At 57.2% G+C, this 57,671-nt stretch carries 50 protein-coding genes, 2 pseudogenes and 2 riboswitches (2 of these 54 cut by a window edge); of the genes and pseudogenes, 24 read left to right on the forward strand and 28 right to left on the reverse strand.

The genetic code is table 11. The annotated features are described in order from the left end of the window. Positions 1-561, reverse strand: the beginning of a protein-coding gene (locus SP68_RS12065; RefSeq protein WP_008804772.1) for an MFS transporter. Its footprint begins 846 nt before the window's first position; 561 of the gene's 1,407 nt are visible here — the first part of the coding sequence; it begins with the start codon at positions 559-561; its stop codon lies beyond the left edge, outside the window. Between the two features lie 262 nt (positions 562-823). On the opposite strand from SP68_RS12065, the gene zapE reads away from it, so the two are divergent. After that, entirely contained in the window at positions 824-1,885 is a 1,062-nt protein-coding gene (gene zapE / locus SP68_RS12070; RefSeq protein WP_052470372.1) for a cell division protein ZapE, read from the forward strand. Positions 1,886-1,919: 34 nt separating this feature from the next. Here zapE and katG read toward each other — a convergent pair whose 3' ends face one another. Continuing rightward, entirely contained in the window at positions 1,920-4,097 is a 2,178-nt protein-coding gene (katG, locus tag SP68_RS12075) for a catalase/peroxidase HPI (protein ID WP_040968549.1), read from the reverse strand. A gap of 341 nt (positions 4,098-4,438) precedes the next feature. After that, positions 4,439-4,518: riboswitch (ZMP/ZTP riboswitch) on the forward strand. A gap of 17 nt (positions 4,519-4,535) precedes the next feature. On the opposite strand from katG, the gene SP68_RS12080 reads away from it, so the two are divergent. From SP68_RS12080 to SP68_RS12090, 3 genes are all read left to right on the forward strand, one after another. Beyond that, positions 4,536-5,168 carry a LysE family translocator gene (locus SP68_RS12080; protein WP_004898401.1) on the forward strand — a complete coding sequence of 211 codons (633 nt, stop codon included), beginning with the start codon at positions 4,536-4,538 and terminating at the stop codon, positions 5,166-5,168. Between the two features lie 221 nt (positions 5,169-5,389). Next, positions 5,390-7,300: a penicillin-binding protein 2 gene (gene mrdA / locus SP68_RS12085; protein WP_012541633.1), complete on the forward strand. Its 1,911-nt coding sequence runs from the start codon at positions 5,390-5,392 to the stop codon at positions 7,298-7,300. A gap of 111 nt (positions 7,301-7,411) precedes the next feature. Next, positions 7,412-8,161 carry a glutamine amidotransferase gene (locus SP68_RS12090; protein ID WP_012968138.1) on the forward strand — a complete coding sequence of 250 codons (750 nt, stop codon included), beginning with the start codon at positions 7,412-7,414 and terminating at the stop codon, positions 8,159-8,161. On the opposite strand, the gene pqqF is transcribed toward SP68_RS12090, so the two are convergent. The 7 genes from pqqF to SP68_RS12120 all read right to left on the reverse strand — a co-directional run bounded on the left by pqqF (position 8,145) and on the right by SP68_RS12120 (position 14,797). Further along, on the reverse strand, positions 8,145-10,430 hold the full coding sequence (gene pqqF / locus SP68_RS12095) for a pyrroloquinoline quinone biosynthesis protein PqqF (RefSeq protein WP_040968548.1): 2,286 nt from the start codon (positions 10,428-10,430) through the stop codon (positions 8,145-8,147). The two genes, SP68_RS12090 and pqqF, sit on opposite strands and share 17 nt — an antisense overlap. Beyond that, positions 10,430-11,572, reverse strand: a complete 1,143-nt coding sequence (pqqE, locus tag SP68_RS12100; RefSeq protein ID WP_012968140.1) for a pyrroloquinoline quinone biosynthesis protein PqqE — start codon at positions 11,570-11,572, stop codon at positions 10,430-10,432. Before pqqE ends, pqqF begins: the two co-directional genes overlap by 1 nt. Continuing rightward, the gene (gene pqqD / locus SP68_RS12105) at positions 11,559-11,837 is read right to left on the reverse strand and encodes a pyrroloquinoline quinone biosynthesis peptide chaperone PqqD (protein ID WP_008804779.1); all 279 of its coding nucleotides are present in this window, start codon (positions 11,835-11,837) and stop codon (positions 11,559-11,561) included. Before pqqD ends, pqqE begins: the two co-directional genes overlap by 14 nt. 2 nt (positions 11,838-11,839) lie before the next feature. Next, entirely contained in the window at positions 11,840-12,595 is a 756-nt protein-coding gene (pqqC, locus tag SP68_RS12110; protein WP_008804780.1) for a pyrroloquinoline-quinone synthase PqqC, read from the reverse strand. Continuing rightward, complete coding sequence (pqqB, locus tag SP68_RS12115) at positions 12,589-13,515, reverse strand: pyrroloquinoline quinone biosynthesis protein PqqB (protein WP_008804781.1); 927 nt, start codon at positions 13,513-13,515, stop codon at positions 12,589-12,591. Before pqqB ends, pqqC begins: the two co-directional genes overlap by 7 nt. Before the next feature lie 54 nt (positions 13,516-13,569). Continuing rightward, on the reverse strand, positions 13,570-13,641 hold the full coding sequence (pqqA, locus tag SP68_RS26415) for a pyrroloquinoline quinone precursor peptide PqqA (protein WP_002905689.1): 72 nt from the start codon (positions 13,639-13,641) through the stop codon (positions 13,570-13,572). A gap of 136 nt (positions 13,642-13,777) precedes the next feature. Next, complete coding sequence (locus tag SP68_RS12120; RefSeq protein WP_040968547.1) at positions 13,778-14,797, reverse strand: dipeptidase; 1,020 nt, start codon at positions 14,795-14,797, stop codon at positions 13,778-13,780. Between the two features lie 243 nt (positions 14,798-15,040). Between SP68_RS12120 and SP68_RS12125 the strand changes: the two genes are divergently transcribed. The 4 genes from SP68_RS12125 to SP68_RS12140 all read left to right on the forward strand — a co-directional run bounded on the left by SP68_RS12125 (position 15,041) and on the right by SP68_RS12140 (position 19,493). Continuing rightward, positions 15,041-16,033, forward strand: coding sequence for an alpha/beta fold hydrolase (locus SP68_RS12125; protein ID WP_040968546.1), 993 nt, complete (start codon positions 15,041-15,043; stop codon positions 16,031-16,033). A gap of 86 nt (positions 16,034-16,119) precedes the next feature. Continuing rightward, complete coding sequence (locus SP68_RS12130; protein WP_004180014.1) at positions 16,120-16,860, forward strand: response regulator; 741 nt, start codon at positions 16,120-16,122, stop codon at positions 16,858-16,860. Continuing rightward, complete coding sequence (locus SP68_RS12135) at positions 16,857-18,200, forward strand: sensor histidine kinase (protein ID WP_040968545.1); 1,344 nt, start codon at positions 16,857-16,859, stop codon at positions 18,198-18,200. Before SP68_RS12130 ends, SP68_RS12135 begins: the two co-directional genes overlap by 4 nt. A gap of 102 nt (positions 18,201-18,302) precedes the next feature. Next, complete coding sequence (locus SP68_RS12140; RefSeq protein ID WP_040968544.1) at positions 18,303-19,493, forward strand: cytochrome c biogenesis protein/redoxin; 1,191 nt, start codon at positions 18,303-18,305, stop codon at positions 19,491-19,493. A 550-nt stretch (positions 19,494-20,043) separates the two neighbouring features. On the opposite strand, the gene SP68_RS12145 is transcribed toward SP68_RS12140, so the two are convergent. From SP68_RS12145 to tenA, 7 genes are all read right to left on the reverse strand, one after another. Continuing rightward, positions 20,044-20,937, reverse strand: coding sequence for a LysR substrate-binding domain-containing protein (locus tag SP68_RS12145; RefSeq protein WP_040968543.1), 894 nt, complete (start codon positions 20,935-20,937; stop codon positions 20,044-20,046). A gap of 204 nt (positions 20,938-21,141) precedes the next feature. Then, on the reverse strand, positions 21,142-22,623 hold the full coding sequence (locus tag SP68_RS12150) for a pyridoxal phosphate-dependent decarboxylase family protein (RefSeq protein ID WP_162493254.1): 1,482 nt from the start codon (positions 22,621-22,623) through the stop codon (positions 21,142-21,144). Positions 22,624-22,632: 9 nt separating this feature from the next. Further along, a complete protein-coding gene (locus tag SP68_RS12155) occupies positions 22,633-24,018 on the reverse strand; it encodes a diaminobutyrate--2-oxoglutarate transaminase (RefSeq protein WP_073984391.1) in 1,386 nt (461 codons plus the stop codon). 306 nt (positions 24,019-24,324) lie between these two features. Further along, positions 24,325-25,260: an ABC transporter substrate-binding protein gene (locus SP68_RS12160; RefSeq protein WP_008804789.1), complete on the reverse strand. Its 936-nt coding sequence runs from the start codon at positions 25,258-25,260 to the stop codon at positions 24,325-24,327. A gap of 24 nt (positions 25,261-25,284) precedes the next feature. After that, positions 25,285-26,025 (reverse strand): ABC transporter permease, encoded by a 741-nt coding sequence (locus tag SP68_RS12165; protein ID WP_008804790.1) that lies wholly within the window; start codon positions 26,023-26,025, stop codon positions 25,285-25,287. Next, complete coding sequence (locus SP68_RS12170; RefSeq protein ID WP_012541643.1) at positions 26,022-26,750, reverse strand: ABC transporter ATP-binding protein; 729 nt, start codon at positions 26,748-26,750, stop codon at positions 26,022-26,024. The genes SP68_RS12165 and SP68_RS12170 overlap by 4 nt, the downstream gene beginning before the upstream one ends. Then, on the reverse strand, positions 26,747-27,442 hold the full coding sequence (gene tenA / locus SP68_RS12175) for a thiaminase II (RefSeq protein WP_012541644.1): 696 nt from the start codon (positions 27,440-27,442) through the stop codon (positions 26,747-26,749). Before tenA ends, SP68_RS12170 begins: the two co-directional genes overlap by 4 nt. 68 nt (positions 27,443-27,510) lie before the next feature. Continuing rightward, positions 27,511-27,612: riboswitch (TPP riboswitch) on the reverse strand. Positions 27,613-27,912: 300 nt separating this feature from the next. Between tenA and SP68_RS12180 the strand changes: the two are divergent. From SP68_RS12180 to SP68_RS12190, 3 genes and pseudogenes are all read left to right on the forward strand, one after another. After that, a pseudogene (locus tag SP68_RS12180) lies at positions 27,913-28,168 on the forward strand (BamA/TamA family outer membrane protein); the annotation flags it as partial. 18 nt (positions 28,169-28,186) lie between these two features. Further along, entirely contained in the window at positions 28,187-29,131 is a 945-nt protein-coding gene (locus SP68_RS12185) for a porin family protein (RefSeq protein WP_040968542.1), read from the forward strand. Positions 29,132-29,196: 65 nt separating this feature from the next. After that, on the forward strand, positions 29,197-30,303 hold the full coding sequence (locus SP68_RS12190; RefSeq protein ID WP_040968541.1) for a DUF4056 domain-containing protein: 1,107 nt from the start codon (positions 29,197-29,199) through the stop codon (positions 30,301-30,303). A gap of 37 nt (positions 30,304-30,340) precedes the next feature. Here SP68_RS12190 and SP68_RS12195 read toward each other — a convergent pair whose 3' ends face one another. The 3 genes from SP68_RS12195 to SP68_RS12205 all read right to left on the reverse strand — a co-directional run bounded on the left by SP68_RS12195 (position 30,341) and on the right by SP68_RS12205 (position 33,682). Further along, entirely contained in the window at positions 30,341-31,513 is a 1,173-nt protein-coding gene (locus tag SP68_RS12195) for a Gfo/Idh/MocA family protein (RefSeq protein ID WP_040968540.1), read from the reverse strand. Positions 31,514-31,526: 13 nt separating this feature from the next. Continuing rightward, entirely contained in the window at positions 31,527-32,450 is a 924-nt protein-coding gene (locus SP68_RS12200) for a TIM barrel protein (protein WP_008804796.1), read from the reverse strand. 191 nt (positions 32,451-32,641) lie between these two features. Continuing rightward, positions 32,642-33,682, reverse strand: a complete 1,041-nt coding sequence (locus SP68_RS12205; protein ID WP_040968539.1) for a LacI family DNA-binding transcriptional regulator — start codon at positions 33,680-33,682, stop codon at positions 32,642-32,644. Between the two features lie 397 nt (positions 33,683-34,079). On the opposite strand from SP68_RS12205, the gene SP68_RS12210 reads away from it, so the two are divergent. Further along, a complete protein-coding gene (locus tag SP68_RS12210; protein WP_012541652.1) occupies positions 34,080-35,336 on the forward strand; it encodes a sensor domain-containing diguanylate cyclase in 1,257 nt (418 codons plus the stop codon). Positions 35,337-35,460: 124 nt separating this feature from the next. Beyond that, on the forward strand, positions 35,461-36,402 hold the full coding sequence (locus tag SP68_RS12215) for a hypothetical protein (protein WP_008804799.1): 942 nt from the start codon (positions 35,461-35,463) through the stop codon (positions 36,400-36,402). Positions 36,403-36,523: 121 nt separating this feature from the next. On the opposite strand, the gene guaD is transcribed toward SP68_RS12215, so the two are convergent. Both guaD and SP68_RS12225 read right to left on the reverse strand, forming a co-directional pair. Then, positions 36,524-37,834, reverse strand: a complete 1,311-nt coding sequence (gene guaD / locus SP68_RS12220) for a guanine deaminase (RefSeq protein ID WP_040968538.1) — start codon at positions 37,832-37,834, stop codon at positions 36,524-36,526. Positions 37,835-37,934: 100 nt separating this feature from the next. After that, entirely contained in the window at positions 37,935-39,431 is a 1,497-nt protein-coding gene (locus tag SP68_RS12225; RefSeq protein WP_008804801.1) for an NCS1 family nucleobase:cation symporter-1, read from the reverse strand. A gap of 144 nt (positions 39,432-39,575) precedes the next feature. On the opposite strand from SP68_RS12225, the gene SP68_RS12230 reads away from it, so the two are divergent. The 3 genes and pseudogenes from SP68_RS12230 to puuE all read left to right on the forward strand — a co-directional run bounded on the left by SP68_RS12230 (position 39,576) and on the right by puuE (position 41,980). Next, positions 39,576-40,292 (forward strand): GntR family transcriptional regulator, encoded by a 717-nt coding sequence (locus tag SP68_RS12230; protein ID WP_008804802.1) that lies wholly within the window; start codon positions 39,576-39,578, stop codon positions 40,290-40,292. Beyond that, positions 40,292-41,160: pseudogene (locus tag SP68_RS12235) on the forward strand (aspartate/glutamate racemase family protein); the annotation flags it as partial. The gene SP68_RS12230 and the pseudogene SP68_RS12235, both read left to right, overlap by 1 nt. Next, a complete protein-coding gene (gene puuE / locus SP68_RS12240) occupies positions 41,048-41,980 on the forward strand; it encodes an allantoinase PuuE (RefSeq protein ID WP_012968158.1) in 933 nt (310 codons plus the stop codon). The pseudogene SP68_RS12235 and the gene puuE, both read left to right, overlap by 113 nt. 87 nt (positions 41,981-42,067) lie before the next feature. Here puuE and SP68_RS12245 read toward each other — a convergent pair whose 3' ends face one another. Beyond that, positions 42,068-42,859, reverse strand: coding sequence for a sulfite exporter TauE/SafE family protein (locus SP68_RS12245; RefSeq protein WP_012541656.1), 792 nt, complete (start codon positions 42,857-42,859; stop codon positions 42,068-42,070). Between the two features lie 109 nt (positions 42,860-42,968). Between SP68_RS12245 and SP68_RS12250 the strand changes: the two genes are divergently transcribed. Both SP68_RS12250 and SP68_RS12255 read left to right on the forward strand, forming a co-directional pair. After that, positions 42,969-43,736 (forward strand): AraC family transcriptional regulator, encoded by a 768-nt coding sequence (locus SP68_RS12250; protein WP_040968537.1) that lies wholly within the window; start codon positions 42,969-42,971, stop codon positions 43,734-43,736. 203 nt (positions 43,737-43,939) lie between these two features. Then, positions 43,940-44,164 (forward strand): hypothetical protein, encoded by a 225-nt coding sequence (locus tag SP68_RS12255; RefSeq protein ID WP_004199962.1) that lies wholly within the window; start codon positions 43,940-43,942, stop codon positions 44,162-44,164. 162 nt (positions 44,165-44,326) lie between these two features. On the opposite strand, the gene SP68_RS12260 is transcribed toward SP68_RS12255, so the two are convergent. After that, a complete protein-coding gene (locus SP68_RS12260; RefSeq protein WP_040968536.1) occupies positions 44,327-45,022 on the reverse strand; it encodes an alpha/beta fold hydrolase in 696 nt (231 codons plus the stop codon). 238 nt (positions 45,023-45,260) lie between these two features. Further along, positions 45,261-46,190 carry an AraC family transcriptional regulator gene (locus SP68_RS12265; protein WP_040968535.1) on the reverse strand — a complete coding sequence of 310 codons (930 nt, stop codon included), beginning with the start codon at positions 46,188-46,190 and terminating at the stop codon, positions 45,261-45,263. Positions 46,191-46,302: 112 nt separating this feature from the next. Here SP68_RS12265 and SP68_RS12270 point away from each other — a divergent pair, with 112 nt between their 5' ends. After that, entirely contained in the window at positions 46,303-47,316 is a 1,014-nt protein-coding gene (locus SP68_RS12270) for a zinc-dependent alcohol dehydrogenase family protein (RefSeq protein ID WP_040968534.1), read from the forward strand. A gap of 232 nt (positions 47,317-47,548) precedes the next feature. Here the strand turns inward: SP68_RS12270 and SP68_RS12275 are convergent, their stop codons facing one another. Next, positions 47,549-48,274 (reverse strand): type 1 glutamine amidotransferase, encoded by a 726-nt coding sequence (locus SP68_RS12275; protein ID WP_040968533.1) that lies wholly within the window; start codon positions 48,272-48,274, stop codon positions 47,549-47,551. A gap of 92 nt (positions 48,275-48,366) precedes the next feature. On the opposite strand from SP68_RS12275, the gene SP68_RS12280 reads away from it, so the two are divergent. Then, positions 48,367-49,167, forward strand: a complete 801-nt coding sequence (locus SP68_RS12280; RefSeq protein ID WP_171991887.1) for an AraC family transcriptional regulator — start codon at positions 48,367-48,369, stop codon at positions 49,165-49,167. Positions 49,168-49,628: 461 nt separating this feature from the next. Here SP68_RS12280 and SP68_RS26425 read toward each other — a convergent pair whose 3' ends face one another. The 3 genes from SP68_RS26425 to SP68_RS12295 all read right to left on the reverse strand — a co-directional run bounded on the left by SP68_RS26425 (position 49,629) and on the right by SP68_RS12295 (position 52,274). Then, on the reverse strand, positions 49,629-50,528 hold the full coding sequence (locus SP68_RS26425) for a hypothetical protein (RefSeq protein ID WP_022065952.1): 900 nt from the start codon (positions 50,526-50,528) through the stop codon (positions 49,629-49,631). 201 nt (positions 50,529-50,729) lie between these two features. Continuing rightward, entirely contained in the window at positions 50,730-51,086 is a 357-nt protein-coding gene (locus SP68_RS12290) for an ASCH domain-containing protein (RefSeq protein ID WP_148665832.1), read from the reverse strand. Between the two features lie 252 nt (positions 51,087-51,338). Beyond that, entirely contained in the window at positions 51,339-52,274 is a 936-nt protein-coding gene (locus SP68_RS12295) for a LysR family transcriptional regulator (protein ID WP_022065950.1), read from the reverse strand. Positions 52,275-52,373: 99 nt separating this feature from the next. Between SP68_RS12295 and SP68_RS12300 the strand changes: the two genes are divergently transcribed. From SP68_RS12300 to SP68_RS12315, 4 genes are all read left to right on the forward strand, one after another. Next, the gene (locus SP68_RS12300; RefSeq protein WP_004151877.1) at positions 52,374-52,808 is read left to right on the forward strand and encodes a DMT family transporter; all 435 of its coding nucleotides are present in this window, start codon (positions 52,374-52,376) and stop codon (positions 52,806-52,808) included. Positions 52,809-52,817: 9 nt separating this feature from the next. Beyond that, on the forward strand, positions 52,818-53,309 hold the full coding sequence (locus SP68_RS12305; RefSeq protein ID WP_022065949.1) for a DMT family transporter: 492 nt from the start codon (positions 52,818-52,820) through the stop codon (positions 53,307-53,309). Positions 53,310-54,152: 843 nt separating this feature from the next. Further along, positions 54,153-55,748 carry a carbohydrate porin gene (locus SP68_RS12310; protein WP_012541667.1) on the forward strand — a complete coding sequence of 532 codons (1,596 nt, stop codon included), beginning with the start codon at positions 54,153-54,155 and terminating at the stop codon, positions 55,746-55,748. Between the two features lie 270 nt (positions 55,749-56,018). Then, a protein-coding gene (locus tag SP68_RS12315) for a beta-glucoside-specific PTS transporter subunit IIABC (RefSeq protein ID WP_040975925.1) crosses the window boundary here: on the forward strand, positions 56,019-57,671 show its 5' portion. Its footprint extends 216 nt past the window's final position; the window shows 1,653 of its 1,869 coding nt (coding positions 1-1,653); it begins with the start codon at positions 56,019-56,021; the stop codon falls past the right edge of the window.

The raw sequence follows: 57,671 nt of genomic DNA on the forward strand, positions 1-57,671 counted from the left end.
CAGCGCCACCGCCGGAACCGACAGGAACTGGATGAAGAAAGCGAAAGCAAACGCTTTATTGCGCAGATGGGTTGGCATCCATTCGCTGAGATAGGTGTCAATGGTCACCAGCTCAATACCGAGGCCGATCCCCACCAGAAAGCGGAAAAAGATCACCCCTTCCGCGCTGCTCTGCGTCGCCATCAGCAGCGAAAAGAGGCCGTACCAGGCGAGCGCCACCATAAACGTCAGACGTCGCCCCAGCCTGTCCGCCAGCGGCGCCAACAGACTGGCGCCAATAAACAGCCCCATAAAGGTGGCGGAGGCAAAAGCCGCCTGATCGGCAATCCCGAATATCCCCGCCTGCCCGGTGTGGAAAATCCCGTCGGCCAGCAGCCCTGCGCTGATATACCCGGTCTGGAACAGGTCGTAGAGCTCGAAGAAGCCACCGAGGGAGAGCAGGGTGATAAACGACCATAAACCGAAGGAGGCGGGCAGCGCATCAATGCGTCCGGTTAAGCTGGCGTGCGGTTGTCCTGGCGAGGCATAAGGCGCGCCGCCGAGAACCTGGGTGGTAGACATGGTGTTGTATTCCTCAGGATGAATGGTTTGCCTGCTAATGTTAATTGATTGTTAATAGTTTTATATTTTTAATCCTACGCGTTAGCTGCAATCTTTAGCGCAAGATATCGCGATACACCATGAAAAATGAGATTCATGCTAGTTTTCGCCGCATGCCAGGCGAAGAATTGAAGTAAATCACCGCGGACGGTATTTCCCGTTGTGCGATTCGCCAACCCGCAGGAAAGCGGCTAGAATGGCCTCCTCGCAGGAGGTTATAAGAATGTTAAAAGAGGGATGTATGGCGTCGTATTCAGATCAGCCAGAGATGGCGACTGAGTTTCGCTTTACCCGTGTGATGGCCGAGCAGGCGGCGCGGGCGCGTCTGACGCTCGATGACGATCAGCTGTCGCTGATCGCTCGCCTGGATGCTCTGGGCCAGCAGCTGTTGTCCGCGGCTGGTACGCCGCAGGGGCTGTACGTCTGGGGGCGGACCGGGCGGGGGAAAAGTTTTATCCTCGACCACTTTTTTGCCAGCCTGCCGCTCGCCGCCCGGCGGCGGGTCCATTTTCATCACTTCTTCCGCGAGCTACATCAGCGGCTGAATGCTCCCGGCGCGCCCGACCTGCAGGCGGTGATGAGGCAGATGACTTCCGGCTGTCGCCTGCTGTGCTTCGACGAATTTCATCTTCACGACCCTGGCGACGCGATGCTGATCAAGGTCTTACTGGAGCATCTCTTTCAGCGCGGCATTGTGCTGTTGGCGACGTCAAACTATCCACCGGAGATGCTGCTGCCCAATCCGCTGTATCACGATCGTTTTTTACCGTCGATCGCGCTGATCCGCGCCCACCTGGCGGTCGTCGCGCTGAACGGTGAGGAGGATTATCGCCAGCGTCATCTGAGCGTCGATAATGCCTTCTGCAGCGGGCGGATGTGGGTTAATCCGAATGCACAACAGCGTCAGCTGTATGACCTGCCGTCGCTGTCTGCCGAACCGGTTTCGCTGACGGTAGGTTATCGCACCCTGCTGGCTACCACGGCGTCATCCACTCTGCTCCACTTCACCTTTGCCCAACTCTGTCAGGCCGCCACGGCGGTGATGGACTATCTGATGCTCAGCGAAAGCTATACGGTCTGGTTACTGGATGAGGTGCCGCCGCTGGCTACGGTGGGGCAAGCGGCCCAGCAGCGCTTTATCAACGTGATCGATGTGCTGTATGAAAAGCAGATCCGCCTGCTGCTGGTAACCTGCTGCGATCTGGAGACGCTGGTGGCCGGGGTGGAACTGGAGGATATTCAGCGTACGCGGAGTCGCCTGCAACAGTTGCCGCGGGCGGTATAAGCAAAACGCCCCGGCGGGTGCCGGGGCGGGGAGATTACAGGTCGAAGCGGTCGAGATTCATCACCTTAGTCCAGGCGGCGACGAAGTCATGCACCAGCTTCTGCTGCCCGTCGGCGCAGGCGTATACTTCCGCCAGCGCGCGCAGTACAGAGTTGGAACCAAACACCAGATCCACGCGGGTGGCGCTGTACTTCGCCTCGCCGGTTTTACGGTCGCTGCCGGTAAACAGCTCCGCGTGGTCATCGGCCGCTTTCCAGACGGTGGCCATATCCAGCAGGTTGACGAAGAAGTCATTGCTGAGCACGCCGACGCGGTCGGTGAACACCCCGTGTTTGCTGCCGTCGTAGTTCGCGCCCAGTACGCGCAAGCCACCGACCAGCACTGTCATTTCCGGGGCGGTTAGCGTGAGCTGCTGGGCTTTATCGATCAGCAGCGTTTCCGTCGAGACACCGCCTTCGATACGGCGATAGTTGCGGAAGCCATCCGCCAGCGGCTGCAGCAGGTCAAACGACTCGACGTCGGTCTGCTCAGGCAGGGCGTCGACGCGGCCTGGGGTAAACGGCACGTTAACGCTGACGCCGGCGGCAGCGGCCGCCTGCTCAACGCCGACCACGCCAGCCAGCACGATGATATCGGCTAACGACGCTTTGCCGGAGGCACGCTGGATCGCCTGCAGAGTCGGCAGCACCCGGCTGGCGATAGCATTGACCGGCCAGTTTTTCTGCGGAGCGAGGGCCAGGCGTGCGCCGTTAGCGCCGCCGCGCTTATCGCCGCCGCGGAAGGTGGAGGCGGAAGCCCAGGCGACCGAAACCAGCTCACTCACCGACAGGCCGGCGCCGGCGATGGCGGTTTTCAGACTGGCGATATCCTCAGCGCTCGGCTGGTGAGTCGCTGCCGGCAGCGGATCCTGCCAAATCAGATCTTCTTTCGGCACTTCCGGACCGAGGTAACGGGATTTTGGCCCCATATCACGGTGGGTCAGCTTGAACCACGCCCGGGCAAACGCCTCGTTAAAGGCCTGCGGATCGTTGAGGAAGCGGCGGGAGATCTTTTCAAACTCCGGGTCGAAGCGCAGGGTCAGGTCGGTGACCAGCATGGTCGGTTTGCGTTTTTTCCCCGGATTAAACGGATCCGGGATAATTTCCGGGGCGTCTTTGGCTTCGAACTGGATAGCGCCAGCCGGGCTGCGGGTCTGCACCCATTCATATTTAAACAGGTTCTCGAAGAAGTAGTTGCTCCACTGGGTGGGCGTCTGCGTCCAGACCACTTCCAGACCGGAGGTGATGGCATCCGCACCTGCGCCGCTGCCGTAGCTGGAGTGCCAGCCCAGACCCTGCGCTTCCAGTGGGGCGGCTTCCGGCTCGGCGCCGACGTGGCTGGTTTCGGCGGCGCCGTGGGTTTTGCCCAGCGTGTGGCCGCCAGCGATCAGGGCGACAATCTCTTCATCGTCCATCGCCATATTGCCGAAGGTGGCGCGAATGGCTGCCGCGGCGGACAGCGGCTCGCCGCTGGCGTTCGGTCCTTCCGGGTTGACGTAGATCAGCCCCATTTCGGTGGCGCCGATGGCCTGTTTCGCCAGGCTTTCCGGGTGACGGTGGGCCAGCCACTCTTTCTCATCGCCCCAGTCGACGTCCAGATCCGGTTCCCAAACATCTTCACGACCGGCGCCAAAGCCAAAGGTGCGGAAGCCGGCGTTTTCCAGAGCGACGTTACCCGCCAGCATGTAAAGGTCGGCCCAGGAGATTTTCTGGCCATATTTCTGTTTTACCGGCCACAGCAGGCGACGGGCTTTATCGAGACTGACGTTGTCTGGCCAGGAGTTCAGCGGCGCAAAGCGCTGCTGCCCACGGCCTGCGCCGCCGCGACCGTCAACGGTGCGGTAGGTGCCGGCGCCGTGCCAGGCCATACGAATAAACAAGCCAATGTAGCTACCCCAGTCTGCCGGCCACCACTCTTGCGAGTCGGTCAGCAACGCTCTGAGGTCAGCTTTCAGCGCGGAGTAGTCGAGCTTTTTAAACTCTTCCCTGTAGTTAAAATCCTCACCCAACGGGTTGGAACGACTGGAGTGCTGGTTCAGCAGATCGACACGCAGCTGGTTAGGCCACCAGTCGCGGTTGCCGGTGCCGCTGCCGGCGCTCTGTTTTGGCGTCTCGGCGTGGAAAGGGCACTTTCCGGCGGATGCGTTGTTGGATGGGTCGTTTGACGTGCTCATATCAGGCTCCGTTTGCTTTTGTGAATGCCATTACGATATACACTGCTACCAATAAGCGATATTTGAATGAGTCTACAGATTTAATAGCTAATTCCGTTCAACGAAGGGTAAACATCCCCTTATATGACCAGGCAGACCTGGCGGTTAGTATAAACCTCACCATTAACCATAGACGTAACGAGACGGCAAAGGAAACGATCTGCGTCAATCAGAGAGCCGGAATGCTAATTGTTTGAGATATGACAATTTTCCTGCGAGAAAAGGATGAGGGCTGTCCGTTGCGCGAGCGTAACGAATGTTCGGTACGGGGGTTGTTGGCGGACACAGAATAAGCTAATACTTAGGCACCATGTGACTGGCGCTGAAGACAGAATACTGTCGGGGAGCATGGTCGACGTCGCCGCGCGCCTGGGCATTACCGATAGCTGGAGATAAGTTATGCCTGAATTCGCTTCATTAATGGCCTTTGCCGCGGTGGCGCTGGGGTTGGTGTTAACCCCAGGCCCCAACATGATGTATCTCACTTCGCGTTCGATTTGCCAGGGAAAACGCGCTGGCTTTATCTCCCTTGCCGGCGTGGCCGTGGGATTTTTCTTCTATATGTTGTGTGCCGCTTTCGGCATCACCGCGTTGGTTTTCGCGGTTCCATACGCCTACGATGCCTTGCGTTTATGCGGGGTCGCTTATTTGCTCTATCTGGCGTGGCAGGCGATCAAACCGGGAGGGCGGCCGATATTTGCGGTGCGCGACTTACCCGCGGACAGTGGGCGTAAGCTGTTTCTGATGGGATTCCTCACCAGCCTGGCGAACCCCAAAGTTGCCATCCTGTATCTGTCCCTGCTGCCGCAGTTTATCACTCCCGGACTCGGCAGCGTGCTCAGTCAGTCGTTAATATTAGGCTGTACCCAGGTGATCATCAGCGTGGCGGTGAACGGCATGATTATCTTGCTGGCCGGGCAGGTGGCGTTATTTCTTGGTCGGCGGCCGGGCTGGCAACAATTTCAACGCTGGCTGATGGCGACGGTACTGGCGGGAATGGCGGTTAAGATCGCTTTTGAGGCCAGAAAATAAGCGGGTTGATCGTGTAAACAGATGCCAGCCGTCCCCGTTGCTGGCTAACCTCGCACTCTGATGCCTTTCTCCTGCACAGAAAGGCTTCCCACGCTCTAACATGCTGAAACATTTCTGCCAGATCATTAGCAACCTTTCAGTAGGGCTGGCGCCGCGATAAGGCTATGCTTCCCGGCCGTTACGCTGTTGGCTTTTCTTGTGATTCAGGTGATGTACCGCTAATGCCCCTTTTGAGAGATGAAATTCGCGACCACTCCGCGGAAGAGATGCTGTTTATCCGCCGGGCCGCAATTGCTTTTCTGCTGGTGGTGGTCTGCTTTGGCGTGCTGATCGTCAACCTCTACCATCTGCAGGTGGAGCAGCATGATTTCTACCAGACCCGATCGAACCAGAACGACATTAAGATGCTGCCCATTGCCCCCAGCCGCGGGCTGATATTCGATCGCAATGGCATTCCGCTGGTGCAGAACATTACCCTGTATCGCCTGCAGGTGATCCCGAGCAAAATTCCCGATATGACCGCGCTGCTGCAAAGCCTGACGCCGATCGTCGACCTGACGCCGGATGACATCGCCAGCTTCCGCGACGATATGCACCACAACAGCCGCTATAAAGCGGTGACGCTGAAGTCCGACCTCAGCGACGTGGAGGTGGCGCGCTTCGCGGTTAACGAATTCCGTTTCCCCGGCGTGACGGTGGAGAGCTATCAGCAGCGCGAATACCCGTACGGCGCCGAGCTGGCGCACGTGGTGGGCTATGTGTCGAAAATTAACGACAACGACCTGCAGCGGCTGGCGAAAGACGGCGAAGAGGAGAACTATGCTGCCGACCACAATATCGGCAAGCAGGGGATCGAGGGCTATTACGAAAAAGCGCTCCACGGCACCACTGGTTATCAGGAAGTGGAGGTCGATAACCACGGCCGGGTGGTGCGTCTGCTGAAAGAGGTACCGCCGGTGGCCGGGAAAAACCTCTATCTGACCCTCGACCTGCACCTGCAGCAGTATATTGAGTCGGTGCTGAAGGGGCAGCGCGCGGCGGTGGTGGTGGTCGATCCCCGGGATGGCGGCGTGCTGGCGATGGTCTCCAGCCCCAGCTACGATCCTAATCCGTTCGTCAAAGGCATCGGCTATCAGGCCTATAAATCGCTGCTCGATAATCCGGACCGGCCGCTGATCAACCGTGTTACTCAGGGGCTGTATCCCCCGGCCTCGACGGTGAAGCCCTATATGGCGCTGTCGGCGCTCTCCGCAGGGGTCATCACCCCGAACACCACCTTCTTCGGCGCGCCGACGTGGACGCTGCCGGGCACGCAACGCCGCTACCGCGACTGGCTGAAGACCGGCCACGGGATGCTCAACGTGACCAAAGCCATCGAAGAGTCGGCTGACACCTTTTTCTATCAGGTCGCTTTCGAGATGGGCATTGACCGGATCCATGAGTGGCTGAGCAAGTTTGGTTACGGCCAGTCCACCGGCATCGACCTTAATGAGGAGTATGCCGGCGTACTGCCCAGCCGGGAGTGGAAACAGCGGGTGCATAAAAAGCCCTGGTATCAGGGGGACACCATCTCGGTCGGCATCGGCCAGGGGTACTGGATCGCCACGCCCATTCAGATGGTGAAGGCGCTCACCACCCTGCTGAATAATGGCAAGGTGCAGGATCCGCATCTGCTCTATTCGATGAAGCAGGGCAACCATGTGGAACGTTATCAGCAGCCGGCGAACCTGCCGCAGGTGGGCGATCCGAAATCGCCGTACTGGGGCATTGTGCGCAACGGCATGTATGGGATGGCGAATCTGCCCAACGGCACCGGCTACAAGCTGTTCCATACCGCGCCGTACCAGATCGCGGCGAAGTCCGGCACCTCGCAGGTGTTCAGCCTGAAGCAAAACCAGACCTATAACGCCAAAATGATCCCGGTGCGTCTGCGCGACCATATCTTCTATACCCTGTTTGCCCCTTATCAGCATCCGAAGGTGGCGATGGCGCTGATCCTGGAGAACGGCGGCGGGGATGGGGTGGTGGCCGGACCGACGGCGCGCGCCATTCTGGACCACATCTTTGTTCCGCAGCAGGCGTCATCCGCGGCGGCTGACGTGCCGCAGCGTGACAGCGCCGATGCCCAGTAAGCGGCTGGACTTATTCCGGACGCGCATCGTTCATAGATATTGGTTATTTGTCCCGCGGCTTTCCGGGCGGCATAGTGATGGCAGGAACATGACCCGGAGCGAGGAGGAAGGGTGACACGTAACCGATTATTGCTGGTTCAGACCGGCACGCCGCCGGCAGCCATCCGCGAGGAGCATGGCGATCTGCCGCACTGGTTCCGTACGCTGCTGGCGCCGTGGCAGGCGCAGCTGACCGCGGTGCGGGTCTTTGAAGATGAACCGCTGCCGGCGCCGGATCGCCAGACCGTGGCGGTTCTCACCGGTTCGTGGGCAATGGTGTCCGATCGCCTGGCATGGAGCGAACGGACCGCCGACTGGATCCGTCAGGCGGTGGCTATCGGCATGCCGCTGTTCGGCGTCTGCTATGGTCATCAACTGATGGCCCATGCGCTGGGCGGTGAGGTGGCTTACCATCCTGCCGGGCGGGAAAGCGGCAGCAAAACGATTGCGCTTTCGCCGTGGGGTGTCGATGACCCGCTGCTGAGCGGCCTGCCAGCGACATTCCCCGCGCATTTGAGCCATTTGCAAACCGTGACCCGTTTGCCGGAGGGGGCTACTGTGCTGGCCGCATCCTCCCACGATCCCCACCAGATTGTGCGCTACGGGCCGCAGGCGGTCTCCACGCAGTTTCACCCGGAATTCACCGCGCCGATTGCCCGCTCGCTGATCCGCTACCGGGAGGCGGTGCTGCAGGCGGAAGGCATCGACCCACAACAGTTACACGACGAGGTCCAGGAGAGCCCGCAGGCCGCGGCGATCCTCACCCGCTTCGTCAGCGACTTTCTGACCCCGGATGCCCCGGCCATTAACTCCCTGTCGTGAACAGCACTCGCCAGCGGCGACGCCGGCGGGTCATCTCACGCCACAGGGCGACCACCTCTTCAACGCGCAGCGCGTCAGCCGCCTGCGGCGTCACCCCCGGCAAGTTATACTCCTGGCGCAGCGCGTCCAGGGCGCGCACCTTCGGCGGTACCCGGGTGCGAGCCTGAGCGGCCAGCTGCTGCTGTAACAACCTGAAGGTCGCCTCATCCATGGGGTCCAGCTGGCGCAGAAAGGTTTTACAGCAGCGGAGGAGTTCTCCGGGACGGCGTTCCGGGGACTGGAGCGCCATCAGCAGCCCATCGCGATCGGCAACGCGCTGATAGCGGCAGCTCACCACATAGCCTATCTGCTGCTCCACCCGCAGGTGCTGGAAAAACGGCGGCTCGCAGAACTGCGCCAGCACCCGCAGGGCCGCCAATGAAGCGCCTTCCGGCAGCGGAAGAAAGACCAGTAGCGCCGTGTCGCCCCGGGGATAAGCCAGCCGCTCGACGCCGCCGCGGCAGGGGGCCGGAGCGGGCATCGGCGGATTAACCGGGACGGTAAGCCGGCTCAGCTGACGCGCTACCCACTGCGCATCTTTCGCGCTGCCGCCAATCAGGGCCGCCAGCCAACCTTCCTGGTGCGCTGACGTACCCAGCCGTTCGGGGAGCTGGGCCATGAGATGACGGATCGCAATACTCTCCGGCGGTGGGGGCAGCGGGGCGACCGGGAGCGCGAGATGCCGCACGATGGCCTGCAGAATCGCCTCCGGCCGTTGGCCGGACGCAGGCAACTGCAGGATCAGCTGCCAGCTACCGTCGAACAGATGCCACTCGCCGTGTCCCCCGGCATGGCGCAGGGCGGCAAGCAATGGACGCAGCTGTTCCCTGCGCGCCAGCCCTTCGGCCGGCGTGGGCGAGCAGTAGAAGGGCGGTCGCAGCAGGAGCGTCGGCGGCTCTTCCGGTGACGGGAGGTGACGCAGTGGCGCGGCTTCCGCCGGGCTTTCGGCCACGAGCTCGCCAGCGGCCTGCGGATAAAAAGCGAATGCCAGCGCCGGGTCAGAGACCGGACGTGGCGACCAGCGGCTGAGCGGCAGGCTAAAGCCCTGGGTGGCTACCGTTGCTCCGGGGGGCTGCGTCTGGCAGGCCAGGCTGACCGTGGGGGCGGCCAGCAGGGCGGCGCAAAAATCGGCGAACCCGGTGGGCGGCGCCCCGGGGGCAAAGCCGAATGCCCGCTGGCGCAGCTGATCGAGGGGCGACAGCGCCTGAAAACGGCGCCGGGACAGCTGATAGTAGTGTTGCTGCTGCACAGGCGTCGTCTGCTGTAGCGCCTGCAACCAGTGGGTTATCTGCCGGTCGACCTGTTCCGGCCGGTCGCTGGCGAAAATCAGCGCCAGCCAGCCGAAGTGCTGATCCTGATACAGCCAGTTCAGCGCCACGTCCTCGGCCATCCCGTGCTGGCGCAGGCCGGCCATCAAGCTACCGGGGGCTTCATCCAGCAAAAACTCGCGCAATAACGTGACATTGTCACTTAAGGCGATCAGCGGGCAGCGCCACAGCGCGGGCTGGCTGGAGACGGCCAGCTGCAGTTCAGGGGGCTCGCCCAGAGTGAGCGGCGGCGCTGGCGGCGGTGCCTCGCCCGGGGCAAGCCCGGTGGCGAAACGGGTCGCCAGTTCGCCGAGCACCTCCAGCGACTGCGGCCCCTGCAGCCAGAGTTGCATCCGGCGGGCGACGTAGTGGCTGCGGTGAAAGTCACGTAAGGCCGCCTGTAGCGCGAGGAAATCCTCCCCCAGCGACCCGGCGTCGCCGACCTGAAAGCGGCGAAACGCCGCTGGCGCGATGGCGGAGTGACGCACGGCGGCTTCCCGTCGCGACAACTCATGCTGTTGGATCAGGCGGTTTTCGGCGTCGATAACCGCGACTTCGCGTTGAATATCGTCCCTGAGCAGCAGCGGCGCCTGCAGCATCTCCTGCAGGCGCGCGACGCCGTCAGCCAGGCCCTCGGCGGCGACCTCGAAAAAGAAAGCGCTGTGGCGGGCCAGGGTGGTGGCATTCACATCCCCTGCCTGGCGCTGCACCCAGCCCATTAGCCGTTCATCTTTGCGGTAGCGCTCACCGCCGTAAAACAGCAGGTGTTCCAGCAGGTGCGCCAGACCGGGGAAGCACGACGGTTCATGGTGGCTGCCGGCGGCAACCCGCACCAGGGCCGCCGCGCGATCGGCCTGCGGCTGATGAACCAGGGTAGCCTGCAGGCCGCCCGGCAGAGTGACAGTGCGGGTCGCCAGCGTCATTACAGTTCCCGGGTTTTGTAGATCAGCTGCGAGCGGGTACGGTTGCGGAACTGCAGCTGGTTGACTTTGATGTCGCTGCAGGCCGCTTCGCGCCGGGCCTCAAGGATTTTGTGATGATGTGGGGATTTGCTGCACACCGGGTCGGCGTTATCGGCGCTGCCGGTCAGCATAAAGGCCTGACAGCGGCAGCCGCCGAAGTCTTTCTCTTTTTCATCACAGGAGCGGCACGGCTCCGGCATCCAGTCATACCCGCGATAACGGTTGAAGCCGAACGAGTCATACCAGATCGATTCCAGACTCTGCTCCAGCACCGACGGGAACGCCACCGGCAGCTGGCGCGCGCTGTGGCACGGCAACGCAGTGCCTTCCGGAGTGACGCTGAGGAAAATCGATCCCCAGCCGCCCATACAGCCTTTCGGGCGTTCCTCGTAATAGTCCGGGGTGACGAACAGCAGGTTGGTGAGGTTGCCGCTGGCGGCCATTTTCTGCCGGTAATCGGCGACCACCTGCTCGGCGCGAGCGATCTGTTCCCGGGTCGGCAGCAGCCCTTCGCGATTAAGAAACGCCCAGCCGTAAAACTGGCAGGTGGCGAGCTCGACGTCATCGGCCTCCAGCTCAATGCACAGCTCGATAATTTTATCGAGCTGGTCGATGTTATGCCGGTGGAGGACGAAGTTCAGCACCATAGGGTAGTCGCGCGCTTTTACCGCTCTGGCCATCGCCAGCTTCTGCTGGAAGGCTTTTTTATTGCCGGCGAGAGCGGCGTTGAGCACCTCATCGCTGGCCTGGAAGCTAATCTGGATATGGTCCAGTCCGGCCTCGCTGAAGGCGTCGAGTTTGCTCTCGGTTAGCCCAATTCCCGAGGTGATCAGGTTGGTATAGAACCCGAGGTCGCGCGCGGCGCGGATCAGCTCCGGCAGATCTTTACGGGTCAGTGGCTCGCCGCCGGAAAAGCCCAGCTGTACGCTGCCCATCGCTCGCGCCTGGCGAAAGACCTCGATCCATTGTTCGGTGGTCAGCTCCTTTTCCTGCCGGGCGAAGTCCAGCGGATTGGAACAGTAGGGACACTGCAGCGGGCAGCGGTAGGTCAGTTCCGCCAGCAGCCACAGCGGCGGATTGACGGCGGGTTTATTCTGGCTCACGGCAGGTGATCCACTTCTGTTGACAGGCGATCTGCAGGAACTCGACGACGTCGTCATCGACGCCGCCGGCTTCCGGGAAACGTTCGTTAAGCATGGCGATAATCGCCGCGACGTCGCGCCGGCCATCGACCAGCTCGAGGATCGCCGCGGCGGTCTCATTGAGTTTAGCCATTCCCTCCGGATAGAGGATCACATGGCTCTCCTGGGCGGCTTCCCACTGCAGTCGGTAGCCGCGACGAAAGGCAACGATGGACGTTTTTTGCATGATTACACCAGTCGGGTCGTGTGCCAGGCCGCCTTGTCGGTGACCGTGTGATAGGGCGGGCGCTGCAGAGCGTAGGCCATGGTCATGGCATCGAGCATCGACCACAGGATGTCGAGCTTAAACTGCAGGATCTCCAGCATCCGGTTCTGTTTTTCAGCGCTGTCACAGTAGGTCTTCGCCAGCGCCAGACCATGCTCAACGTCGCGGTTAGCCTGGCTCAGACGACTGCGAAAGTAAAAATAGCCTTCCTCTTTGATCCACGGATAGTGCTGCGGCCAGCTGTCGAGGCGCGACTGATGGATCTGCGGGGCGAACAGCTCGGTCAGGGAGCTGCAGGCCGCCTCCTGCCAGCAGGCGCGACGAGCGAAATTAAGATAGGCATCCACCGCGAAGCGCACGCCGGGCAGCACGTGACGCTCGCTGAGCAGGTCGTCGCGGCTCAAACCGACCGCTTCCCCCAGCCGCAGCCAGGCTTCAATCCCGCCATCTTCGCCGTGGCTACCGTCGTGGTCGAGGATCCGCTGCACCCATTTGCGCCGGGTCTGCGCATCCGGGCAGTTGGCCATAATCGCCGCGTCTTTCAGCGGAATGGTGGTCTGGTAATAAAACCGGTTCGCCACCCAACCCTGAATTTGCTCGCGGGTCGCTTCGCCGTTATGCATGGCGATGTGGTAAGGGTGGTGAATATGGTAGAAGGCGCCTTTAGCCCGCAGAGCCTCTTCAAAGGCCTGCGGCGACAGCGTGTCGGTGATCAGCATGCGGTATCCTGAAGGGTGATTGCCATCCCGTCCCAGCTCACTTCAATCCCCTGTTGCGTTAGCGCCTGGCGCTGGGGAGACTGCTCGTTAAGGATCGGGTTGGTGTTATTAATATGAATGAGAATTTTGCGTTTTGCCGGCAGGGAGGCCAGCAGGGCCATCATCCCGTGCTCATCGCTGAGCGCCAGGTGTCCCATATCACGACCGGTATTGCGCCCGACGCCGGCGGCCTGCAGCTCGTCATCCTGCCAGACGGTGCCATCGATCAGCAGACAGTCCGCTTTTTGCAGCCACGGCAGAAGGGCTTCATCCGGCTCACCCAGCCCCGGGGCATAGAACAGCGTCTGCCCGTTGCGGCGGTTTTCGATAAACAGCGCCACGTTATGGCCCGGCAGCGGCCGGTCGCGATACGGCGAATAGGGCGGCGCGTTGCTGGCGATAGGCACGGCGGTAAACTGCAAATCAGGGCAGGCGTCAACGGTAAAAGGCTGCTGCGGGGCGATGGGATGATGCACCAGGCCGCCGTTCCAGTGTCGCAGCATGGTAAACACCGGGAAGCCGGTGGAGAGATCCTCATGAACCTCCGGCGTGCACCACACCTGGTGCGGGCAGCCTTCGCGCAGGCTCAGCAACCCGGTGGTGTGGTCGATCTGGCTGTCGGTGAGAATAATGCCGCCGATAGACGTCCCGCGCAGTACGCCGGGTTTATTTAACTCGGGGGTATGGGCAATCTGCTGGCTGATATCCGGCGAGGCATTGCACAGCACCCACTCTTTGCCGTTATCGCTGACGATGATCGACGACTGGGTGCGGGCGCTGGCCTGAATGGTGCCGTTGCGCAGACCCTGACAGTTGGCGCAGTTGCAGTTCCATTGCGGGAAACCGCCGCCGGCGGCGGAGCCGAGGACTTTAATGAACATGAAGACGGACCGGGTAATGAATGAAGGTGCCCGCGCGAACGGCGGGCGGGGCGATTAACGGTTAGAAATGTACAGCGTCACTTCCAGACCGAGACGTAAATCGATAAAAGCAGGTTTCTTCCACATGTTGTGTTCCTCTTAAAAATGACGACAGGCCTCACGGATAATGCTGGATCTGTGACGGCCGCCGCATATTGCGCTTCACCGGGAGAGAGATCAACCCGGAATCTGTAAGGAATTAACTTTATGTTTACAATATAACCTATTGTTGCCAAACCTTTTTTAATACCCGCAGCCAGTTGTTCCACAGCAGCTTATCCAGCACCAATTGATCATAGCCATTGTCCCGCAAGGCATTGATAAGCCGCGGTAAGCCGGCCACATCGCCCAGCTCGTCGGGCAGGGTGATGCCGTCAAAATCCGAGCCGAGAGCCACATGATCCTCACCCATTATGTTAATAAGATAGTCGATATGCCGGACAATGGTGGTTAAGGGCGTGTCGCTGTCGCGCCGTCCGTCGGCGCGCAGGAAAGCATTGCCGAAATTGACGCCCACTACGCCGCCGCTGTCGCGGATCGCCCGCAGTTGCCGGTCGGTCAGATTGCGCGGCTGTGGGCACAGGGCGTGGGCATTAGAGTGGGTGGCCACCAGTGGGGCGGTGGAATGGTGGGCGGTATCCCAAAAGGCCTGTTCATTCATGTGCGAAACATCGATCTGCATCTTCAGGGCGTTGGCCTGAGCGATGAGCGCAATGCCCTCGCGAGTGAGACCCGGCCCGCTGTCCGGGCTGCCGGGAAAGGCGCCGGTGACCCCGCAGCCGAAGCGATTGGCGATGTTCCAGAACGGACCAATGCTGCGCACCCCGGCGCGATAAAAGGCCTGCAGATCTTCGCCTTGCGCGTCGAACCCGCCAGCACCTTCGATGTGCGCCACCATCGCCAGCGCGTTATCCTGGCGACAGCGTTCGATATCCGCCGCGCTCAGGCACAGCCGCGCGCGACTGGCGTCATGGGCGCAAATCGCCTTGAGGATAGCCAACTGCTGCCAGAGGATCGCCCGCGGATCCCACGCCTCGCTGGCGTACTGCGGCGCCACGCGGGCGATATACTCCTGCGGCGGCACAAAGAGGGCGAACAGGCCGCCGGCCAGCCCGCCCTGGCGGATACGCGGATAGTCGAGATGGCCGTTTTCTATCCCGGCAAAGAAGGCGCTTACCGGATCCTCACGATGGTGAAGCCAGAGATTCAGCAGCAGGTCATTGTGACCATCAAAAATCGCCATAGCGGGTTCCTGCGTTCTTAAGTGGTGAAAAATGCCTGCCACGGTAACGGATTTATCTCCTGGGGCAAGCATAAATTCACATGCCCGCAACAATTGCCAACCTCGACTCTGTATCACACTGTATCTCGCGGCGCAGCGCTGACATTAAGAGATAAAAATGGCCCCGGTCGGGCACATGGCGGATACAAATTTCCGCTTTACTGGTCACGTACTCTCTTGATGATGATAAAAGGTGAGAAAGTGATGAACAGAGTATCCCTGATCCGCTATACCAGCGCCGCGGCGCTGGGGTTATCCACCCTGTGGTCCGCTGCCGTTTGCGCCGCGGAAGACGCGGGGGCGTTCGACAGGATCCACCAGATCCGCGCCGGCGACCTGAATATAGGCTACGTGGATATCGGCCCGCGCGACGGCCAGCCGGTGATCCTGCTGCACGGCTGGCCCTACGATATTCAGAGCTATGCTCAGGTGGCGCCGGCTTTAGCGCAGAAGGGTTACCGGGTCATTGTGCCGTATCTGCGCGGCTACGGCACGACCCGTTTCCTCTCCGCCAGCACGCCGCGTAACGGTCAGCCGTCGGCGATGGCGGCCGATATTGTCCATCTGATGGACGCCCTGAACATCAGGCAGGCGGATCTGGCCGGCTTTGACTGGGGCGCGCGCACGGCGGATATCGTCGCCGCGCTGTGGCCGCAGCGGGTGAAATCCCTGGTCTCGGTGAGCGGGTATCTGATCAGCAGTCAGCAGATTGGCGAAAAACCGCTGCCGCCGCAGGCGGAGCTGTCGTGGTGGTATCAGTTCTATTTTGCCACCCCGCGCGGCGAAGCCGGTTACCGGCATAACACCCACGACTTTGCGAAATTTATCTGGCATCAGGCGTCGCCGCAGTGGAAATTCAGCGACGCGACTTTTGCCAGAACCGCCCGGGCGCTGGATAACCCGGACCACGTGGCGATCACCATCAGCAACTACCGCTGGCGCCTGGGGCTGGAGAAGGGGGAAGCGAAGTATGCCGGCTATGAACAACGGCTGGCGGCGCTACCGCCGATAACCGTGCCCACCATCACCCTTGAAGGGGCGAATAACGGCGCGCCGCATCCGGCTCCCGCCAGCTACCGGGCTAAATTTACCGGGAAATATGAACACCGGGATCTGCAGGGGGTGGTGGGCCATAATCCGCCGCAGGAGGACCCGGCAGACTTTGTCCAGGCGGTGGTGGACGCCGACCGTTTGTAATCCGCGCCTTGCCGGCGGCGCGACGTTGCGCTTCCGGCAACACGGCTTATGCTTGTGAAGAGTTTATTTTGCCGCAGGAGCACCCTTTGGAGCGTATTGACCACATCCTGGTCGTCGATGACGACCGCGATATTCGGGAACTGATTGTCGACTATCTGGAAAAATCGGGATATCGCGCCAGCGGCGCGGCGAACGGCAAAGCCATGTGGTCGGTGCTCAAAAATCATCAAATTGACCTGATTGTGCTGGATATCATGATGCCGGGCGAGGACGGCTTAACGCTCTGCCGCCAGCTGCGCGCCAACCCGCAGCAGGATATTCCGGTGCTGATGCTCACCGCCCGCACCGACGACAGCGACCGGATCCTCGGACTGGAAATGGGGGCTGACGATTATCTGATTAAACCCTTTGTGGCCCGCGAACTGCTGGCGCGCATCAAAGCCATTTTACGCCGCACCCGGGCGCTGCCGCCCAATCTGCAGATCACCGAGGCGGGCAGGCTGATCGCCTTTGGCGACTGGCTGCTCGACACTGCCGCCCGCCACCTGCTGGACGACAGCGGCGCCATCGTCGCCCTCAGCGGGGCGGAGTATCGGCTGCTGCGGGTGTTTCTCGATCACCCCCAGCGGGTATTGAACCGCGACCAACTGCTGAATCTGACCCAGGGACGCGACGCGGAACTGTTTGAGCGGTCAATTGACCTGCTGGTGAGCCGACTGCGCCAGCGGCTACGGGAGGATGCCCGCGAGCCGGCCTACATTAAAACGGTGCGCAGCGAAGGCTATGTGCTGTCGGTGCCGGTCTCCATCCGCGAGAGGCATGAATGAGGTTTTGGCCCGCCTCGCTGCAGTCGAGGCTGATGGCGCTGCTGTTTCTGGCGCTGCTGCTGGCGAATACTTTAACCCTGTCGCTGCTGTTTTATGAGCGCATGAGCAGCGCTCGCAGCGTGATGCTGGGCAATCTGGCTTCCGATGTCGCCACCAGCGTGGCTATCCTTGACCGCCTGCCGGCCGCTGAGCGCCCACAGTGGCTGCCGAAGCTGGCGCGCGGCAATTATCGCTATCTGCTGGGCTCCGGCGAGCGCGGCGACTACCCGGACAGCTGGCGCGCCCGGGACGCAGCCCGCTCCCTGCAGGAGGCGCTGAGCGCGCAGTACCCGGTAAGTATTGTGACGATCCCCGGCCCGCGGCAGCATATTCAGGCCCATATTACCCTCCACGACGGCGCCCCGTTGACTCTCGATCTGTGGCCGAAGCTACCGGCCATCGCCCGCTGGCTGCCGGTGGTGCTGATCGCTCAGTTTGTTCTCCTGCTGGCCTGCGCCTGGTATGCCGTTCGCCAGGTGTTGCTGCCCATCACCCGTTTTACCCGCGCAGTGGACGCCCTTGAACCGGCCAGCGACACGGCGGGAACCATGGCCGAGCAGGGGCCGGAAGAGGTCCGCCGTGCCGCTCGCGCGTTTAACGCGATGCAGGCGCGCATCCACGACCATCTGCAGGAGCGGGCGCGGATCCTCGCCGCTATCTCCCACGATCTGCAAACCCCGATCACCCGAATGAAGCTGCGGGTGGAGATGGCCGACCAGCCGGAACTGCGCGATAAGCTGCTGCAGGATCTCGACAATATGACCCGCCTGGTGCGGGAGGGCATCGCCTTCGCCCGCACCTCGCAGCCACTGGCGGAGGCGCGCCAGCGGCTGAACCTTGACGCCTTTCTCGACACCATCGTCTGCGATTATGCCGATGTCGGCCGGCCGGTGCGTTTTTGCCCGGAGGAGACCGCCGGGGTGGTGTGGATCCCACCGCAGGCCCTGCGCCGGGTGATGACTAACCTTATCGATAATGGGTTGAAATTCGGCACCACGGTCACGGTAACTCTGACCCGCGACGCCGCCGGGGATGTCACCCTCCATGTACTGGATGAGGGGCCGGGGATCCCGGAGGCCGCGCTACAGGCGGTGCTGCAGCCGTTTTATCGCCTGGAGGACTCGCGCAATCGCGATACCGGCGGCACCGGTCTGGGGCTGGCGATCGCTGCGCAGCTGGTCAGCCAGATGAACGGCGCACTGCGCCTGGCCAACCGCCCGCAGGGCGGCCTGGACGCCAGCGTTCGCCTTGCCGCGGCGGGATTGTATCCTGCTGTATCTCCGGCGCAGACGGATAATTAAGCCGACAATTCTCCCCCTTTCCCGACACATTCGCCTTACATGGCCTTGCGGTAATGTCGTGGCTGCCACTCCCGGCAGCGACGACATAATGAGGAGAAGGCGATGTCGATATTCATTGCATTTTTGGGCGGAATGTTAACTCTGCTGAGCCCCTGTACGCTGCCGGTGATCCCGCTGCTGTTCGCCAGCGTCCGGGGCCGCCGGGGGCAGCTGGCAATTATGCTGGCTGGAATGGCGCTGATGTTCGGCGCGGTTTCGTGGCTGGTGACGGTCGCCAGCGGCTGGGTGGTGAATCTGACCCTCGCAGGCCGCGGCCTGGCGCTGGCGTTCTTCGCCCTGGTCGGGCTGAGCCTGCTTTCGCAGCGCGTCGCGCAGCGGCTGACCTCACCCCTGGTGGAGCTGGGAAATCAGCTTAACAACGCCAGCTCACGCCAGCGCGGCTGGATCGGTTCGCTGCTGGCCGGGCTGGCGGTGGGCCTGTTGTGGGCCCCGTGCGCCGGGCCGGTATTGGGGGCGATACTCAGCCTGGGCTTTGTGCATCCGGGCCAGGCGACCACTGGCGGGTTGCTGCTGGCTTACGGCAGCGGCGGGGCGCTGATGTTATTCCTGCTGGGGTGGTGCGGCGCGGCGTTGATTGCCCGTCTGCGTCGTGGGCTGGCGTTCGGCGAACGGCTGCGCCGGCTGGCGGGGGTGGCGATGCTGGCCTCGGTGGCGCTGATCGCCAGCGGCGGCGATCGCTATCTGCAAAGTGCGGGAGGCTGGAGTCAGGCGCTGGAGCAGCGGCTGGCCGCCCGTCTGCCGCAGCCGGAGCAAAAGACCATCCTCCAGCCGATCGCCGCGCCGCAGCCCAGCAGCGCGATGCCCTCCCTGGCGGGAGGCAGCGCGTGGCTCAACAGCCCGGCGTTAACTCCGGAGCGTCTGAAGGGCAAAGTGGTGCTGGTGGATTTCTGGACCCGGGAGTGCATCAACTGTCAGCATACCCTGCCTTACGTGCGCGACTGGGCGAACAAATACCGCGCTGCCGGGCTGGTGGTGATTGGCGTCCATACCCCGGAATATCCCTGGGAGCGTTCGCTGCCGCTGCTGCGCCAGGCGGTGAAGGACTGGCGGATAACCTACCCGGTGGTGGCGGATAATGAGTACGCCATCTGGAACGCCTTCGGCAATCAGTACTGGCCGGCGCATTACATTTTCGACGCTCGCGGACAGTTGCGTTATACCGCCTTCGGCGAAGGGGATTATGCCCGCCAGGAGCAGGTGATCCAGCAGCTACTGCAGGAGAACAAAGCCTGACCCGCGGCGTAGGCGTCTGGCGGACGGTTCCCTCCAGCCCTTATACCTGATGCCGGGCGGCGCTGCGCTTGCCCGGCCTACAGGAGCGCGCAGGGAGATGTAGGCCCGGTAAGGCGCAGCCGCCACCGGGCATTGAAGCGGGAGAGGCGCTGGATGCCCATTGCCGGTGACTGCCGGATGATTCCCTTCATCCCTTGTGCCTGTTGCCGGGCGGTGCTGCGCTTGCCCGGCCTACAGGAGCGCGCAAGAAGAATGTAGGCCCGGTAAGGCACAGCCGCCACCGGTCATTGAAGCGGGAATGGTACAGAATGCCCATTGCCGGTGACTGCCGGACGGTTCCCTTTATCCCTTGTGCCTGTTGCCGGGCGGCGCTGCGCTTGCCCGGCCTACAGGAGCGCGCAGGGAGAATGTAGGCCCGGTAAGGCGCAGCCGCCACCGGGCATTGAAGCGGGAACGGCGCTGGATGCCCATTGCCGGTGACTGCCGGGCGGTTCCCTCTCCCTTCAGGGAGAGGGTTAGGGTGAGGGTGAATGGAAGTAGCGTGACACCGTCACATCTCGACCCACCCCTGCAGGGCCTCGGTCATCAGTTCGCCGAGCAGCGCCACGGCGGCGGAATGCTGTCCCTCGCGCGGGGTTTGTTGCAGGTTAACGGCCAGGCTACCTGGCGATGGCAGCAGCCCGGCGACGGTGCGCAGGTTGCCGGGCATGCCGATACGGGTGCGTATCGTCAGCCCCAGGCCAGCCTGTACCGCCGCCCAGATGCCGTTCAGACTGTGGCTGACGAATACCACCTGCCAGGGGATCCCCGCGGCATCGAGACAGGCGATAGCGCGGGAGCGCATCAGGCACGGGCTGTCGAACATCACCAGCGGCAGCGGATCGCCGGAGGACAGCAGTGCACCAATATCCAGGTCAGGATGCGCAATCCACGCCAGCGGGCAGCGGCCCATCCCGGGACCCTGATCTTCGGTTTGCCACAGCAGCGCCAGATCCAGCACCTCTTCCGCCAGCGCCTGGCGCAGCGGACCATTGCGATCCACCCTGGCGACTATCCGCACCTGCGGATGATGCCGTTTAAATTGCCCCAGGATCCCCGGCATCAGCGATTCGCCAAAATCTTCCTGCATACCAAGGTGGATCTCGCCGGTGAGCCGCTCGCCCTGCAGCGCGCGCAGGGTTTCATCATTGAGCGCCAGCAGTCGTCTGGCGTAGCTCATCAGCTTTTCGCCTTCCGCGGTGAGCACCAGATGCCGCCCCTGTTTGGCCACCAGCGCCGTACCGCACTGGCTCTCCAGCTTTTTAAGCTGGGCGCTGACGGCCGAAGTGGAACGCGACAGGCGCAGTGCTGCCTGGGCGAAACTGCCGCACTCCATGCCGGTCACAAAGCTACGCAGGGCGTCGAGATCCAGTCCCGGTAAGCGTTTCTCCATCATCATCCTCATTTTCAGGATGTTTATCCTGAACGTCGTTATTCTCGGGATAATACTGTGGCATCGCGAAAGGCAGGCGTCAACGGGCCCAGCGACCAGCCAGGGAGCAGAGAACGTCAGTGGCGCGGAAAGAAATAAAAAAGCCGATAAGGAGATTATCGGCTTATTGCAGGTAAGGCTGACAGCGGGGCGGCAGGCGCCGCCCGCTAGGGCAGGTTATTGCGCCAGCAGCTCCTGAGCGGTGCGTTCCACCAGGTTAAGCAGAACCTTCACGTCATCCAGCGTCACCACCGGGTTCAGCAGGGTCAGCTTCAGGCAGGTGACACCGTTATGCTCGGTCACGCCAACGTTAGCGCGGCCGGAAGCCAGCAGGGCATCGCCGACGCGCTGGTTGAGCAGCGCGATAGCCGCCGCGTCGCTCTGCGCCATCTGCGCCGGACGGGAACGGAACAGCACGCTCGCCAGCTGCGGCTGCATCACCAGCTCCAGCGTCGGCTGCGACTTCACGTACTCCGCCACGTTTTTCGCCATCGTGACGCCGTGATCGATGATCGCCGCATACTGTTTCTGGCCCAGCGCTTCCAGACCCATCCACAGCTTCAGCGCATCGAAGCGACGGGTGGTCTGCAGCGACTTAGACACCAGGTTCGGTACGCCGTGTTCTTCATCGAACTCGGAGTTCAGATAGGCCGCCTGATAACGCATCAGCTCGTAATGGCGCGCGTCCTTCAGCAGGAAGGCGCCGCAGCTGATGGTCTGGAAGAACTGCTTGTGGAAGTCCAGGGTAACGGAATCCACCAGCTCCAGACCGTCAAGGTAGTCACGATACTGCTCAGACAGCAGCAGCGCGCCGCCCCAGGCTGCGTCAACGTGCAGCCAGATCTGATGTTCCGCGGCGATACCGGCGATGTCGCGCAGCGGGTCGATAGCCCCCGCGTCGGTGGTGCCGGCGGTGGCGACGATCGCCATGATCTGCTCGCCGTTAGCCTGCGCTTGCGCAATCTTCGCTTTCAGATCGGACACGTCCATCCGCGCGAATTCGTCGGTTTTCACCAGCGTGACCGAGCGGTAGCCGAGGCCCATCAGCGCCATGTTCTTCTGCACCGAGAAGTGGGCGTTTTCCGAGCACAATACTTTGTACTTGCGGATATCCCCCGGCAGCCCATCCTGCTGGATGGAGTGCCCCTGACGGGCGAAGAAGGCGTCGCGCGCCAGCATCAGGCCCATCAGGTTGCTCTGGGTGCCGCCGCTGGTGAAGACGCCGGCGTCGCCAGCCGGATAACCGACCCGGGCGCGCAGCCATTCGATCAGCTTCATCTCAATGATGGTTGCTGACGGGCTCTGGTCCCAGGAGTCCATGCTCTGGTTGGTGGCGTTGATCAACACTTCCGCCGCCTGGCTAATTACCAGGCTCGGGCAGTGCAGGTGCGCCACGCACTGCGGGTGATGCACCGACAGGCTGTCTTTCAGGAAGTACTCGATCGCACGATCAATCGCCGCCTGGTTACCCAAACCCTGTTCGTTAAATTCAAGGGAGATACGCTCACGCAGCTCGTCAACGCTTTTCCCCTGATACATCTCAGGTTGCTTCAGCCACTGCACAACGGCCTGGCTGGTCTGCTCGATAACCTGCTGATAGGCTTCAACGCTCTGCGCTGAACCAGCAAGAATCGGATTCAATGTGGACATGGTGGTCACTGACTCCACTCAGACCGGCTTTACGCCGGCGGCCAGCAGGGCCTGTTCGAATTTGTCGAGGAACACATCCAGTTCCGCGTTGCTGATCAGCAGGGACGGCAGCAGACGCAGCACGCAGCCGTGACGACCACCGCGCTCCAGAATCAGGCCCGCTTCAAAGCATTTCTTCTGCAGCAGGGCAGAGAGTTCGCCGTCAGCCGGGTAGCAGCCCATGTGATCCTGAGCTTCGTTCGGCTTGACGATTTCGATACCGATCATCAGACCAAGACCGCGTACGTGGCCAATGACCGGGTAGCGCTTCTGCAGCTCGGCCAGTTTGCCTTTCAGCCACTCGCCCTGGGCAGCGACTTTGTCGGCAATCTTGTTGTCGCGCAGGTGACGCAGGGTGGTCAGACCGGTAGCCATCGCCAGCTGGTTGCCGCGGAAGGTGCCGGTGTGGTGACCCGGTTCCCAGGCGTCGAACTGTTTTTTAATGCCCAGCACCGCCAGCGGCAGACCGCCACCGACCGCTTTCGACATCACGATGATGTCCGGCTGGATACCGGCGTGCTCGAAGGCGAAGAATTTACCGGTACGGGCAAAGCCAGCCTGCACTTCATCGACGATCAGCAGAATGCCATGCTCTTCGGTCACTTTGCGGATGCGCTGCAGCCACTCGACCGGCGCCGGGTTCACGCCGCCTTCACCCTGCACAGCTTCGAGGATCACCGCCGCCGGTTTACGGACGCCGCTCTCCACGTCGTTGATCAGGTTTTCGAAGTAGTAGGTCAGGGCTTTCACGCCGGCTTCGCCGCCGATGCCCAGCGGGCAACGATACAGGTGCGGGTAAGGCATGAACTGGACTTCCGGCATCATGCCGTTAACCGCCGCTTTCGGCGACAGGTTGCCAGTGACGGACAGCGCGCCATGGGTCATCCCGTGATAGCCGCCGGAGAAGCTGATCACCGCCGTACGGCCAGTATATTTTTTCGCCAGTTTCAGCGCGGCTTCCACGGCGTCAGCGCCGGAAGGACCGGTGAACTGCAGGCAATACTCTTTCCCATCGCCCGGCAGGCAAGAGAGCAGGTATTCGGAGAAACGATCTTTTAACGGGGTAGTCAGATCGAGGGTATGTAACGGCAAGCCGCTGGTAATGACACTTTGGATGCTCTGCAATACATCAGGGTGGTTGTGGCCCAGAGCGAGAGTACCGGCGCCCGCGAGGCAGTCCAGGTACTGTTTGTTATCCGCATCCGTCAGCCACACGCCTTCAGCTTTAGTGATAGCCAGCGGTAACTTACGCGGGTAACTCCTGACATTCGATTCGAATTCGGCCTGACGGGCCAAAAAGGTTTCGTTGTTTGCGTCTAATAAATCGGCACGTAAAGTATCAATACGGACTTTATCCGTCATCATATCACTCCCACAACCAGCATTGCGGTTGAACGCTGGTTGAATAATTGGTCTAAGGAATTGAATTGGCATTCATAAAGCGCGCACAATATATGGCTTTTTAAATCCGCATTCAACGTTTTATTGATTGCGTTATTTTGACGTTATTCTTACCGGGGCAATAATTAACGTAACCTGCTGAATTATAATAGAACAACTGCGTGTCACGATAACCCTTTAAAGTGTAATTATTAGTGAGAAAGTCTCTATATTTTTATTGCCGCTGCGTTAAAACGCTGACGGAATGCCTTCCGTCAGCGATAGCAAGTCTCAATGCAGTTCCACCGCATAATTTGTTAAAGGTGTGACTTTTTTCACCAACTTATTGTTATATAAAAACTGTTCATAAGCTTCGTAGCGCGGTTTATCCAGCGCCGCCGGATCGGTGGCGAACAGCGGCACGGTTTGCAGCCACGCCTGGTGGTTGAGTTCGGTTTTCAGCTCCGGGTGGGCGGCGGCAAACGCCTCCCAGCTCTCCTGCGGATGGGCGCGCAGATAGCTCACTCCGGCCTGCAGGGCGGTGAGGAATTTACGGATCTTGGCCTCATGAATCGCGTCGCGATGGGCGACAATCACCAGCTCGTCATAGGCCGGCACGCCGTAATCTTCGACGTTCATCACTACCGGCGTTTTGCCCTGCAGCTTCAGCTCCTGTGCTTCTATATTACGGTAGCCGCCGATGACCGCGTCCACCTGGCCCGCCAGCAGGGCGCTGGTCAGTTGGAAATTGACGTTAACCAGTTTGATACTGGCCGGATCGATACCCGCGTGTTGCGCCATGGTCGACAGGGTGGCCTGCTCAATGCCGCTGACCGAATAGCCCACCTTCTTACCTTGCAGATCTGCCGGAGTTTTGATCTGCTTATTGAGAGCGATCACCGTGTTCAGCGGCGAGTTAATCAGGGTCCCAACGCGCACCAGCGGTAACCCTTCGTCAGCGAAGAAGTGCACCTGCGGCTGGTAGGTGATGGCCAGATCCGCCTGACGGGCGGCCACCATGCGGGGAGGCAGCGCGGGATCGGAGGGAGGGACAATCTTGACGTCCAGCCCCTGAGCCTTAAAGGCGCCGATCTGCTCGGCCACCATAATCGGCGCATGGTCGGGGTTAATGTACCAGTCCAGCACCAGCGTCAGCGGTTCATTGGCCAGCGCGTGGCCGCTGACCAGGGCCGTCAGGGTTGCCCCGGCGAAAAGCGACTTTTTCATCTGTTTTCCTTTATTACTTCATCTTTATTCCGGTGACCAGTCGATCAGCCGGTGTAGCAGGGTATCTACCGCCAGCCACAGCAGGAGGGTCAGTAGCACTAAAATAAACAGCGCGGCGAAGCAGATATCGGTTTGCAGCCGCGCATTGGCATTGAGCATGACGTAGCCCAGCCCCTCAGCGGAGCCGACCCATTCGCCGATAATCGCGCCGATGGGCGCCACCGCCGCCGCCATCCGCAGGCCCGAGCCCAGCGCAGGCAGGGCAGCCATCAGGCGGACATGCCGCAGCTGAGCGCCGAAGGAGGCGTTCATGCTGCGCGCCAGATCGAGATATTCCTGGTTGACCCGTCGCAAGCCATCAAAGAAGGCGGAAGTCACCGGAAAGAAAATCACCAGCACGGCCATCGCCACTTTGGCGCTCATGCCAAAGCCCAGCCACAGCACCAGCAGCGGGGCGAGGGCAAAGACCGGGATCGCCTGACTGGTGAGGACCAGCGGCATCAGCCAGCGCTGCAGGCGCGGAGAGAGGATCATACCCAGCGCCAGGGTGACGCCGAGCGTCACGCCCAGCGCCAGGCCGCTCAGGATCTCACTGAGCGTGATAAGCGTGTGCCAGCCGAGATAGGCGCGATTAACCCACAGCGCCTCGGCGACCGCCATCGGGGAGGGTAAAAGAAAGTGAGGAATGCCGCTGCGGCTGGCCAGACCCCAGAGGATCATCAACCCGCAGAACACCATGCTGCCCCGCCAGAGACGTCCGGTCATGGATGAGCCCTCATCAGTTGCTGCAGCAGGGCGGCCTGGCTGTTCAAGAGATCGGGCGCGTCCGGCGCGCGCGGAGGTGTGCCGGCAAGGTGATGGCTGTCATCGATGTCGCCGTCGGGCGCCGAGAGGACCAGCAGGCGGTGGCTCAGCCGGCAGGCCTCCTGCGGATCGTGGGTGATCAGCACCACCGTGCGACCAGCCAGCAGGGTGGCGGCCAGAGTTTGAATGCGCGTGCGGGTGAGGGTATCCAGCGCCGAGAAAGGCTCATCCATCAGCACGATGGGGCGGTCCTCATACAGGGTGCGGGCCAGCGCGGCGCGCTGACGCATGCCGCCGGAGAGGGTTGCCGGCCGGGCGTCGGCGCAGGACGAGAGCTCAACCTGATCAAGCAGGGCGGCGACCCGGGCACGATCGACTTTTTCACCGCGCAGCCGCGCGCCGAGGGCGACGTTGTCCCGGACGCTCAGCCAGGGGTAGAGCAGATCTTTCTGCCCCATCCACGCCAGACGGCCCTGAATAGGCTGCCCATCGCTGGCGACCACTTCTCCCCGGGTGGCGGGCGCCAGACCGGCCATCACCCGCAGCAGGCTGGTTTTGCCGGCCCCGCTGGCGCCGAGGAGCGACACCCACTGCCCGCCGGGGACCGTAAACGACAGGTTGTCGAACAACCGACGGTCGCCGAAATGCAGGCTCAGGCCACGGACCTCGATACCCGGCGCAGTCACGCCCGGGTCTCCGCTGTCGCGTTGAGGCCCATCTGCCAGAACTGCGCCTCAAGGCGGGTGCCGGTGGTGAAAATCTCGCTCAGCTCAGTGATCCGGGCCTCGCTCCCGCGCTGCTGCCATACCGTTTCCAGCAGCGCCAGCGCGGCATTGACGCCGTGCAGATAGCCTTCATCGCCATAGTTGCGGATCCACGAGGCGTAGGGGTTATCGTCCAGTCGGGTGGCGGGATGCTGCAGCAGGCCGAGACCGATTTCCGCATAACCGGCCACGCAGGGCATCAGCGCGACCAGTAGATCCAGCGCGTCACCCGAGTGGCCAATATCCAGCACGTAGCGGGTATAGTTAATGGTTTCCGGCGCTTCAGGCTGGGTAGCCATCTCCTGCTCGCTAATGCCCCACTGAGCGCAGTAACCGACGTGCAGCGGCAGTTCGTTGAGGATGGCGTTCATTGAGGCGGCCGCGGCCCGCATCTCCGGCAGCGTGCGCAGTTTACTCACCAGCAGCGCATAGCTGCGGGCAAAGTGGATCAGAAACAGATAATCCTGGGTCAGGTAGCGACGAAATGCGCTTTCCGCCAGGGTGCCCTCGGCAAGCTGCTGGACGAAAGGATGCGCCACATAGTGCTGCCAGTCAGCGGCGGCCAGCTGGCGTAAACGGCCATAAAGACCATGGCTAAACGCGGGAATTATCACAGGACCTCCAGATATTCAGGGGAGATCCGGGCGTGCAGGGGTGTGAACAGGCAATGGCGGTAATGCAGGCAAAATTGCCGACCCGTCCCTTCGCTGGCATGACCCAGATCAGGTTCAAAGGGTTCGGCTTGCGCCATCTCAGCCCTCACGGGACACCCCTCGGTAGCGCTATGTTATACGATATTCACCTTTTGAATACAATCACCGCGCTGCCCTGTATCGCGATGGCATTTTTCTGTGATAGCCAGCACTTTTTCGTTTAAAAATACCCGAAAAACAGGCGACTGCGCGTTGGTGAGCATTATTCTCATACGTTATATTTTCATTACCCCGTCGCGTTAATACTGTTCGTGAGGCGTGTCGTGCGTCCCCAAAGCCCCGGAGTAAGCATGAAATTCCTGTTGTCCGCACTGGCGGTCGCGGGCCATTAATCAGTCATTCATCCACCATGATAACCCTTTGATGTCCCTATTTCGCGCTACCGCTATCAGGGCGACGACGTGGTCACGGCGCAAACCTCCCTGGGCCTTCACCCCGCGCTGGATCCTGCAGGGATTCGTTGGCGCGGGGTGCGCGGCGCGCACGCCAGCGGAACAGTCAGAGGTGGCATGGGGGGCCGGTTTTCGTTACCTGATTGCACGGCAGTACGGTTTGCGTACCGGGATTGACGTGGCGTTCAGTGAGCATGAGCAGGCGGTCTATTGCAATGTCGGTTCGGGTTTATAACTACACATGAGAATAACAATGAGAGCATCCGGAACGGTGTTAACGCTGCTGTTGGCGGCCTGTGGCGCGTCGGCCGCGGAGCAGAGCGAGAGCGACAGCTATTTTCCGATATGGGGAGATGAGGCACGCGCCCGGGGGTATTCGATCCCGTTACCCTACGGCGTCAACCTGAGCTATATGAATATCCGTCAGGATATCATGGTCGACAGTATTACCTTTTCCGGGCTTAAGCTGGGCAACCATCCCATTCCCAGCGATATGTTCGCCATCGATGCCGGGCACACCCGCGAGAAGAGCAAAACCGAAAACCTGCGCCTCGATATGTGGGTCTTTCCGTTTCTCAACGTTTACGGGCTGGTGGGGCATACCCGCGGGGCGTCTGTCTCCCAGGTCTCCGTGGATTCGGATCCTTCGCAGTTTCGCGGTCTGGATCGGGTGATCGCCGGCGCGGTTCACCAGCTTTATCAGAGCGGAAAACTGCAGAATATTGATTTTACGCTTGATTTCAAAGGAACCACCTGGGGAACCGGCTTTACGCTCGCCGGGGGATACGGCAACTGGTTCGGGTTAGTAGACACTAACTACACCCGTACCGATTTCGATATTCTCGACGGCAGCATCTCGGCGGTCACCGTCTCGCCGCGCGTCGGCTACCGCTTCAGTTTTCACGGGATCGACGGGCCGTCCCACCTCAGCCTGTGGGTCGGGAGCATGTATCAGGACGTGCAGCAGGAGTTTAAAGGCGATCTGGCCGACCTGCATATGCCGCCAGAGCTTCAGCCCCTGATTGCCGCAGTCAATAAAGACGGCGAGGGGAAATTCGACGTCAAGCAGAAGCTAACCTCACCCTGGAATATGCTGATTGGCGCCCAGTATGAAGTCACCAAAAACTTTAACGTGCTGACTGAATTTGGTTTTAACGAGCGCAATAGCTTCTTTGTCTCCGGTGAATACCGTTTTTAACTAAAACTGCTGGCGTCATCTGCCGGTAAGATGCGCGCTCTTTTGTTGTTGTGGAGAGGCTGTTGATGCGTAAAGCCTTATGGCTGCTGTTTGCACTGTCGCTGCCGGCGCTGGCGCAGGATCCGGTGCTGCCCGCTGTGACGGCGATCCATCCGGTGCCCACCCTGGGTGAGCTGCCGCCGCCGGAGTCGCTGCGACCGTGCTGCGCTTTTGGTTACGACCTGCACGTGCGCGCGGTGGGCATCCCGATCCCGGTATACCAGATTGGCAATGTGCTGACCCTGGATACGCTGGGCAAGCACCATTACAACGATAGCGCGTTCGGGGCGGTGAAAAACCTGCTGGGGCTCAGCGAGGAGCAGAACGGGCTCATCTATACCCGTCGCGGCGGGTTTATTGATATCGCCCATGTGCGCGATACGGCGGACTACACCTTCTATCTGTTCAATCGTATTGCGCCGACGCTGGGCCAGGCGGGGCGGATCTTCTACAGTGAAGAGCTGGGCGTACGCCGCGTTCAGCTGAATGCCTTTACGCCGCCGGCGGGCGTCAGGCAGCGCTATCAGTTGGCCGCCTGGCTGGCGGGTCATCTGGCCTTCGAAATTGCCCAATGGCATGAGATTGCCCAGTGGTATGGCTTCCAGTCGGTCCCCGGGTTTTCTGAGGAGGTCTCCGCTTTTTCGCCGGAGGATCTCTACTCCAATTTACTCGGCGCCAGGCTGGCGATTAACGTGATCCTCAGCGGCCACGGTGGTTCGCTGGAAGACTATAACCAGGCCATGGATACGGCGCTGAAACAGGCGATGACCCGACTGATGGTGGCGACGAGAGGGGAGACGGAAGCGATGTTTCAGCGGATCGACGGCGACTGGTGGAACAGTCACCGGCGGGTGCCGGATAAGTTTCTGGTGCTGAAGCGTAACTACGATCTGCAGGAAAATCGGCTGCCGACGCCGGTCCCTTTCGAAACCCTGCCGCCGTATCGCCTGACCATGCCGGAGCAGGTTGGGGGGTTCCGCTTACGCGACCTCGGCGAACTGCAGATCTACCCAGGGCATGATATGCAGGCGCTGCCGGTTCCCGCGCAATACTATGGCGCCGGCGCGTTCCAGGCGCTGGCGGATAGCGCACGTAAGGCGGATAAGACCCAGCTGTCACGAATTGAAAAATAGCCGTAAAGGCTCAGGGCGAGCGCCCTGAGCCAGTGAGTTAGCGGAAGTCGACCCAGCAGGCGCCGTTGTCGGCAGACCGTACGCAGTTTTCCACCCAGCGCACGCCGAACGCGCCGGCGCGAGCGTCCGGATACCAGAAGTCGGCCAGCAGCGCTTCGTCGCGACGGTCGGCGGCATCCATGGCGATGGCGAAACGGCGATAGAGATTCGACCATGCCTCAAACAGTCCCTCCGGATGGCCGCCGCCGATGCGGTCATCCTGACGCGCCAGCGGATCGAGATAGTCCATGCCGCGCTCGAGGATACGCACCGGCTCGCCCTGGATTTCATAGCGCAGCTGGTTGGGCTGTTCATCCCACCATTCGAGACTGGCTTTTTCACCGACGATACGCACCTTTTGTCCGTGCATGGAGCCGCAGTTAACGGCGGAGCTCCACAGCGAGCCAACGGCGCCGTTGTCATACTCCATCAGCACATGGGCGTTATCTTCCAGCGGCGCGCGGCTTTTGACGAAGCTTTGTCTGGCGCACATCAGCCGGGTGATGTTCAGCTGCGGAGCCATGGTTTCAACCAGAAACAGCGGATGAGTGGCCAGGTCGCCCAGAACATAGCTGGGGCCGACAAAGCGAGGATCGACCCGCCAGCGGGTACTGGCGTTTTCCAGCTCCACCGGCTGGGCGTGAAAACCGTGGGCAAACTGCATATTGACGATACGGATGTCGCCCAGCAGCCCGTCGGCGATCATCTGTCGGGCCTGCAGGATCAGCTGGTGGCCGGCATAGCCGTAGGTTACCCCGATGATCTTGTGCTGCCGCTGGCTGAGCGCCACCAGTTCGTCTGCTTCCTCGCTGCTGAAGCACAGCGGCTTTTCGCACACCACGTGCAGCCCAGCCTCCAGCGCCGCCCGGCAGATGGCATAATGGGTGTTATTTGGTGTAGCAATCGACACCGCCTGAATGCCGTCCGGACGCTCCGCTTCACCGCGGAACAGGCTCTGGTAGTCGGCGTAACAGCGGTCGGGATCCACCCCCAGCTGTTGGCCGAACTGGCGTCCGCGTTCGGCATCAATATCAAAGGCGCCGGCCAGCAGCGTAAAGGTGTTATCACGCAGCGCCGCTGAGCGGTGAATATAGCCGATCTGGCTGCTGCCGCCGCCGCCGACCATGCCCCAGCGCAGGGTGCGATCGAGAGGTTTTAAACCGTTAATCATGTTGCGTCTCCTGTCAGAATCCCACGTCGCGCAGATAGCGCAGACTTTCCGTGACCGCCTGCAGGCTGCCTGCGGCATGGCGCGGGTCGCGCTCTTGTTCAATGGTTATCCAGCCCTGATATCCTCGGCGGGCGAGAAAGTCTTTGATGGCCGGATAGTCAATGGCGCCGCTGCCGAGCGGGCACATTACCCCTTCGGCGCAGGCGGTGAAAAAGTCGATGCCCTCGGCGATGGCGCGCTGGTAAACCTGCGGATCCACATCCTTGAAGTGCAGGTAGTCGAGTCGTGCGTAATAGCGATCCAGCCAGTCGAGCGGATCCATACCGGCGTAGTAGAGATGCCCGGTATCCAGACACAATCCCGCGACGTCGTGTGGAATATCGTTCGCCAGCCGCTCGATTTCATCCGCAAATTCGATGCAGCCCCCGGCGTGGGGATGGATAACCGCCCGCACACCGTACTCCTGCCAGGCGAGGGTGCTGAGGGCGGTAATGTGCGCCATCATGCGCTGCCAGTCTTTGTCATCAAGACGTGGAGCGAGCGCGCCGCGCCCGGCAAAGCGCGCCCGTTCAGGGTTGCCGAAATCAATAATTACCAGGTAAGGCGGCTGAACAGGATGCCCTGGCGTGGGTTCGGCGGCCGGAACCTGCGACAGATTGCGGCAGATCTGATGGGTCAGCGCCACCAGGGTGGGGAAATGGGCCTCGCTGACCAGATCGTCAAAGATCGTACCGGCCACCAGCGACAACTGATGCTGCTCCAGCGCCGCGCGCAGGCTGGCCGGGTCGGTGGGCAGGTAGCCCCAGGGCCCCAGCTCAATGCTGCGATAGCCGGCCTGCGCCGCCTCCTTCAGCACGGTAGCCCAGGCGGGAAGGTCAGGGTTTTTCGGGTCATCCACGCCCCAGCTGCAGGGGGCATTGGCGATAGAGAGTGTCATGTTGGCTTCCTTTTTACACAGGGGATGCCGCTGAGTATTGAATAAATATTTCATTCTCAACAATGATGGAATGATGATTTTTTGATGGTCATCATGCTTTGAATTGATGTGATTTTTGATAGTTTTTTATCAAATTGAGGGCGGGCGCGGTCTGCCCGTTAACTGGCCCCGGCGGCGGCGGGGTCGGGAGTTTACATATTTTCTTTGGTGATGATATCGAAAGGCTGGGGGAGAGAAATCACCTCGCTCGGCGAGCGAGAAACCGCGTCCGTTATGGTGCGCAGCGTGGCGGCGGCAAACGCCTCCAGCCGGTGGTTAAGCATGATGTCGATGGTGCCATCGATCAGCGCCAGTTCACTGTCGTTTAGCGGACCGTGGCAGACCAGAGTGATCGCCTGCTGACGGCCGCTGTCGCGCAGCGCCTCGACAATGCCTTCGACGCCGCCGCAGGGGGCATAGATCGCCTGCAGGGCCGGGTACTGACTCAGCATCTGCTCCGTCACGCTCCTGGCGATATCCGCCCGTTCATGGCTGCGAACCGGCTCCAGGATCTGCTGCCCCATGCCTTGTTCACGCAGGCAGGAGCGGAAGCTGATCTCACAGCTTTCCTGACAGGTAAAACGATTGTCGCCAATGATAATGCCAATTTCACCATCCCCGCGGCATAAGCGCTCGATAAACCAGGCGGCGGTGCGCCCGGCTTTTTGATTATCGAGGCCGATATATCCGCTGCGCTGAGGGACCGACAGATCCGAAAGCAGGGTGAACACGCGAACGCCGCGGGCGGCGGCCCGGGCGACTGCGTGGCGAATCAGCGGATGGTCCAGCGCCACCAGGCCTAACACGTCCACCTCATCACTTAGCCGGTGAATGGCCTGAGCCATCGCTTCCACCGCATCGATGGCAAAATGCAGTATCACCGGCACCTGGCCCGCCGGTAGCCATGGGGCTGCCTCTCGCGTCAGCGCCTGGGCCAGCGGCAGGTAGAAGGAGTGGGTCTCCTGCAGCAGAATAAACCCCATTCTGACCGTGAACGGCGCTTTACCCGCCGCCAGACGATAGTGGGGTTGCTCGAGGGTAAACCCCAGTCGTCGTGCCGCCTCCAGTACGCTCAATGCCGTGGACTCCTTCACCGCCGCACGCTTGTTGAGCACCCGGTCGACGGTGGCAATACCGACGTTGGCTTCACGTGCGATATCGGAAAGTGTGATTTTAGTAGCGGATTTTTTCACTGTGATGGCCGTTTGTGATGAGAGTTATGATAGAAACTATCACGATTAGTCTGGGCATAAAAGCCGCAATGTGGGCATCCTGGACAAAGCCAATACGCAGCCAACGGGCGAGAAGACCGATAGACACACTCTGTGATCAAAAGCGACTACCAGTTCTGGTATTGCTGCTATGCTGTTGAAATAGAATTAATAAAAATGACATTATCGCATCCAGACGGTTAAACCACGCGCAAAGTCGCCTCGGGTGGGCGTCGCTGCGTGCAGAACCGACTATACTTGCCGCGCACGCGCGTCATTAAGGCTATTCGGTTTTTTTGTTATCACTTTATACCAGCGTCAGGGACGCATATCGTTATGTGTCGCTTCTGCGCCGGGAATTGGTCGGTTTGGGGCCTGTATGTTATTAAAAGAACTGGCTGTTTTTGATGTATTAAGCACCCCGATATGGGTAGTCCATCCTTTTACTGAAAGTGTGGTCTATGCCAATCCGGCTTCCCGGACATTGAGCGGCGATATGTCGCTGAAGGAGATGCGTAACGGTATCTATTCGACCTGTCCTGAAACGCAGTTACAACATTATCTTCGCTATCTCGATACGATGACCGAGATATTTGAAGTCTGGACGTTACAGACGGGCAAGGGCCTGCAGTCGGTATATTGTAAAACCACCCTGGTCGACACCGACGACAGCGGTACCTTATTGCTGTTTGAAGCCGTGAAGCTGCTGGCGCAAAATCAATCCATTCATACCGGCTCCCGCCGTTATCAGCGACGCAACAATGGTTTTTTTGCCCGTTTTTTTATGACCAATACCGCGCCGATGCTATTGATCGATCCCAGTAAGGATGGTCGAATTGTCGATGCCAATATTGCGGCGCTGCGTTTTTATCATTATTCCGATGAGGAAATGCGCAATAAACATACCTGGCAAATTAATACCCTTGGTCGGGACGTGATCCCCATCATGAATAATATTGCCAATATGCCTGGCGGGCATAAACCGCTTAATTTTACGCATATTTTAGCCGACGGTACGCTGCGCCATGTCCAAACCTACGCCGGGCCCGTAGTGCTTTATAATATTCGACTGATGTTGTGCATTATTCACGATATCACCGAGGAAGTGCATCTGAAAAAAGAGCTGGAATTCTCTGCCGCCCACGATCCGCTCACCGGATTGCTTAATCGCCGTGAATTTTATCGCCTCGTCGAGGCGCCGTCATTTATCGCGCAAGGCTTTTGTCTGCTGTTAATCGATATCGATCATTTCAAGAGCATTAATGATATTCACGGTCATCAAAAAGGGGATGAAGTCCTGCTGGTGATCTCCCGCATTCTGGAAACGTCGGTGGATCGCGAAGATAAAATTTATCGCTGGGGGGGAGAAGAGTTTCTGCTCTTTTTACCCCATTCGCCGATAGCGCGCGCCCTGATACTGGCGGAAGGGATCCGCCAGGCGGTCAGCGAGTATCAGACGCTGTCGGTGACGGTGAGCATCGGCGTGGCCGAACACCATGACGGGGAAGCGATTGATCAGCTTTTTTCCCGCGTCGATAAAGCGCTGTATGTGGCCAAAAATGGTGGGCGCAACCGGGTCTCGCGCCTGCCGTTTGAAAATGTGGAACTGCTGCACAGCCGCGGAGGCGCGGCCTGACCAGCCCGATGCTTTTTCTCCCCGCGGGACGCGCAGGCTGACTCACCGACTATACTGAGTGAACGCCAGCCTGCTGATTTAGGTGGCAATATTGTTAGCCTGTCGCTGAGGTGGCAAACGACATATGGTGCGTCTTTTCGTTCTCCTGTCGGTACTTTCGCTTTACGCGCCAGCGACGCTGGCGGCGAACGGCCACGCCATCAAACAGCGTGCCGATGCCGTATTGACTCTGATGAGCTATACCGTCGTCCCTGACGTGACCGCCAGCGATCTCAACATTGGTTCCGGCAGCAACGACAAACATAATCTGGCCATCACCCAGTTTGGCGGCGGGGCAACCCTCAGCGAGTCGTTTCCTCTGTACCTTGAAGGTACGATGGGTTACAGCCGTTACGACCCGCGCTTTGTGGTCAGCAATGGCGAACAGACGCGGAATGTGCCGACCAAATGGAACAGTCTGACCACCACCGGCGGCGTCGGTTGGGATTTTTCGCTGCACCGGGACAGCCTCGGAGGCAACCTGGTGCTGCGGCCGATCGTCAATGTGATGCTCGGTACCCTGGCCAGCGATGCGCGTATTGGTAGCTGGGCAATTGAGCGAAAAACCAACGCCGATCTGCAATTTCTCGACGGCGGTCGGTTCAACGCCTGGGGGCTGGGCGGGGCACTGATGCTGGATTACGAACGCTTCTCTGCCACCCAGGATATTGATGCCGAACTGCGTTACTCCTATATGCATCTGCAAAGTTTCGGCAGTAGCGCCGAGGTGGTACAGGGCGAGGCCAGCGCGGAGAATCTCGGCCTGTATCTGCGCCGCCGCGCGCCGATAGCCGACTGGACGCTGCTGGGCAACCCGCTGCGTTATGTGCTGGAGGGGGCGCATACTGAATTTCTCGGCGAGCAGCGAGGGGCGCTGGGCTTTACCGGTTTGACCTCCCTGGGGGTTGGCCTCGAGCTGGACAGCAGTAAATACCCGGTCTTTATCACCCGCACCCGACTGGTGGCGCGCTATATGTTCGGCAATAACACCACGGGCTATGGCGTAGGCCTGGCAATGAGTTTTTGATTACCCAAATTCTGGTGCCAGGCAATTCACAGGCCCCCCGGGAGAGGACCTGGAGGCGTGCCAGCGTCGCAACGATGACCGGACGGTTCCCTCTCCCTTTGGGAGAGGGCCAGGGTGAGGGTCAATCCTGACACCACACCCGCTCGCCATTCACCCACGTCTCGCTGATATTGCGTTCATCTCCCAGGGTCATCAGCACGAACAACTGCTCATAAATGTCATGGCAGCGGCCTGTGCGCAGACGCTGCAGCGGGGTGACCGCCGGGTCAATCACCACAAAATCTGCCTCTTTGCCCGGCTGAAAATTGCCAATTTTATCCTCCAGCCGCAGGGCGCGCGCCCCGCCGAGGGTGGCGTGATAGAAGGCCTCGCTGGCGCGCAGGCGATAGCTCTGCAGTTGTCCTACCTTATAGGCCTCGCCCAGCGTCCGAAGCATGCTGAAGGTGGTGCCAGCCCCGACGTCGCTGCCGATGCCCATCCGCACCTGGTGCTGCCAGCAGGCGGGCAGGCGGAACAGTCCGCTGCCGAGAAACAGATTCGAGGTCGGACAGAAGGCAACGGCGGACCCGGTGTCATGCAGGCACTGCCACTCGGCATCATCGAGATGGATCCCGTGAGCAAATACGCTGCGTTCGCCGGTGAGCTGATAGTGATGATAGACATCCAGATAGCGCGCATGCTCAGGCCACAGCTGTTTAACCCAGGCGATCTCCTCGCGGTTTTCACTGAGATGTGTCTGCAGCCAGGTGTCGGGAAACTCAGTCCGCAGGCGCTGCACGGCCTCCAGCAACGCCGGTGTCGAGGTAGGGGCAAAGCGCGGGGTGATGGCATAGCCCAGCCTCCCGCGCTGATGCCAGCGGAGGATTAACTCCCGGGTCTGCTCGTAGCTCTCCCCGGCGGTTTCGCACAGATAATCCGGCACATGGCGATCCATCATCACTTTGCCGGCGATCAGCCGCATATTCAGACGCAGCGCCTCGCTGAACAGCGCCTCGGCCGAAGCCGGGTGCAGTGTACAAAACACCAGCGCGGTGGTGGTGCCATGGCTAATCAGCTGGTTAACAAAAAACTGCGCTATCTCCTGCGCGTAATCCGCATCGGCAAACTGGCTCTCCACCGGGAAGGTGTAGGTGGTGAGCCACTCCAGCAGCTGTTCACCAAAGGCGCCGATCATTTCAGTCTGCGGATAGTGAATGTGGGTATCGACAAACCCGGGCAGCAGCAGCTTGCCTCGCTGGTCGACATAGCCCTTCAGCGGATGCAGAAAGGCTTCACCCTCCTGCCATGGCAGCAGCGCGATAATTTTCCCGTCCTGCAAGAACAACAGGCCATCATCGAGATAACGGGCCTGAGCAGCCACCTCATCCGGGGTCTCTGCCACGCCGGCGATATCAAAAAATGCACCGCGTACCGCGGTCTGGTAATCCATCATCGAACCTGCCTTCTCTTAACGCCTGGGAATAGTGATAAACAGCAAGATTGGTGCCAGTTTTCAGCCTGCCGCGGCCAGACGCCGCGGCAGGTGGGGAGGGTTACTCTTTTTGCGCTACCGCGCCGGAATGAAAGGCTGCGGTCGCCTGTGCTTCACGCTCGTCGCGGGCCAGCCAGCGGTAGAGGGTGGCGCCGAGGAAGACCCCGATAAACCAGCTAAAGTTCGCCACTTCATGCAGGGCCGGAATAAAGCTGATGATCAGCCCCAGGCCCACCGACGGCAGCAGGGCGGCAATCGCTTTCGGGTTAAAGCCGTTGCGGTACCAGTATTTGCCCTTCGGCGTATCGTCAAACAGATCGTCCACCGACACCCGGCCGCGTTTGATCAGGTAGAAGTCGGCGATCAGAATGCCAAACAGCGGGCCAATAAAGGCGCCCAGTACGTCGAGGGTATAGTGGATCAGCTCCGGCGAGTTAAACAGATTCCACGGCGTCAGAAGTATCGATCCCACCGCGGCAATCATCCCGCCGGTACGGAAGCTGATTTTCTGTGGCGCGCAGTTGGAAAAATCGAAGGCCGGAGAGACGAAGTTAGCCACGATATTAATGCCGATGGTGGCGGTAATCATGGTCAGCAGGCCAATGGCCACCGCCAGATCGTTACCCACGCGGCTGACGGTTTCGATCGGGTCAGTGATCATTTTGCCGAACAGCGACTGGGTGCCGGAGACAATCACCACGGTCACCACCGAGAACAGCAGGAAGTTAAACGGCAGACCCCAGCGGTTACCGCGGCGGATCTCGCCCATGCTTTTGCCGTAGCGGGAAAAGTCACCGAAGTTAAGCAGCGGCCCGGAGAAGTAGGAGACGACCAGCGCCGTGGCGGTGATCATCTGCCAGGTCTGCTCGCCGGCGCTCAGGGATTTGCTGGCGAGGGTAAAGGAGATCCCATCCAGACCGGTCTTGTATACAATCCAGCCGGCCAGCGCCAGCATCACCACATAAACTGCCGGACCGGCGATATCGATAAAGCGTTTGATGGCGTTCATGCCATGCCAGAACACCATCGCCTGCAGCAGCCACATGGTGGCGAAGCACAGCCAGCCGAGCGTTGACAGCCCGAGAAAGCTGCTGCTGGTCAGCGAGGCAAGGGAGGGCCAGAACTTGAGCAGAACCAGCATCAGGGCATTCGCCGCCAGATAGGTTTGAATACCGTACCAGGCGAACGCGATCAGCCCGCGGATCACCGCCGGGATATTGGCGCCGAAGACGCCAAACGCCTGACGGCAGATAACGGCGTATGGCACCCCGGCCATCTGGCTCGGCTTCGCCACCAGGTTAGCGCACAGCTGCACAATACAGATGCCGACCAGCAGGCAGAGCAGAACCTGCCAGCTGGCCAGTCCAAGCGTAAAGAAGCTCGCCGCTACTACGTAGCCGCCCATGCTGTGCACGTCCGACATCCAGAATGAAAAAATATTGTACCAGCTCCAGTTCTGGTCGCGGGTGGGCGCCAGATCCTCATTACATAGCCGCGGACTGTAGCTGGCGGCCGCCTCGTGAGTCTTCTTCTGCTGCGTGTGGGATGAATGTGGCATGAAACCTGCTCCTCTGAATGAAAACCCTTTGAAATGGATTGCTGAGGCTATTGCAGGATCCAGGCCAGAATGATGAATCTTGTATACAAAAAATAAATTTTATGTATACGATCTGCTATCGATAAGTGAAACCGGAGTGGGTTAATGAATAATGAACATCGTCTCCAGGCCGCGCCAGCGCTGCAGGACAAGGACGAAAGCATTTACCAGGCGCTGATGACGGCCATCGTCGAACATCAGTTGCCTCCGGGCAGCAAACTGCCGGAAGAGGCGCTGGCGGAGGTGTTCGCCGTGAGTCGCACCGGCATCAGAAAGGTGCTGCAACGACTCGCCGCTGTGCAACTGGTCACGTTAACGCCCAAACGTGGTGCACACGTCACCAGCCCGAGCGTGGAAGAGTCCCAGGCGATCTTTCGTACCCGGGCGCTGCTTGAGGTCGCTAATCTGCCGGATGTGATCGCGCGCTGCCAGCCGCCGCATCTGGCGGCGCTGGAGAACATTATTCAGCGTGAACAGCAGGCCCATGAGGCGCACGACGGCCCGGCGGCGATCCGCCACTCCGCTGACTTTCATATTCAGCTGCAGGCTATCTCCGGCAACCCGGTGCTCACCGAGATGGTGACCCGCCTCAGCCAGCGCTCCTCTTTAGTGATTGCCGCCTGGGGCGCCCCCTGGCGACAGGGCTGCCGTTGCGACGATCACCAGCAGCTGGTGGGTTTGCTACGGGATAAAGCCCTGCAGCCGCTCAGCGAGGCGCTGATGCACCATTTTGATCATATTGTCGCCAGTCTGTGCTTCGAGCGCGATGGCGTCAGCCTGCCCGATTTTTCCCGGCTGTTCGCCGGCCACAAGGAGCCGTGATGTCTGCCATATGTATACAAGTGATCAACCCTAATACCAGCCTGGCGATGACTGAAACGATAGGCGCCGCCGCGCGTGCGGTCGCTGCGCCGGGTACCGAGATCCTTGCGGTCTGTCCCCGCGCCGGGGTGCCGTCAATTGAGGGCCACTTTGACGAAGCCATCGCCGCGGTCGGCGTGCTGGAGCAGATCAAGGCCGGACGCGAGCAGGGGGTGGATGGGCATGTGATCGCCTGCTTCGGCGACCCGGGGCTGCTGGCGGCGCGGGAGCTGGCCCAGGGGCCGGTGATCGGCATTGCGGAAGCCGCGATGCATATGGCGACGATGGTCGCCACTCGTTTCTCCATTGTGACCACGCTGCCGCGCACGCTGATCATCGCCCGTCATTTGCTGCACCAGTACGGATTTCATCAACATTGCGCGGCGCTGCACGCCATTGATTTGCCGGTGCTGGCGCTGGAAGACGGCAGCGGCCTGGCGCAGGAGAAAGTGCGTGAGCGCTGCATTCGCGCGCTGAAAGAGGACGGCAGCGGGGCGATTGTCCTTGGCTGCGGTGGCATGGCGACGCTGGCGCAGGAGCTGACCCGCGAGCTGCGGGTGCCAGTGATCGATGGCGTCAGCGCGGCGGTGAAGATGGTGGAGTCACTGGTCGCGCTGGGCCTGGCGACCAGCAAGCACGGGGACTTAGCGTTCCCGGAGAAAAAAGCGTTAAGCGGACAGTTTCAGTCGTTAAATCCATTTTAAAAGGGGCAGGAGATGGTAGAGAACCAGGAGCACTATCCTCGCGATCTGCGAGGCTATGCAGGGCAGCCGCCGCACGCGCGCTGGCCGGGCGGGGCGCGGATCGCGGTGCAGTTCGTCCTCAACTACGAGGAAGGCGCTGAGAATCACGTCCTGCATGGCGATGCGGGGTCGGAACAGTTCCTGTCCGATATTATTGGCGCCGCCAGCTACCCGGCACGCCATATGTCGATGGATTCACTCTATGAGTACGGCAGCCGGGCCGGGTTCTGGCGCATCCATCGTGAGTTCAGCCAGCGCGGGCTGCCGTTGACGGTCTTCGGCGTGGCGATGGCGCTGGCGCGGCACCCGGAGATTGTGGCGGCGATCAAGGCTGCGGATTACGATGTGGTCAGCCACGGCTGGCGCTGGATCCACTATCAGCACATGGATATTGCCGAGGAGCGCGCGCATCTGCAAAAAGCGGTGCAGGTACTGACCGACCTGTTCGGCAAACCGCCCACCGGCTGGTATACCGGCCGCGACAGCCCCAACACCCGCCAGCTGGTGGTGGAGCACGGCGGCTTTGACTACGACAGCGATTATTACGGCGATGATTTACCTTTCTGGAGCGAAGTGGCCTGCAGCGACGGCAGCCAGCGGCCGCACCTGATCGTGCCTTATACCCTCGACGCCAACGACATGCGCTTCGCCACCGCCCAGGGGTTCAACACCGCGGAGCAGTTTTATACCTATCTGAAAGACAGCTTTGACGTGCTGTACGCCGAGGGTGAAACCGCGCCGAAGATGATGTCCGTGGGGATGCACTGCCGACTGCTTGGGCGTCCGGGCCGTTTCCGTGCGCTGCAGCGTTTCCTTGACTATATCCAGCAGCACGACAAGGTGTGGGTCTGCACCCGGCAGCAGATCGCCGACCACTGGCGCGAAACCCATCCGTATCGCGGGTAGCTTGCTGCCACTCATCTGGCCCTCTCCACAGGGAGAGGGTACCGCCCGGTCGCGTCTGTTGAACCGGTTCACCAGGATGTATTTTGATTATTGAATGAGCATGGCGAGGAGTACCAGGCACAGCAGCAGCACATAGATGCGTGCATACCATACATCAGGTACCGCAGGGATTGCCCGGCGGCTAAACACTATCCCGGCCCAGCCGGTCAGGACGAGCAGGCCTAAAATTTTCAGGCTGATAAACCCCAGAAATCCGCTCAGCGGAATGCTGTGCCAGCCAATGACGGCATAGGTCACAGCCCCGCATAGCGCCACGGGCAAAGAAAGCGGGTTGGATGCGCTAACGCACTCCTGCATCTCATACCCGTGTCGCCGTAGCAGGGGCACCGTCATGACGCTGCCGCCCACGCCCAGCAATGCGGCAATCATACCGATAACCATACCGCCGCCAGTGACTACTGGCAGGGACAGCCGACGCCGAGCGCTGCCCCTGAAAAAACCTTTGCGCAACAAACAATCGCTGATGGTTGCCAGCATATAGAGAATAAACAGCGCGCGAACGATCTTCTCGCTCAATATCCCCGCCAGACAGGAGCCGACCACCGCCCCAATGGCAATAAACCATAACAACGGAAACAGCGTCTGCGCGGCAAGCTTACCCGCCCGCCAGTTTCGATAGCTGACCCAGCCGGCGTTAAATATCATCACCGCCGTTGAGGTAGCCACCGCGACATGCATGGCGTTTCCCGCGAGTTCCGGCTGCCGAAGCATCAGTTGATAGACAAAGGGCACCACCACAAAGCCCCCTCCGAAGCCGAACAGCACGGTGGTAATGCCGGTCGTAAAGCCTGCCAGCGCAATAATAACGATATCATTCAAGAGAATATTCCCGCCCTGAAAATGAGCGAGCAGCTTATACCGGTCGCGTACGGCTTCCCATTTGCGTAGCGCTCAATTACCTTTGTAAATCGGTCAGAGGGGGGCAGGTGTGCGCAACGTAAAAATTGACGAGGTCGATCGGCTCGATCGCGAAGTGGTGGCGTTAGGCAATGACTATGCGCAAGGGTATATACTGCCACCGCACCAGCATCGTCGCGCACAGCTGCTGTATGGCGCGACCGGACTGATGTATGTCACCACTCAGGACGGAGAATGGGTGGTTCCTCCGCAACATGCTGTCTGGATCCCTCCTGAAACCGTGCACGCCGTCAGATTTGTGGGGGTGACCACGCGTAGCTTATATATTGAGCCAGATTATGTGGCCGCTTTCATTAAACACCGTCGTTGCGAAGTGATCAGCGTCTCGCCGCTGTTGCGCCAGCTACTGCTTGAGGCTGTGGATTTACCACCGTTGTACGACAGCCCACGCGATCGCATGCTGATACAGTTGATGTTGCTGGAACTGGCCGCCATGCCGGTCCGCGAATTTGACATTCCGTTGCCGCAGCATCCGGCGCTGCTGGCGCTTTGTCAGGCTTTTTTGCTTAACCCCTCTATCCATGATCCTGCGGCACGCTGGGCCAGGGCGCTGTTTATGAGCCAGAGCACCTTTCGCCGGCATTTCCTGAAGCAGTTGGGCCTGTCATTTTCCGCCTGGCGTCAGCGAGCCTGCGTGGTGAGCGCCCTGGCATGGTTGATAGCAGGGAAACCGGTGAACGAAGTGGCATTATCTCTTGGATACGATAATGCGTCCTCTTTCGCCACCATGTTCCGCCGCGTGACCGGGCAGCCGCCATCGTTTTATCACCCAGCCTGATGCGTCGGGGAAGGGGACTCCGGCAGCATGTGTCGGAAATGAATGTCGCTTTTATGGCGTTGCTATGCGCTAACGTAGTCATAAGACAGACAATCCGGGAATGCCTGGCTTGCGTCTTCAGGTACCCCTGCATTTAGTGGTGGCTACATCCAGGCGGTTTATCTATTCTGCCTGTAACCGTGAGAAGACCGGAGTCTCTCTTTGTGAACCATCTTATCGTTGAAAAAATCATCATCATCTTTCTTCTCATCCTGTGGGGATTCGATACATTCAGAACCAGGAAAAGAAAACGTTATGATCCCGCCATTGAAGCCGCTGATGCCAGCGAACGCCATCAATGGCGCTATCTGAGATGGGGGTTTCGGATCATACAGGTGGTAGCGGGAGTGTATATCGTCGTGCAGTTGATTCAGGTTTTACTGAGATAGAGGCCGCCGGCAGGGCGGCGGGACAGAACATCTGGCTGATCAGAATGAGGTCAGACAATAGCGGTTTTCACGTCGGCAAAGGGTAATGTCCGCTCTGTGCCAGGAGCGGAACTTACCCCGATGAAGTAAATCCGGATTTTTGCCGGATAAACCCCCAATAATTTACGTAGCAGGGATCCATTCAACAATAATTCTTGCCAACTCCCTGGGCTGTTCGAGCGGAATCATATGGCCGCAATCCAGAATGATTCTTAACGACGCATAAGGTATGGCTTCGACCAATTCTTCTGCCTCCTTCATCGAACGGATGGCATCATCTTCACTGGCGATAACCAGTGTTGGACAACGTATCGTTGCAGAAGGTATACCTTGCCTGGATAAGGATGATTGCGTGATGAAGGCTTCAAATCCCAGAGAGCATCCCATTTTCTGGATAGCTGAAATCATATCCTGATTTGATGTGTTTAGAGGGTGGAGTGACCGGGCAATAGCATGTCTGCTCAGCCCCTTAAAGGTTGTGGGGGACAATGACTGCACGCTTTTCCGCTTTTCTTCAGCTTCTAACGGCGTATCTTCCCGTAAGGAACTGGCAATAAGCACTAAGGACTCTACACGTTCAGGGAATTCTGCTGCCAGTTGTCGGGCAATATATCCTCCCATCGAAAAACCTATCAAAGAAAACTTCTCCGGTAGAAGAGTAATCAAATGCTGCACTACATCATGAATGGTTCGTCCTTCAGTTACAGCTGCATGATGAACAATACAGTTTGACGGGAGATATGTTTCAAATTCATGCCAAAGCATTTCATTCAGCATAAACCCAGGAATTAAAACGATTCTACGCGGCTTTAAACTCATAATTCTCGCTTAAATACATCAGTGTATTTATTGGATAAGACAGGTTAAAAATATCTTACTAACAGCGACAATATCAAATTGCAGTCCTGGATAGGCGTTTGTCTATTTCCACAGAGTTTCTGAACGTTTCTAACGTTCTCCCAGGCTTCCTCCACCATCAACAGGCTGATCCCGAATTGAGCAAGCTCTAATGCCCAGGTCCGTGTACAACCTACCAGAGCACTTTTCCGCTTCTCGCTCAAAGCTGACTGTCAGGTCCCTGCCCGGACCGTTTACGATATTCCCCCGCTGTCACTCCTGTGAAACGCTTGAATGCGCGGCCCAGAGTAATTCCTGAATCGTAGCCCACCATCTCTGCAATCTTAGCCAGGGTCAATTGTGGATGTCTCAGTAAACAACGAGCACGGTACATTCTCCAGTGAGTGAGATAATCCCCGGGAGTGATTCCTATTATGTCCTTAAAATGAACTGCAAACGCGGAGCGCGACATCCCTGCTTCCGCAGCGAGCAGTTTGAGGCTCCATGGTCTCCCGATATCTCTGTGTATTTGTTTCACCACACGGCTAAGACGGGGATCGGCAAGGGCGGCTATCCAGCTTTTATGTGTTTGCTCGCGTAAATAATGTGCTCTGATAGCCTGTACAAAAAATACGTCTGCAAGCCGGCTCACGACTATACGCGACCCCATGTGCGGTTCGGTACTTTCGATAGCCAGTAGTTTTAACGTCGCTTCCAAAAGTGGTGAACGGGCAGCGTCAGAGGGGATGACCACGACTGAGGGCAGCAGTGAAAGCAACGGTTCTGCTCCCGTAGTATCGAAGGAGAAATAGCCACAGAGAATATTGGCCACTTCGCCATCACCTCCAAAACTGAGACTATTACCTGAACATTCAGCAAAGATATCTTCGCACCATTGTATTGGAGTAGAAGGGTTATCTACCAGAGAAAAAAGGGTCTCAGGCTTCACCAGGAACCCATCTCCTTGCCGCAGTTCAATGGGGTTTTCAACGCCTTCCACTATAAGCATTCCATGTCCAGAAACCATGAATCCAAAGCGAATTGAAGCACTTCTTACAAAGCTTATCCCCCACGGGGCATGCGGTAAAAGGCGTGAATAAAGTGCGCTTTTGAGACGCATAGCAGCAAATACATCATCGAGAGGATCCATTTTTTCCCTCTTTCATGGACGGTTAGTCAGTAATAATGTCTTTTCAGTCATTCTACATCCAGTAAAAAAATTTTAAGGTAGCGACGTACTCAACAAAACCAAAGAGAGCAATATGCATAGCTATCGACTTGAGAGTTTCGGAAGTTTACAAGGACTGAAGTTAATTGAGGAACAGCGGCCAGTCCCCGGGCGTAATCAGGTTCTGATAAAGGTCCGCGCCTGTAGTCTTAATTATCGTGATCTGGCCATTCTGTACGGAACAGGCACATTAACCCCTAAAGCCGGGCTGATCCCTTTATCGGACGGGGCTGGTGAGGTCGTGGCTACAGGCGATTCTGTGAGCCTGTTTAAAAAGGGGGATCGGGTTGTGGGAACCTTCTTTCCTCACTGGTTTGGTGGAGCACGGGATGCCGCTGCAGGGAGAGGAACTTATGGCACTCAGGCCGATGGATGGTTAACCTCATACAAGGTGGTTGATGAAGAGTCTCTGGTTTCAGTACCTGATTACCTGAGCTGGGAACAGGCTGCCACTCTCCCTTGCGCAGCAGTTACAGCATGGAACAGCCTTCAACAGTCGCGGTCTGTATTACCGGGAGAGACTGTGCTTACCCAGGGCACCGGTGGAGTCTCACTGTTTGCGGTGCAGCTCGCCAAAATCATGGGGGCACGCGTTATTGCGTTAACGTCAAATGATGTAAAAGCACAGCTATTGTCGGCGCTTGGTGCCGATCATGTCATCAATTACCAACATTATCCTGAATGGTCAGTAAAAGTCCGGGAACTGACACAAGGCAGGGGGGTTGACCGTATTGTGGAAATTGGCGGGCCGGGAACCTTAAATCAGTCTTTACTCTCCGCAGCGCCGGGAGGGGAAATTGCTCTGCTGGGCTTTGTTGCACAGGGAAGTGCATCAGTCGATTTTATGACTTTGTTCAAAAGTGGCGCAACTGTAAGACCTTTCAGTGTTGGCAGCCGCGAGGATTTTATCGCTATGAATCGGGCGCTGGTAAAAAGTCAGCTTCAGCCGATTATAGACAGGGTATTCGAGTTTGAACATGCTGTTGAAGCATGGCGATATTTTGAAAGCCAGCAACATACTGGCAAAGTGGTCATCACGATGAATTGAAGCAGAAAGAGCCCTGGTGCCCACTAAAGGCCGGGGCTTATGCCATAAGAGCAGACAGGTTTGTTCGTCGATGATGATTTCCTGCAGTTAAACGCCTCACCTCGATATTGTCTGCGTTTTACGAACTTCCGTTTTTCACTCATAGCGGACCTTCAAATCAGTTAGTTTGTCCGCTCTGTGCCAGGAGCGGACATTAAAATCAAAACCGATGGCAAGCTCACCGAGCATGACATTATGCTTGCGCTGCTTTGTAACGTACTTCCAGCTTATCCAAAAAGCCAAAAAGTACTTGATTCATTTCACTGTAATCGTGCGCCCGGAGCGCTTCAGGCGTGTCAACGAAACGATATTCTGCTGCACGGCTCAGGTCTTTCTCAGAATGAGCGATCAACCGTTCTACAACGTCCAATGTGAGCTCCATGTGGCACTGGAAACCAAAGACGCGGTCTGAATAGGCAACGATCTGCCGCGGACAGCCTTCGCTGTAAGCAATAATTTTGGCCTCTGGCGTCAAACCTGGCATGTCGTTATGCCAGTGACCCACTGCCAGTGTTTCCCCAAAGTGAGAGAACATCTCATCCTTCCTGCCGTCTTCGGTCAATGTGATCGGGAATTTACCAATCTCTTTTTCCGGGCTATGAGAGAACGGCGCGCCCAGCGCTTCACCGATTAGCTGTGAACCCAGGCAGATACCGATCACCGCCTTACCGGTTTTAACCGCGGAAGCAATCAGCGCCTGTTCCGCTTTAGCATTAAAGTGCAGGCACGCTTCAAGCGTGGTGTCCGGATCTTGCGGACCGCCCATAACGATAAGAAAATCGATGCCTACGGCGTCAGCAGGTAGCCGATCGCCTGCATAGACGCGTGAGTAAGTTACATCATGACCCTGGTTTATTGCCCAGGTTTCATAGGCGCCCGGGGCTTCAAAACTTTCATGTACGATAAAGTGTACACGCATGAGGTTAAGCTCCTGTAATATCTTTGATGATCAAAATGATAAGTCACGCACCCATTGCCTAAGGCTCTACTCCGGGTGGTTCCAGTTTCGATATGATAATGGCAGGGGCTAAATCTGAAATGCCAGGTAGTATAGATAAAGCGCCAAGACATGATGAGGCCACAGGCTGGTCCAGTACTGCGATAAGCTATCAACGCGGCGAGGTAGATCCTCCCCATCATCATGTTGAGGGGCAGCTACTCTTCGCCACCAGAGGGGTTATGCTGGTGCAAACAGAGAGTGACCGTTGGGTGATCCCTCCTCAGCGAGCATTATGGCTACCGCCTTTGCATATCCATAGTTACCATCTGCTTTCACAAACTGATCTCAGGGCGATCTATTTCAGCAGTAGCCTTATCGCAGAATGTACGAGCTTTACGAAGAGTCAACAGGTGCATGTGATCACGGCTACGCCATTAGTCAAAGAGCTTATCGCTGGGCTGTTCAGTGAGGACTACGCCAGACCGAGTCAACGGAAGATAGCTTTGTTGCTTCTGGAAATTCTCAGCGAGGCTCCACCTTTAACGATGGCGCTTCCCATGCCGAATGATGAGCGATTATTTAGCGCGGCCAGATCGCTACTGGTCAATCAGCGCTGGGAGGCATCGCTGAGCGAGCTGGCTTTTATGTCGGCCATGTCGGAACGGACCTTTTCCCGCTTGTTTATGAAGGATACAGGCTTTAGTTTTAGAACATGGAAGCAGAGAGCCAGAATTTGCGCTTCGTTGGATCTTCTCGCGAACGGCGTTCCAATCAAACAGGTAGCTTACCAGCTTGGTTTCTCATGCCCGGCGGCCTTTACCGCTGCTTTTCGCTGCATTCTGGGGGCAACGCCACGCGATTTTGTGCCTTAAACCGGGAAACCCTCAAAGCGGTCTTTGAGACTGTCATGGGCATATTACCAGACGCAGAAACCCTGCGAGGGTAGGGGTATCCCGCCTTTGCTGTTGAGAAAGGTAGTTTAATTTGCACCCGACACACTCTCATTGATTAAAGCACGGAGTGGAGATTACTGCGGTCCACAGTTCTGACAAACCGTGAAAGAGAAGGCCTGCATGAAGAAAAAAGGTGTCGCGATGCGTGATGAAATTACCTTATGACAGACCTTGCGGTGATTTACGGCACCGGGTGGATTCCGGACGCTGTGAGCCAACTCATTGCTACGAAGCCTGATTCTGCTGTACCTCAGGCCATATGATAGCCTGCACAACAATCACATACCGTCCATTAATGCGTCCAGGGGAGTACTCCCGGGCCCTGGACGTCCCCTGTGTGCCAAAAGCGGAAGTAGGCTGAAGATAAATTAGCATTGCTGTTAGTCGTGGGTGCTGCAGATGGGTAGAAATTGATAACTTAGGATGCAAGTTCGTCCCGCTCTTTCTGCAGTTTTCATCGAGGGTATATTCTCCGGAATAATTGTGCCCATATACAAAGATAGTTCCGAATCGGAATGAGTTAATAATCGGTACAGCAGGCGTTGCGCTCGGGCCGACAATGATCGACCACGAAAAGCAGGAAGTATTACTTTGTCAGTAATACGATATCCTCTCAGAAAAGCGAGGTTTCCTTTCTGGCATATTAGCAACCCGGCGCGAACATCGTTTTCATAGATAATATATACTTCTCTCTCAGAAATATGGTCACACAACTCTTCGTCATCAACTGCTACCAAATTACTTGCAGACAGTTCACGAACTGTCTGCCATGTATGCTTATAGGCATCGCCCAGAGCCTGACAACACCAGTCAAAATCTTCGTATGTCGCCACTTGCAAAGTAAGAGATTTATCATTGAATTCAGGGGGTTCAGAAAAAGACGTGGCATATATATACTGGTCGGGAATACCCTGCGGGAAGGACTGGCCTGGCACAAGAATGCGGACATACTGAGCTCTGAGTTGTGACCATTCCTTACTAATGAGTTCTAATGCAGTATGATTTAGGTCAGAATCCATACCTACAATATCAATAAAAGGTTTGTTAATATTTCCGCCCTGATAACGGGGGCCAGTAAGAAATTGCTTTCCATCAATTTTTAGTTTTCGTTGTAAAAAATATTCCTGACATAATCCAGTTTCTCTCCAGGGAAATCGCGCCGAGAAACTTCTGTCTGTACACCTCGATTCCTGCTCTGACAACCATTGTTTTAACCATGAACGTAGAGTAACTTCAGGCACAGGTAGCCTGGCATATTGAGATAGCATGTAAGATAGCATAAAAATATTTTACCCTTGGATGTAAAAATGTTTTTTTAAACAAATCAGAATAGTTCTACTCTCATTTTATTACCAATTATAGCTGGCACGTCCGCTCCTTGCTCAATGCGGACCTTTAGCTCGACACCTTGTCCGCTCCGCGCCAGAAGCGAACAGTGTTATCAGTGGTCAGTGATAAAACGTCAACCCGTTGACCTTGTCTCACAGCACTTCAACCACTTCAAATTCTTCTGCGATCAACTCCATATCTTCAGAAAAATGACCTTCGCAGCTGAAAAATCTCTGATGCTCTCTCTTCCAGTATTCAAGGCTTAAATCGCCTTCACCTTCTTTGCGGGCGAACGCTTCTGTGACATCACAAAAACGAACCAGCTGCATCGAAATCAGTCTGATCACGCAAACTGGAACATTCTGGCCATCAAGAATAATGTGATAACTCCCTATCCTCGGAGCAGATTCTTCCTGCTGGTAAGAGGCAAAAGATCCGCAAGAGGCCGTTTTTATCCCTTTTTTGATCAGTTCCGCAAGCTCGTTAGCCAGCTCCGGACTGTCACCCATTTGCCAGGCGTCTGCGCCGGGATACTTCTTTTTTATTTCCTCAACCTCAACCATGAAAATCCCTTCGTTATCGTCAATGAAAAGAAATGGCATACCTTTTTTAACAAGAGCGGTCCCAACATTATCAGCGATATCTTTCTTTAGATAGTGTGGTCCGTTCTTCGCTCAAAACAGACCTTAAGGGCATTTAACGCGTTTGCTCTGTGCCAGAAACGTAAGTTAACTTCAAGACGAGCCATAAAGTCGCCTGTCTTATTCAGACTGCCAGTAAAGCGGTGAACCGAACGCGTCCAGGTAGTAATCGATAATCGCCCGCACGTTCAGTGGAGGGTGGCGGGCATTCGGATAGATTGCCGCGATGTGCTGTGGCTCCGTTTTTATGGATGTATCCAGTTCCGGCAGCAGTCCGACCAGCTCTCCGCTCTTCAGCCGGTCTCCAATCAGCCAGTCAGGAAACAGCACAATCCCCATCCCCCCAAGTGCGGCAATCAGCAGGGTTTCAGCATTATTCGATGACATCAGGGGCGAGACGGGATAGTGCACCCATTCCTCTCCGCGCCTGCGCAGCAGCCATTGGTTTGGTCCTGATGAACCGCGATAGACCAGGCATTTATGCCGCGCGAGCTCTTCGGGTGATCCCAGCATGCCGTGCCGGCGGATATAATCCGGTGACGCGGCAAGATGATAGAACTGCTGGCCAAACACGCGCGCATGAAAGGCGGAATCCGTCAGCACGCCAATCCGGAAAATCACGTCAGCCGGCTCCCGGTGCGGATCGATGTAATCATCCGTCAGCGTAAGCTCAATACTAAGCTTCGGATATCGCTCCGTCAGGCCGGGTAACGCGGGTGCGACATGGCGCTGTCCAAAGAACACCGGTGCGTTTATGCGGACCATTCCGGAAGGTTCAAGCGTTCTCTCATTGAGTTCCCGCCGCGCCTCTTCCATGCTGCCAGTCATCGCTCGCGCATAGCGGATAAAAAGATGGCCGCTTTCCGTCGGGATTATAGCCCGGGTATTGCGGTAAAAAAGCTGCTGCCCGAGCACATCCTCCATCTGATGGATGACGCGTGATACCTGAGAGGCCGATATCCCTTCCCGCCGGGCCACCACAGAGAAATTCTGCGTTTCATAAACGTCTATAAAAATCAGCAGGGCGCGAATACTGATGTTCCCAAGGCCATTCATTAATGCATATCCTGCACAGGTGTTTATCTCATTATGGCATTTTTCTCATCCATGTTAAGTCGTAATCTTCTCCGCCTGGACTTTGGGAGACAGATTGCTATGCAACTAATATTGATTTTTATCGTCATTGCCGGAGGCATGGGACTGTCCATAGAGGCAGGATTGCTCGGGCCACTGGGTGGGGAGGTCGGTGACCTCTGGGCTACCTTCAGCATATTTGGCGTGGGCGCGGCGCTGACCTTCCTGCTGATGCTTTTTTTCAGCCCGCGTAACAGCCCGTCATTCTTTGCGCAACCAGCGTGGCAGCTACTTGGCGGCGTGCTTGGGCCGATTTACGTCATCATCCTGACCGTGGTAACGCCGGCAATTGGCATCGCCATGACTATGATCGGCATCCTGGCAGGCCAGGTGTTCAAGAGCCTGATTATTGATCACTTCGGTCTGCTCGGTACGTCGCGCCGGAAAATTGACAGTAAGCGTATCATTGCGCTGATTTTCATCATTGCAGCGCTGGTTATGGTTGCACAGGGGTAAAGTAACATTATGACTATTATCATGATTCTGCTCGCCGTCGCCGGTGGCGCCATGCTGAGTATCCAGGCGGCTATCAATGGCCAGCTGGGCAGCAAGGTCGGCGTATTTAAAAGCGCGTTCCTGACATTTTCTGTCGGCGCCCTGGTGACGGGGCTGCTGATCTTCTTCTTCGAACCCAAACACTCCCTGACGTTGATGGACGTGCCTAAATGGCAGCTGCTGGGCGCAATGTTTGGCGTACCGTATATCGTCATTATGGTACTGGCCGTCCAGCGTATTGGCGCGGCAGTGGCTACGGTCGCTGTCATTTTTGGCCAGTTAACCATGAGCATGCTGATCGATAACTTCGGCTGGCTGGGCAATGCGTCGATTCCATTCTCGATGAGCCGAATCGGCGCCATTATCTGCCTGGGTATCGCGCTGTTCTTCATTTACTCCAGCAGCAGGTCAAAAGCCGCAATGGCGAAAACTCCCCGGCAGCAGGAGAACGCTAACACATAAGCCCGGCCAGTTCAGGTGTTCTCTCTGAAGAGTGCCAGAAATATCCTGACACTCTTCAGGTGTTACACAGCGGTGCCTTGGGCATATTACAGGGACAGAAACCCGGTGCGGGTAGGGTTTATCCCGCTTTTGCTGTTGAGAAACGTCGTTTAATTCGCATCCGGCAACGGTTGAAATTTGTAAGACATGTCACATTTTAAAAAAAATCCAAAGTAAGCTATTGTAAAACCCTCCTACAAAATATTTAAATACACGGGCAGAACGACAGGCGTGTAACTGGTAAAACAGGCAAGACCTGAGATGAGCGATGAATTTAGACCTATTCATTGCTCATCTCAGGTCTTTTTTTTTACTTCTGGGGTAGTAAATGGATTCCAAAAAACAGCGCAGAAAATACGTAAATTGAACAGCGGGGCAAGCAATTTTGAACATATTGAACATGGTTCTACCCGACGACAGCTTAGCTTAAATGAAGAAAAATGCTGCTCCGGATAATCCAAATAGCGTCAAGCTTACTTTTATCGGGCAGGGCAGTCATTTGGGTTCATTTGTAAAAACAGAACTGCTGTGACGAGACAAGCCAAGAGAAGTCTCCGTTCACGTTGCGAATCGGCACAGTTAAAGGAGTGACAACAAGCAAATAATTTTTATGAAAACAATTTTTCATTTCAGAATTCAATATTAATGTTAAGCATCGATCCATTTCGCTGGAGTCAAATAGCTATGAAATGATCAGGCTAAATAGGCTTGCTTACTATATATATTTCTACCCTGGGAAGGTGAAGTATGATTTTATTTTAATATACGCTTTACCCCTGTAATCTACATGAGAATATTTAAAATATGAACAAGACTATTCTATTTTGCCTTATCTCTGCCATGTTCAGCAATGCTTATGGACAGAGTTTAACAGTGGAAGAGAGACTGGCTTTGCTTGAAAAACAACTCCAGGAAAACACTGCAGAATTAAAAAGCACAAAAGCAGAATTAACCAGGTATAAGCAAGCTGATAAAACAAACAGAAATCCGGTCAGTTCAGCAGATGAAAAAAATCAACCAACAACAAATTCTGCCACTTCAACTATTGCAGCAACATCGAGTACTAGCAACAAAACAGGCAATAGTGCCACAACTAAAGTTAATAATGATCTTACATTGAAAGAAATTAGTGACTTTGTTAAAAACGATATTGGGTTTTCGTACAATGGCTATTTCCGTTCTGGTTGGGGAACGGCTAATCATGGATCGCCAAAAGAGTATGCTATTGGATCTCTTGGCCGTTTCGGCAATGAATATACCTCATGGTTCGATCTTCAACTCAAGCAGAAAGTGTACGACCAGGATGGTAAAACTGCACATGCTGTCGTTATGCTGGATGGCAATGTGGGTGAGCAATACAACAATGCAGTCTTTGATAAAGATACAGAGAGTAACTTACAATTTTCTGATATCTATCTCACGACGAAGGGATTTCTTAATTTTGCCCCTGAAGCTGATTTTTGGGTAGGTAAGCACTATCTGCCTAAGTATGAGATACAGATGCTTGACTGGAAAAGCGTCAGAACAGAAAGCGGAGCAGGGCTCGGTATAGAAAACTGGAAAATGGGTCCAGGCAAATTTAACGTTGCTGTAGTGCGGCAGGACCTGAACGCGCGCGCTCTTGATTATGATACATCAGGAAATTCATTACAGATCAATACGAATGCGCTTGATATACGTTATCGTGAAATTCCATTATGGGATAAGGCAACATTAGAACTTGATGGGCGCTATAACATGGCAAACAAATCAGACGTCGTGAAGTCAGGGGAGGCAGATGGTCAGTATTATCATGTAAAAGATGCCTGGCTGGTAGGTGCGATTTTAAGGCAGAAGTTTGACGCAGGGGGTTATGACGAATTAACCCTGCAAGCTGCCAATAATTCTATTGCCAGTTCTTTTGCAAAAATTTCTGGAGCAAACCCAACATTTGGGAGTGGTGATAACTATTATGGAAATCACACAAATGGCAAGGCATTCAGAATAATTTCTCAAGGGGAATTTTACCCCACGGAAAACACTATTGTTGCACACGCACTAGTTTATTCAAATGGTAATGATATATTTAGCTATGATACTGGTGCTCATACAGATTTTGAAAGTTATCGAAGTGTCATCCGTCCCGCTTATATCTGGGATAAATTCAACCAGACCGGGGTAGAACTCGGATGGTTTAGACAGGATAACAAAACTCAAGAGCAGACATATAGTGAATCCGGTTACAAAACAACATTGTATCATGCGCTTAAAGTTAATACATCAATTCTAACTTCAAGGCCAGAAATTCGGTTCTATACAACGTATATCCGGGCAAACCAAAACGAGATATCGAATTATACATTCAACGATAATAAAAAAGATCAATTATCTATTGGCGCTCAGGCTGAGGTGTGGTGGTAACTATCGGTTAATATAAAGGAAATATAATACAGGGAGAAAATACTCCTGGGAGGGTTTTTATATCGTGGTCATTTACGAGGATTATTATGTGATAACTGTCACATTTTGACGAAAGATGGGTTAATTTTATTGCCTGTAACTATGTATATAGTATATTGTTGGCAAATATGTAGTACAGGCGTGTAACTGGTAATGCAGGCAAGACCTGAAATTCTCCCCCTCATTTGGGGTGAGAATTTCAGGTCTTTTTTTTTGCTCATGAGGCAACTTATGGATCATCTAAATACTGGGCGTACAATTCTCAAATTAGTCGGCGGAGCAGGCAACATCGAACACATTGAACATTGCTCAACCAGATTACGCTTAAGCTTGTATGACAATGCTAAAGTTGAAGTGTCTGACCTCAAAAAATTACCTGAGGTAATGGGTGTCGTGACAAATGTGCAGTGTCAGATAGTCATTGGCAAAGACGTTGTTAAAGTGTTTGATGCGATTAGATCGTTAATGGCTAATGATGCTGACGCGAAACAGAAACCAGTAACAAAGAAAAAATGGAATGCATGGTTGATTGATTTTGTTATCAGTATCTTTCAACCACTCATACCTGCAATTGCAGGTGGCGGCGTGCTGAAATCCATTTTAATTATTTTGAATATGTCTGGATGGCTGACTAAAGACAGTTCGACATATCAAATTTTGGACTGCATCGGAACCGCGCCTATTTATTTTTTACCCTTACTTATCGCCATCACGACTGCGAATAAGCTTAAAGTTAATCCATTAGTTGCATTGACTGCTGTCTCAGTCTTGTTGTTGCCCACATTTACTACCCTGGCAAAACAAGGTGCAACGTTAATGACTTTCGATATTACGAACGTCTCCTATGCAGCGCAGGTGTTTCCCGCAATTCTTTGTGTTCTTTTTTATGCACAAACGGAATCTCTTTTTAATCGTTATACGCCTAATGCATTACGTGGTTTCTTATCGCCCATGTTATCGCTGGTTACGACGGTCCCCGTCACATTGCTTATCCTTGGACCATTAGGTTTTGAAATGGGTTCTCTGTTAACGCATCTGATCCTTTGGATGCATGGCAAATTTGGATTCATCGCAACAGGCTTACTTGCTGGCGGACTGCCATTTATTGTAGCGGCCGGTATGCATAAACCTTTCCTCCCTTATGCCATAATGTCAATGGGGCAAACGGGTAAAGAATCTTTGTATAACCCAGCTTCCTTAGCTCACAATATCGCTGAAGCAGGAGCCTGCCTTGCCGTTTCGCTAAAAAGCAAAGATAAAATGTTTAAAGGGACTGCTCTTTCCTCTGGAATATCAGCGCTGTTTGGCATTACTGAACCTGCACTTTACGGTATTACTTTACTGCATAGGCCAGTACTGATCTCCGTGATGCTGGGGGCAATGGTCGGTGGCTCCTTCATGGGATTTATGATGGTCTCAGCTTATGCAATTGTAGCGCCGAGCCTTGCCAGTATCTCAATTTTTGCGTCACCGGATAATCCAACCAGTTTGATATATGCAATCATCGGCGCACTTGTTTCATTCTGCCTGGCATTTTTATCAACATTATTCTTCTGGAAAGAAAAAACAGCAACGCCCCATCCAGAGGAGGAGATGCCCAAATTTGAGAAGACTGAAGTCACTGCTAATCCAGTCTTAATGAATGACTTTACCTTTACCAGTCCGGTTGAAGGGAAAGTCATCCCCCTGACAGAGGTCAACGACGATGTATTTTCTTCAAAAATCATGGGGGATGGTATCGCTATCGTTCCAACTGTGGGAGCACTCTATGCACCTGCCGATGGCGTTATTGAGCATGTGTTCGAAAGTGGCCATGCAGCCAGCATGATGACTACCCATGGAGTAGAGGTTATCTTTCATATAGGAATTGATACGATACAAATG

The sequence above is a fragment of the Klebsiella variicola genome, assembly GCF_000828055.2.
Taxonomy (GTDB): domain Bacteria; phylum Pseudomonadota; class Gammaproteobacteria; order Enterobacterales; family Enterobacteriaceae; genus Klebsiella; species Klebsiella variicola.

Bases quoted from the DNA above. Each gene is read 5' to 3' on its own strand.
- zapE (WP_052470372.1), top strand. From the start codon at position 824: ATGTTAAAAGAGGGATGTATGGCGTCGTATTCAGATCAGCCAGAGATG.
- katG (WP_040968549.1), bottom strand. From the start codon at position 4,097: ATGAGCACGTCAAACGACCCATCCAACAACGCATCCGCCGGAAAGTGC.
- SP68_RS12080 (WP_004898401.1), top strand. From the start codon at position 4,536: ATGCCTGAATTCGCTTCATTAATGGCCTTTGCCGCGGTGGCGCTGGGG.
- mrdA (WP_012541633.1), top strand. From the start codon at position 5,390: ATGCCCCTTTTGAGAGATGAAATTCGCGACCACTCCGCGGAAGAGATG.
- pqqF (WP_040968548.1), bottom strand. From the start codon at position 10,430: ATGACGCTGGCGACCCGCACTGTCACTCTGCCGGGCGGCCTGCAGGCT.
- pqqD (WP_008804779.1), bottom strand. From the start codon at position 11,837: ATGCAAAAAACGTCCATCGTTGCCTTTCGTCGCGGCTACCGACTGCAG.
- pqqC (WP_008804780.1), bottom strand. From the start codon at position 12,595: ATGCTGATCACCGACACGCTGTCGCCGCAGGCCTTTGAAGAGGCTCTG.
- pqqB (WP_008804781.1), bottom strand. From the start codon at position 13,515: ATGTTCATTAAAGTCCTCGGCTCCGCCGCCGGCGGCGGTTTCCCGCAA.
- SP68_RS12120 (WP_040968547.1), bottom strand. From the start codon at position 14,797: ATGGCGATTTTTGATGGTCACAATGACCTGCTGCTGAATCTCTGGCTT.
- SP68_RS12125 (WP_040968546.1), top strand. From the start codon at position 15,041: ATGAACAGAGTATCCCTGATCCGCTATACCAGCGCCGCGGCGCTGGGG.
- SP68_RS12135 (WP_040968545.1), top strand. From the start codon at position 16,857: ATGAGGTTTTGGCCCGCCTCGCTGCAGTCGAGGCTGATGGCGCTGCTG.
- SP68_RS12140 (WP_040968544.1), top strand. From the start codon at position 18,303: ATGTCGATATTCATTGCATTTTTGGGCGGAATGTTAACTCTGCTGAGC.
- SP68_RS12145 (WP_040968543.1), bottom strand. From the start codon at position 20,937: ATGAGGATGATGATGGAGAAACGCTTACCGGGACTGGATCTCGACGCC.
- SP68_RS12155 (WP_073984391.1), bottom strand. From the start codon at position 24,018: ATGATGACGGATAAAGTCCGTATTGATACTTTACGTGCCGATTTATTA.
- SP68_RS12160 (WP_008804789.1), bottom strand. From the start codon at position 25,260: ATGAAAAAGTCGCTTTTCGCCGGGGCAACCCTGACGGCCCTGGTCAGC.
- SP68_RS12165 (WP_008804790.1), bottom strand. From the start codon at position 26,025: ATGACCGGACGTCTCTGGCGGGGCAGCATGGTGTTCTGCGGGTTGATG.
- SP68_RS12185 (WP_040968542.1), top strand. From the start codon at position 28,187: ATGAGAGCATCCGGAACGGTGTTAACGCTGCTGTTGGCGGCCTGTGGC.
- SP68_RS12190 (WP_040968541.1), top strand. From the start codon at position 29,197: ATGCGTAAAGCCTTATGGCTGCTGTTTGCACTGTCGCTGCCGGCGCTG.
- SP68_RS12195 (WP_040968540.1), bottom strand. From the start codon at position 31,513: ATGATTAACGGTTTAAAACCTCTCGATCGCACCCTGCGCTGGGGCATG.
- SP68_RS12200 (WP_008804796.1), bottom strand. From the start codon at position 32,450: ATGACACTCTCTATCGCCAATGCCCCCTGCAGCTGGGGCGTGGATGAC.
- SP68_RS12210 (WP_012541652.1), top strand. From the start codon at position 34,080: ATGTTATTAAAAGAACTGGCTGTTTTTGATGTATTAAGCACCCCGATA.
- SP68_RS12215 (WP_008804799.1), top strand. From the start codon at position 35,461: ATGGTGCGTCTTTTCGTTCTCCTGTCGGTACTTTCGCTTTACGCGCCA.
- guaD (WP_040968538.1), bottom strand. From the start codon at position 37,834: ATGATGGATTACCAGACCGCGGTACGCGGTGCATTTTTTGATATCGCC.
- SP68_RS12225 (WP_008804801.1), bottom strand. From the start codon at position 39,431: ATGCCACATTCATCCCACACGCAGCAGAAGAAGACTCACGAGGCGGCC.
- SP68_RS12230 (WP_008804802.1), top strand. From the start codon at position 39,576: ATGAATAATGAACATCGTCTCCAGGCCGCGCCAGCGCTGCAGGACAAG.
- puuE (WP_012968158.1), top strand. From the start codon at position 41,048: ATGGTAGAGAACCAGGAGCACTATCCTCGCGATCTGCGAGGCTATGCA.
- SP68_RS12260 (WP_040968536.1), bottom strand. From the start codon at position 45,022: ATGAGTTTAAAGCCGCGTAGAATCGTTTTAATTCCTGGGTTTATGCTG.
- SP68_RS12265 (WP_040968535.1), bottom strand. From the start codon at position 46,190: ATGGATCCTCTCGATGATGTATTTGCTGCTATGCGTCTCAAAAGCGCA.
- SP68_RS12270 (WP_040968534.1), top strand. From the start codon at position 46,303: ATGCATAGCTATCGACTTGAGAGTTTCGGAAGTTTACAAGGACTGAAG.
- SP68_RS12275 (WP_040968533.1), bottom strand. From the start codon at position 48,274: ATGCGTGTACACTTTATCGTACATGAAAGTTTTGAAGCCCCGGGCGCC.
- SP68_RS12280 (WP_171991887.1), top strand. From the start codon at position 48,367: ATGATAATGGCAGGGGCTAAATCTGAAATGCCAGGTAGTATAGATAAA.
- SP68_RS26425 (WP_022065952.1), bottom strand. From the start codon at position 50,528: ATGCTATCTTACATGCTATCTCAATATGCCAGGCTACCTGTGCCTGAA.
- SP68_RS12290 (WP_148665832.1), bottom strand. From the start codon at position 51,086: ATGGGTGACAGTCCGGAGCTGGCTAACGAGCTTGCGGAACTGATCAAA.
- SP68_RS12295 (WP_022065950.1), bottom strand. From the start codon at position 52,274: ATGAATGGCCTTGGGAACATCAGTATTCGCGCCCTGCTGATTTTTATA.
- SP68_RS12300 (WP_004151877.1), top strand. From the start codon at position 52,374: ATGCAACTAATATTGATTTTTATCGTCATTGCCGGAGGCATGGGACTG.
- SP68_RS12305 (WP_022065949.1), top strand. From the start codon at position 52,818: ATGACTATTATCATGATTCTGCTCGCCGTCGCCGGTGGCGCCATGCTG.
- SP68_RS12310 (WP_012541667.1), top strand. From the start codon at position 54,153: ATGAACAAGACTATTCTATTTTGCCTTATCTCTGCCATGTTCAGCAAT.